This window comes from Burkholderia sp. BE12 (assembly GCF_002959955.1).
GTDB lineage: Bacteria > Pseudomonadota > Gammaproteobacteria > Burkholderiales > Burkholderiaceae > Burkholderia.
Map to the genome: position 1 here is coordinate 1 of NZ_PREY01000031.1, position 57,671 is coordinate 57,671.

A 57,671-nucleotide genomic window follows, 5' to 3' on the forward strand; every position below is an offset into this window, starting at 1 on the left:
AAAAGTCGCCCTCGTCGCGTGCATGCGCAAACTGCTCATCACGCTCAATGCCATCGCCCGCTCGGGCGAGCGGTGGCAGCCGGATTTCAAGGGCGCATGACATGGGCTGTCTCAAGATGGTTGCTGTGTCGGCCCGACTTAGCGCTTCAGCGCTTAGTCGGGCCCCATGCAAAGCAAATTGGTTCGAGTAATGGAACACATTTGAGCGCTTTCCCGACTATGCGGCAACGCGATTCAGGAGATATGTTGTATACGTTTTGGAGATACCGGCCCGCCGATGGATACGCTCGATCTGAACCTGATTCCCTACCTCGTCGCGCTCGACGACACGCGCAACGTGAGCCGCGCGGGCGACCTGCTCGGCGTGAGCCAGCCGCGCGTGAGCACGGCGCTCGGCCGGCTGCGCGAGTACTTCGGCGATCCGCTGTTCGTGCGCACGTCGCGCGGGATGGAGCCGACGCCGCGCGCGCTCGCGCTGCTGCCGGCCGCCCGCGACGCGCTCGCGCAGATCGAGCGCGGCCTCGTCGCGCCGCACGATTTCGACCCGGCCGCGAGCACGCATACGTTCTCGATCGCGCTGTCGGACGTCGGCGAGATCGTGTTCCTGCCGAAGCTGCTGCAGGCGTTCGCGACGCTGGCGCCGCACGCGAACCTGCGTTCGGTCTCGCTCGCGCACGACGAAGTCGGACGCGGCCTCGAAGCCGGGTCGATCGATCTCGCGGTCGGCTACTTCCCCGATCTCGACGGCAACAACTTCTTCCAGCAGCGGCTGTTCACGCACCGGTTCGTCTGCCTGATGCGGCGCGGCCATCCGTTCGAGCAGACGCCGCCGTTCACGGTCGAGCAGTTCCTCGCGTGCGGGCATGCGGTGGTGCGCGCCGAAGGGCGCAGCCAGGAAGTGCTCGAGAAATATCTGGCGAAGCAGCGCATGCAGCGCCGCGCGGTGCTCGAAACGCCGCACTTCATGAGCCTGCCGTTCATCCTGAGCCGCACCGACCTGATCGCGACGGTGCCGCATGCGATCGGCTATGCGTATGCGGCCGAGCACGCGTTCATCGTGCCCGTCGAGCCGCCGCTCGCGCTGCCGCGCTTCGACCTGAAGCAGCATTGGCATCGCAAGTACCACAACGACCCGCGCACCGCGTGGCTGCGCGGCGTCGTCGCGTCGCTGTTCAACGACGAGCAGGACGAATGGCCGAAGTGAAGCAGCGGGCGCGGCGGCCCGCACGCACGACCGGCGAAAGCATGAAACAATGGCCGGATATCGGCCGCCGCAGGCGGCCTTCGATGGAGCCACTACATGGGTAAGGGAAAGAAATCCGCGCAGCCCGAGGCGGTCGCCTCCCGGCCGAGCCGCGAAGAAGCGGAAGACGCCGTGCGCGTGCTGTTGCGCTGGGCCGGCGACGATCCCGCGCGCGAAGGCCTGCTCGACACGCCCGCGCGCGTCGTGCGCGCCTACGAACAGTTCTTCGCCGGCTATGCGCTGGAACCGCGCGACATCCTCGCGCGCACGTTCAGCGAAGTCGACGGCTACGACGAAATGATCGTACTGAAGGACATCCGCTTCGAGAGCTACTGCGAGCACCACATGGTGCCGATCATCGGCCGCGCGCACGTCGCGTATCTGCCGAACCATCGCGTCGTCGGCATCTCGAAGCTCGCGCGCCTCGTCGACGCATTCGCGAAGCGCCTGCAGATCCAGGAAAAGATGACCGTGCAGATCGCCGACACGCTGTTCGACGTGCTGCAGCCGAAGGGCGTCGGCGTGATCCTCGAAGCCGCGCACCAATGCATCTCGACGCGCGGCGTGCACAAGCCGGGCGTCGAGATGGTCACGTCGCGCATGCTCGGCACGTTCCGCACCGATCCGTCGACGCGTCGCGAATTCCTGTCGATCGTCGCGAATCCTTCCTCGGTCAACCTGACGAATACCTGATGGAGCAGACGAAGCAAACGGCGTACGCGCCCGTCGTGCTCGTGACCGGCGCCGCGCGCCGGGCCGGACGCGCGTTCGCCGAGTATTTCGCCGCGCACGGCTATCGCACGGCGGTGCACTACGACCGTTCGGCCGATGCCGCGCGGGCCGCCGCCCATGCGATGGCCGAACGCGGGCACGATTCGGCGGCGCTGCAGGCCGATCTGTCCGATGCCGCGCAGATCACCGCGCTGATCGATCAGGTCTATGCGCGCTTCGGGCGCCTCGACGTGCTGGTCAACAACGCGTCGGTGTTCTGGCAGGACCATTTCCCGAGCTTCGATCTCGCGGCGTTCGACCAGGCATGGGCCGTCAACTGCCGCGCGCCGATCCTGCTCACGCGTGCGTTCTACGAGCGGGCCCGCGCGGCCGGCACGCAGGGTGTCGTCGTGAATGTGGTCGATCAGAAGATCAAGGAAAACTTCCACCGCGACCATTTCAGCTACACGGTCGCGAAGGCCGCGCTCGGCAACTTGACGCAGATGCTCGCGCTATCGTCCGCGCCGGTGCTGCGCGTGAATGCGGTGTTCCCGGGGCTGATGCTGCCGAGCGACGACCAGACGCAGGCCGACTTCGAACACGCGAGCCGCGCGTCGACGCCGCTTGCGCGCATCGCGGGCCCCGACGACGTCGCAAGCGCGATCCTGCTGCTGACGGGCAATGCGTACAACGGCGTGGATTTCGTCGTCGATGCGGGCCAGAACCTGATCCGCGTGGATCAGGACGTGCTGTACAAGCACCGCTCGCCGGACGGCAAGCACTGACGCACGCGCGGCGCGCGCCCGTTCGGATCGAGCGCGCCGCCGCCCGCCGCGTTACGGCTTCTCGGCGCTGCCGCCTTCGCGGACCTTGCCCTGCGCGACGCTCGTGCCGGGCGGCACGCTGTGCGTGAGCCACACGTTGCCGCCGATCACCGAGCCGCGCCCGATCGTCACGCGGCCGAGAATCGTCGCGCCCGCATAGATCACCACGTCGTCCTCGACGACCGGGTGCCGTGCATTGCCCTTCACCAGCGCGCCTTCGCCATCGGCCGGGAAACTCTTCGCGCCGAGCGTGACGGCCTGGTACACGCGCACGCGCTCGCCGATGATCGCGGTTTCGCCGATCACGACACCCGTGCCATGGTCGATGAAGAAGCTCGGGCCGATCTGCGCGCCCGGGTGGATGTCGATGCCGGTCGCCGAGTGTGCGATTTCATTGATGAACCGCGCGAGCAGCGGCACGCCGAGCTGGTGCAGCGCATGCGCGAGCCGATGGTGCATCATCGCGAGCACGCCGGGGTAGCACAGCAGGATCTCGGTGATGTGCTGCGCGGCCGGATCGCCCGCATATGCGGCCTGGATGTCGCTGACGAGCAGCGCGCGGATCGCCGGCAATTGCCGGCCGAATTCGCGCGCGATCTCGAACGCGCGTTCGTCGAGCTCGGCGAACGGCGTATCGACATGCTCCGGCAGGAACGGCAACGCGCGGCGAATCTGCTCGGACAGGACGCGCAGCGTGCTTTCGAGCGTGTGGCCGACGTAGTAGTCGACGCTTTCGTCGGTCAGGTCGGGCGCGCCGTAGTGCGTCGGAAACATCGACGCGCGCAGGCCGGTCACAATCTTGCAGATTGCATCGCGCGACGGCAGTTCGCGGATGCCGCGCGGATGGCGCGTGCGATGGAGTTCCTCGCGCGACTCGCGCAAGCCGGAGACGATTTCTTCGAGGCCCCACTGACGGGCGGGTGATGTCGACATATGCCAATGCGGGCAGCCGCGCTCGGTTGCACGGCCGCTAATAAAGTGACGGGTTCCGCAAGATTACCGCGTTTTTTGTCCGGGAGCGGCCCCCGGGGATCGGCCGGACGGCCGACGCTGCATGAGCGCGATGGCGTCACATCGAGATGCTGCTCGCGTCGATCCAGCGTACGGCCCAGTCGCGCGCGTGCGCGATCGCGTCGCCTTCGTCGTTGAACTGGAGCTCGATCGGAAAAAACCGGTTCGCGACGAGCTCCCCGTCGCTCGATCGGGAGATCACGACGTAGGGCTTGAATGAACCGTCACTGGCGCGTGCGGGCGCGCAATTCAACAGATAACCGCGGTGCGTGAAGGCAGTAGTCGCTTGCATGAATCCGCCACCTCTAGTCCCTTGCTTTGTTGTTCGCTACCCGTCTTTAAGGGTGCTGCGGCGCCCCGGCGCGGGCAGAGGCGGCGAGACTCCATCCCCTGTCGCCGCTTCGCAGGAAAAGAATCATACTCTGTAGAAAACGTGTCTTCTAGCTGAAATAAATCATGACAAATCAGTGCGCGTCGAGCGACCGCGGCGATCGCCCCTGCGCATTTTCCCGTTGCGCCCGGAACGGGATTTGCTTCGATCCGGAGCGTGTCGCCGCCAGGAGAGCCGTGATGGAATCATCCGCTCAAACCGCGCGTGTGCGCGCGCGCAGCATCGAACTCGACAACGACGACACGCACGACAGCACGGTCGACACCGACGGCAAGAACCGCGAAGCGTCGCGCCTCGCCGGAGCCGGGCCGATCTCGCCCGACCAGGTCACGCGCAGCAACGCGTCGCTCGTCAACGCGATGCCGGAAGCCGGCGACGGTCTCGCCGGTTTCGACAGCCGCCCCGACGGCAATCACCCGGCGTTCGCCTTGCGCGCCGGCTACAGGGTGATCGAGAAAGGCTTCGACGCGCCGCCCGCGGGCGACACGCCGTTCGGTCCCGTTCACCGGATGCACGGCAGCGCGTACTGGCCCGGCCACGGCCGCCGGCCGGAGCGCGTCATCGAGTTGACCGTCGTGCCGGGATAGCCGGCGCGGCGTTTGAATCGATCGTTCGTTCAGGAACCGCCATCGATCGATGACGTGAATCGGCGCGCGCGATTCGGCCGCGCGCCTCGCTCGTACGGGGCCGGAGCGAACGATTCCGTACATGGGCATCGGCGTTCGACGTCATGCATGCCGCGCATCGCATCGACGCACATGCATTGACCGAGGTCATGGCGCCACGGCGCGATTGCGATTGAATGGCGATGCGTGCGGCGCATCCGCATGGTTGCCGTGACGGGTCGATGCGTGCGCATACGTTTTCGCCGCCGATGCGGCCGAACACGCGACACGCATCGCGCGGTGCAGCATGCGTCGCGCGCATGGCCGTGTGCGACGGCGACAGGCCCGCGCGGCCGCGCGGCACGGCGGGCATCTCGCTGCACGATCGTGCCCGTTGGTTTACTCTGCCTCGCAGCATTGCTGCATTGCCCAGCCCCATCGGCCATCCGGCCGACTTCGTTTCAACTCGCCACTCGGAGACACTATGTACAAGCGTATTCTGGTTGCCGTCGACGGCAGCGACACGTCCCGCCATGCGTTCGATGCCGCGCTGGCGCTCGCGAAAGCGCACGGCGCGCAGCTGCAGCCGTTCTACGTCGTCGAGAACGCCGCGATCTACTACAACGTGCCCGGCTACGATCCGTCCGTGCTGCGCGATCAGCTCGTCGCGCAGGGCAACGCGCTCGCGCAGGATTTCGCGAAGCTGATGCAGGCCGCCGGCGTGAAAGGCGAAACGCGGCTGAACGAAGCGACGTCGCTCAACGACGTATCGTCGCTGATCCTCGACGGCGCGAAAGCGTTCGGCGCCGATCTGCTGGTGCTCGGCACGCACGGCCGCCGCGGCTTCCGACGCCTCGTGCTCGGCAGCATCGCCGAACAATGCGCGCGCCACGCGACGCTGCCCGTGTTGCTGATTCCGGCGGCCGCCAACGCAGACGAGCCGGCCGCCTGAGCGGCGTTCGGCCGGCGTGGCCGGTCGCGACGTTTTGTCACCCGACAGCGGCAACTTGCGGTGGGACAATGATTTCGTCGATTCAACGCCGGAGTAAACGATCATGCTGACGCCCGTCGCCACCCGCCCCGCCGCCACGCCCCATGCCGGTAGCTGGGCTCCCCGCCAGGCACCGCACTGCTCGTCGTGCGCGATGCGGCACCTGTGCATGCCGCAGGGCCTGGCGCCCGAAGCGCTCAGTCGCCTCGAGTCGGTCATCTGCGCGGCACGCCCGGTCAAGCGCGGCGAAGCGCTGTTCCGCGAAGGCGACGCATTCGACAACCTGTACGCGGTGCGCTCGGGTTCGCTGAAAACCGTCGCGACGCGCCATGACGGCCGCGAACAAGTCACCGGCCTGCATCTCGCCGGCGAAGCGCTCGGCCTCGACGGCATCTGCGACGATACGCACCCGCGCACCGCGGTCGCGCTGGAAGACAGCTCCGTCTGCGTGATTCCGTACAGCGCGCTCAAGGCGCTGTGCTCGGAAGCCGGCTCGATGCAGTTGCGCATGCACAAGCTGATGAGCGAGCAGATCGTGCGCGAAACGTCGCAAACGATGCTGCTTGGTTCGCTGAACGCCGAAGAGCGCGTCGCCGCGTTCCTGCTCGACGTGTCGTCGCGCTACCTGAAGCGCGGCTACTCGCCGTCGGAATTCAACCTGCGGATGACGCGTGAAGACATCGGCAGCTATCTCGGCATGACGCTCGAAACGGTCAGCCGCACGCTGTCGAAATTCCAGAAGCGCGGCCTGATCGAAATGCAGGGGCGCCACGTGCAGATCGTCGACTTCGACGGCCTGCAGCACCTCTGACACCGCACGGCGCGCGTCTCGCGCGCGCCGCTTGCATCACGTCGCCGGTCAATCGAGAAACAGCGCGGCACGCGCCTTCAGCGCCGCGCTGAAATCGTCGAGCCAGCCGATCGACAGACGCCAGCTCTGCCAGTACAGATCGATGTCGATGGTTCGCCCGCGCGACATGTCGATCAATTCACCCGCCGCCAGTTGGCGATCGACCATCCGGTCCGGGCACATCCCCCATCCCAATCCCGTTTCGCATGCGCGCAAATAGCCCGCGACGTGCGGTATCCAGTGCTGCGGCGGATCGAGATCCGCGCGCGTCACGCGCCGGATGAAGCGCGCCTGCAACCCGTCCTTCGGATTGAACATTACGCACGGCGCGCAGCGCAGCGCATCGCGCGTGATCCCCGCGTCGAAATAACGGGCGTAAAACGCCGGCGAGCACACCGCGCGATAGCGGATCCGCCCGAGCCGCTCCGACCGGCATCCCTGGATCGGCTCGGCCTGCGCGGTCACGGCGCCCTGCACGCTGCCGTCGCGAATGCGTGAGGCCGTGTAATCCTGATCGTCGATCACGAGGTCGAGCAGCGTCTCGCGTTCCGTGCAGAACGGCCCGACCGCGTCGATGAACCACGTCGCGACGCTGTCGTCGTTGACGGCCACGCGCAACGTCGGCCACGCGCTCGCGATCTGGCCCGGTAGCGCCGGCATCCGGCCGCCCAGTTCGGCTTCCAGCAACTGCACGCGTTCGGTATGCCGGCACAGCAGCGCGCCCGAGGTGGTCGCGACACACGGCTGCCCGCGCTTGACGAGCACGCTACCGACCCGCTCCTCCAGCAGCTTCACGCGCTGCGACACCGCCGACGGCGTGACGTTCAGCTCCTTGGCCGCCCGTTCGAACGAACCGTGCCGGATCACGGCGGCGAGCGCATCGAGCAACGCGTAGTCGAGCATTAGATTTCCTTAATCCGCATTAGGTGATTTAGCTTCTCTTATTTTCGTGCCGATCGCAGACTAGCGCTACCCGATTCATTCGTCTACTGCTTCCACGGCTGTCCCTCATCATGAACTGGCTCGCTTTTTCCCACGGCGCCGCACTGTGCGCGTCGCTCATCGTCACCATCGGCGCGCAGAACGCGTTCGTGCTGCGCCAGGGCATCATGCGCTCGCACGTCGGCAAGATCGTGCTGCTGTGCGCGGTGTCCGACATGATCCTGATCGGCGCGGGCGTCGGCGGCGCATCGGTGCTCGTCGAACGCTATCCGACCTTCGTCCATGCGGTGCTGTACGTCGGCCTCGCGTATCTCGCGTGGTTCGGCATCAACGCGCTGCGCCGTGCGTTCAAGCCGGGCCACGACACGCTCGACGTGCGCGGCGACGCGGTCGCGCCGCCGCCGCAGAGCACGCTCGCGATCGTGCTGATGACGCTCGCGTTCACGTGGCTCAACCCGCACGTGTATCTCGACACGTTCCTGCTGATCGGCACGGCCGGCGCGCGCGAACCGGAAGGCGGCCGGCTCGCGTTCGCGATCGGCGCGATGACGGCCAGCGTCGTGTGGTTCCTCGGGCTCGGCTATGGCGCGCGATTGCTGGCGCCGTGGTTCCGCAAGGCGGTCGCGTGGCGCGTGCTGGATGGCGCGATCGGCAGCATGGTGCTGTTTCTCGCGGCCGTGCAGTTGCGGTAGGGAGGAGAGCGTCGCGGCCGATGCTGTCTGCCGCGACGTCAGGTCAACCGCTCGCGGTCGCGAGCGGTACCGCGTTCGACGTCAAGCCGTCGATGTGGCGTCGGGCAGCGTGCCGCCGATCGCCGCCGGCTGGTTGCTGGCCAGTTGGGGTTCGTTGGCGGCCATCGGGTCCTGCTGCTTCGCCGGATCGACCTTGGCGAGTTGCGTGGCGGCCTGCTCGGCCTTGTCGCCCTCGTAGCGCCAGTACAGGAACTTCTTGCCGCGCTTGCCCATGAAGTACTGGCGGTTGACCGACCAGCGGCTCGATTCGGCGAAGCCGACGTGACCGTCTTCCATCTGCTTTTTGAAGCCCGCGATCGAGTCGTGCACGTAGTGATCGAAGAACCGGTCGAACGTCGCGCGCGCCGCCGGATCGATGCCGCCCAGCCAGTTGCCGGTGACCCGGGTGGCCGCGTCGATCGCCTTGTACTGCTCCGAGATGGTCCGCGTCAGGACGCCCCCGTTGGCGCGACGGATGAGATCCGTATCTTCGTTCCATTCGCCGTCGGTAATGGCCATGTAGGGGTTCACGCCACCCGGCGGCTTCAGTCGGCCGTCGTGCAGGCGCCTGCTGCGGCTCGCGCGCCACTGGTAATAGCGGTTCATGTGCCAGATGACCTGCGACTCGAGCCTGTCGCTGTTCGACGCCACGCCCGCGCGACGCTCGTTGCCCTGCCCCATGTACACGTTCCATGCCGTCTCCAGCTCAGGGGAAATCGCGAACAGCCCGCCGGCCGTTTCCATGACCTCCTTCGGCTCGCGGAGCGGCACGCCGGCCTTCCACGCGTCGATATAGAGATTGTTCAGCGGGATGTTGGCCAGTTCGTTGGTTCGCCCTTCCTGGTAGTTGCGCTCGTAGCCGCCGCCCACGTCCGAGTGCATGCCGGGGTAATACACCTCGCGGCAGTTCGCGGGAAGCTTCTGGTCCTCGCGCACCGAATCGCCGGGGAATTTCTCCCGCACCTCATGCGACGCGACATAGTGAACGCATTGCCGGACGTAGTCCGGAATGCGGATGTCGTTCGCCCATTCCGCATGGCCGCCCTTGTCGATGCTGTGGAGCAGGCCGCCGTAGACCGGCCCGAGGATCCCGCCGACGATGTAGGGCGCCGCCTTCTCCAGGCGGCTGCCGCCGAAGCCCGTCGACGCCACCGTATCGAGGATGCCCATGAAGTACACGACCACTTCGGGACGCATCCCCTTCATGTTCTTCTTGTTCCACCAGAGCCGGCCGCCGATGTTCTCGGCCAGTTGCTCGGTCAGCATGCGGACGAACGCCCGCGCCTCCGTGGCGCCGCGCGAGAAGCCGAACGCGGCCACGTTGATCTGACTCACGGCCGGCATGTGGTTCGCCACGTGCTTTTCGAGTTCGCGGAGCATCCAGCGGATGCGCGCCTCGCCCTTGCTCGCGGCCGCCATGCCCAACGCGCCGTCGATACCCGCGCCCGAATCGCCGACCTTGCTGCACGGCGTGCCGACGCCCTCGACGTACCGGCCCATCGTGCGCGGATTGGCCTTGTTGAACGGGACATGGGCAAACATCGCGAGCTTGGCGATGTTGCTGTACTTGGTCTTCGCGACGTCCGTCGCGCCGTTGCCGTCCGCGCCGTAGTTGTTGCCCGTGCCGTCGAAGAAGGCCGTGAACCACACGGGCTTCGGACACTCCTTGCATTGCTCGACCCGCAGCGGATCGAGCGCCTCGCGGTACCCGTTGCGGATCGAATCCTCGACCGGCGTGATATCGGTGATGCGTCGAATGAGGGGGGGATTGCTCATGGCGGTTACGCTCCTGTTCCGGCTACGCGTCCAGCGTCAATTCCACTGGGCCGGCTTCTTGCGCCCGTAGAACGGATTGGGAATTTCCTTCAGGCACGCGCGGTCGGTCAGCTTGCGCTGCGCGTCGCGCTTCGAAAGGGCCACCTTCGGGTCCGGGCCGTCGACGCCGAAATCCATGTCGCCTTCCACGCGGCCGTCGGGGAAGAAATGCAGCACGATGCCGCCGCTCTTGTCCTTGACGGGCGGGCGCGTGACCGTGATCTCGCCTTCGCACCACGCCATCCCCGGCTGGGTTTCGCGGTGGGTGTACGGGTCGTAGTTCGGAGACGACGCTTCCATCGCGCGCTTGTCGACCACACGCTCCCACCACACCTTAAACGTCTTCGGGGTCTTCCAGCGGAAATCCCATGCGAGACTCGGGCGCGAACCGCCACCGCCGGACCAGTACTTCGCACTCCGTGGCGTGGCGCGCGCGCCGTCGGCGCTTGCCGCGTCGTCGAGGCTGTTCCTGTCCGGCGGCAGCAGATAGACGCCGTAGATGTCGTAATCCGTATAGTTGAAGGACCCGGCGGTGATGATGTCGTAGTTCGGGTCGTTCCATTTATTCACTTCGCCGGGCGCAAGGCTGTCCTTTTCGGCATCGTTCACGCTCTTGCTGCACGCAGCCGTGGAAAAAACCATCACGGACAGCAAGGTGATCCAGCAGCGGTTCATATTGAACTTCCTTCTCTTCCAGTCGATTTCATTCGAGTCGCATCGCGAAGGCGCCATCATCCGGCCACTTCCTGCATCCGCCGCCAATCCTCGGCCGGCACCAGCGCCAGCGCCTCCGGAAACGCCTGCCCCTGCGCCACCGCGTCGAACACGGCGGCCATCGCCGGATCCTCGTCGAAACGCGCGCCGTACCGCAATGCCAGTTCGCAATAGATCAGCAGCGACGCCGCGTTGTCGGCACCGTGCGCCCGGCAGCGTACCAGTTGATCGCGCACGAAGCCGTAATGCTGCGCGGCCGGCAACGACGCCAGCAGCGCGGGCTTTTCGGCACGCAGCCGCTCGAGCATCGTGTACGGATAGCAGGCGGCGAGCAGATCGTCCTCCTGCGCCTGGGTCAACTGCAGCGGAAACTCGGCGGCCTGCGTGACGTTGGCGGGCACGGCGATTTCCGCCGTCCGGATCTGCAGCGCGGTATCCAGGTGAATCCAGTGCCGCACGCCCTGCGCCAGATACGCGCGATGCGAGGCGGGCAGCATGTCGAGCCAGAACGGCAGCACGCGCGGATCGAAGAAGCGCATCAGCATCACGCTCTCCATCTGCTCGAGCTGGACATCCACCATCGGCGCAAGATGCGCGGCCAGTCGCTCGAGCGACAGCGGCGACACGAGCACGCTCGCCGCCGGCCACGGAATGCTGCGCGGCTCGATGGCGTCCGCCGCCTCGGCGCTGTCGGCGGCGGGTTGCCACTCGAACAGCAGCGGCCCGACCACTCTTGCATCGTCGTCGGCGTCGTCGAGCAGCGAGGCCGCGACGAACGCGGGCCACGACGCCTTTTCATCGTCCGGCAACGTATCCAGCAATGCACCGTCGATCAGGACGTAAGCGCGCAGCCCGTCCTGCGACGACAGCGCAGCCCGCAGCACGTCGGCCGCCTGCGCGGCGATCAGGTCATGCGTCATTCGATGCCTCGCCTCACGCCTTGGCCGCGAACGGCGACGCCATCGAGGCCGCGTTGACCATGCACGGCGCGCACGCCGTGCCCGGGAACGCCCGCGCGGGCACCGGCAGGCTGTCCGGCCCGATGAACGTATGCGACGCGGCGTGCGCGGTCCATTCGCCCTTGGTCCCGTGGACGATGCCGCTGCCGTTCCAGCGCGTATAGCTGGTCCCGCCGTTGATCAGGACTTCTTCCTTGGCGGTGATGGTGATGCGGTTCGCATCGACCTTCACGTCCAGCTTGGCCAGCACGTTGATGCTGTCCTTCAGCGCCTGGATGTCGATGTCGGCGGCGGCGGCCACGAGCCGAATGCCTTTCTCGAACGCGGCGACGCGCACCGCCTCCCGCGCGCTGACCAGCATGCTCTTGCCCGCGGCGATGCTCGTGTGGGCCCCGCTCGTCAACGCGACGTGCTGGTCGCTCGCGACATGGGTCGACCCCGTCGTCGTGGCCAGGATCCCCGCCGGGCTGGCGAGTGCGAGGAACGGCTGCGCGAATTCCGGAAACTCGCCCTGCTGCGGATTGCCGCCGCTGCCCCGCAGGCCGTCGTTCTGCGTTCTGAGCGCCTGATGGACGGCATCCTGGTCGCCGGACTCCTGCGCCTTCACGTCGTGCGCGGACCCCGACAACGCTTCGTGCAGGTCGTGCGCGTTGTCGAGGCGCGCGACGGTCTCGCCGATGTCGGTTGCGTGGGCGCGCGCGTCGTAGCGCGCCTCGCTGGTCACGAGCAGGCCCTTGGCCGCCCGCACCGCGCCATGCGCGTCGGTCCGCAACTCGAACCCGCGGGCGCGCTGATCGGTGCGCCCCTGTGTCGCATCGATGCGAACGTTATGCCCGAGCGTCAGTTCGCTGGCGTCGGTATCGCTGCGCAGCTTCAGCTGGAGCTGCTGCGGCGTATCGTCGAGCAGCACGTGATTCGAGCGCCCGCCCGCCGCGTTGCCGCTGTCGCCCGACAGCTCGCGACTGCGCAGGCCGGTCAGCACGTGCTGGTCGGGCAGCGCCCACGGCGGCATCCGTTCCGCGTTGTACGTGGTGCCCGACACGACGGGCCGGTCGGGATTGCCGTCGAGGCACATCACGAGCACCTCGCTGCCCACGCGCGGATGCGCGATCATGCCCTTCTCGCCGCCCGCCCAGCCGGCGGCCACGCGAATCCGCGCGCTGATCTGCGCCGCACGATCCCAGTGATACACGATGCAGACCCGGCCATATTCGTCGACGTCGACGCTGCCGGCCCCCTTCGCGCCGGCGACGGTCGCGGTTTGCGGCGCCAGCACGCGCACGGGTTCGCTGTTGAACCCGCGGCCCGGGCGCCAGGGCGTACGCCGATGGCCTGCGACGAAGCGGTTGCGATACTCGGGCTTGCCGTCGGCCTGCAGGTAGTTGTTCGCCGCTTCGTGACGGGCTTCGAGAATCAGGTATTCGTGATCCTGCGGGCTGCCCGACGCCACGCTGAAGTGATCGGACAGCTGGAACCAGCGCCCGGACAGGATGCCGTGATGGTTGCCGGCCGCATCGAAACGCGTCGCGGCCGCCTCGATCTCTTCCATCCGCACACGCGCGAGCGCGTCGCCGGCGCGCGTCTGTTTCGCGAAGCCGTAGTGCCCCACGTATTCGTGATGCTCGACCTGCGGCGCGACACCCGGCGGATGCAGCGTCGGAATCTGCGCATTGGCCGCACGCGGCGCCTTGAAGTCGAACGCCGTCGCGCTGTAACTGCCGGCGGACAACGACCGGACCGCGGACCATTGCGAAATGGCGTCGGCGGCCATCGGGCCGTCGTGCGTCTGGAAGCGGATCTCCGGTGAGCGGCCGTCGATGGGCGGGCACTGCACCGTGCTGTCGTCGCCGACGATCAGCTTCACGCCTTTCTCGTCGTGCTCCCACCAGTACAGGCATCCGACGGCTTCGAGATGGCGGACGATGTAGTTCCAGTCGCTTTCGCCGAGGCCGCCGCCCTGGACGTTCATCGTGCGCGCGGGATCGTCGCCGCGCACGCGCCACTCCCACGACGGCGCGAGCCCCTGGTAATCGGCGAGCAGCGTGCCGATCTGCTGCTGAAGCGATTGGCCGAGGAACAGGCGGTTGTTCACGCGGGTCCGCAGGAAATGGCTCCACGGGCGCAGCACCGCACGATATTCCGCGATCGAATCGTCGTTGCGGACCAGCGAAAACTCGGTGCAGTAACCGGTGAAATAACGCAGGCCGCCGTCGGGGCGCACCATCGACACCGCGAGCAGCTTGCCCAGCATGTCGGCCAGCGTGACGCCCGCCTCTCCGGACAACAGCGTCACCTCGAAGGTGAAATCGATCCCCAGCCCTTCGTGCGCGACGAGACGCTCGGCGACCAGCCGCGCCGGACGTTGCCGCCCGTACGAGTCGGTCACCGACGGCGCGTCGTCGTGAGGAAAGGACAGCGCGAGCAGGCGCTTGTCTTGCTGGAAAAACGGGGTTCGAATGAATGCCGCCAGGTCAGCCATGACCGCCTCAGAATGATTTTTCGTTCGTATGGCAGCGGCCCGCTGCCTCCCTTAATTTTGGGATGAAAGGATATCGTAGACAACGCAGCGCGACAACATTGACGCCATGCGTCATTTCCCTAACCCGTCACGGAAAATCGGTAATAAATACAGCGCCTTGCGCGTGCCGGACCGGCGCTCGAACGGAGCTTGCCGCCATGATGACGTCGCGTCGTCCGCCATGCCGGCACGCGAGCGCGAAACCCGCGGGTTGGTGCGCCGGCGACGGAACCTCGTCACGCGCTTCGCCGTCTCAACGCGACCGGCTTCATGTCACGCAGTCCCGTCCCGTCACCCGCAGATATCGGAGCAGAACATGGCACTTCGCACCCTCGGCACCTCCCGCATCCAGGTTTCGCCGCTCGCGTTCGGCGGCAACGTCTTCGGCTGGACCGTCGACGAAAACGCATCGTTCGCGTTGCTCGACGCGCTCGCCGACACCGGCATCAACTTCATCGACACGGCCGACGTCTATTCGGCCTGGGTTCCCGGCAACCACGGCGGCGAATCGGAAACGATCATCGGCAAGTGGCTGAAGCGCTCCGGCAAGCGCGAGCAGGTCGTGATCGCGACCAAGGTCGGCCTGCTCGACGCACGCGCGGGGCTGTCGAAAGACAACATCCTGAAGGCCGTCGACGATTCGCTGCGCCGGCTGCAGACCGACTACATCGACCTGTATTTCTCGCACCGCGATCTGGCCGACACGGCCCCGCTCGAAGAAACGCTCGGCGCCTATCAAACGCTGATCGACGCGGGCAAGGTACGCATCATCGGCGCGTCGAACTACAGCGGCGCACGCCTGCGCGAAGCGGCCGCCATCAGCGCGCGCGACGGGCTGCCCGCGTACCAGGTCATCCAGCCCGAATACAACCTGCTCGACCGCGCCGGCTACGAACGCGATCTCGAGCCTGTCGTGCGCGACCTGAAGCTCGGCGTCGTCAACTATTACGCGCTCGCGAGCGGGTTCCTGTCGGGCAAGTACCGCAGCGAGGCCGACCTGAAGAAGAGCGTGCGCGGCGATCGCGTCGCCGGCTATCTGAACGAGCGCGGCCTGCGCATCCTCGCGGCGCTCGACGCCGTGTCGGCGAAGCACGGCACGCAACCGGCCGCGATCGCGCTCGCGTGGCAGATCGCGCGGCCGACGATCACCGCGCCGATCGCGAGCGCGACGTCGCTCGCGCAGCTCGCCCTGCTCGGCGAAGCGATCCGCGTCACGCTCGATCAGGACGACATCCGCCAGATCGACGCCGCCAGCGCGCCCTGAAGTCCGTGGCGACGGCGGGCGGGCGGCCGTCGCCTTCGTCGAAGTAAACTGGCAGCACCTACCCCAAAGCCGCGCGGTCGTCTTGACTCGCACGGCCGCTTCCGTTGACCGGCAAGGACATCGACCGCGCGATCGCCCGCCGCGCCCCGCCGCAAGCGCGTCACGCGCCGGCCCCGGGTCTTTCACGGATTGACCGCGGCGTCCGGCGTGCCCGAGACTGCGCCGCTCGGGCCGTCATCGGGAGAACGTCATGCCGGACACCAGCACGGAGATCGCCACGATTTCGACGCGCGCCGTACGCGGCGCCGAGCGCGTCGACTTCTGGGTCGACCATGTCGCGCGCACGCTCGTGCGGATCGAATGCAGCGGAAAGTCGTCCGAAGGGATCGATGCGTCGCTGCGCAAACGCGATCTCGGGCTGTTCCGCGCGTGCGACATCGTCGCGAACCGGCACGCGGTCGTGCGCACGTCGCACAACATCCATGCGGACCAGCGCGACGCCGTCTTCATCTGCCTGATGCACGAAGGGCATGGCTATACGTTCCAGGACGTCGACTGCATGCAGCACGGGCCCGGCGACCTCGTGCTGTACGACACGTCGATGCCGTACGGTCACGGCTTTCCCGCCGACATGGCGATGACGGTGCTCGACGTGCCGCGCGACGTGTTCGAAGCGCGCGTCGGCCCGTGGCGCTACCGCAGCCTCGTCAAGATCGACCGCGGCGACGGCGTCGCGTCGTGGGCCGTGCGGCAGGTGTATGCGCTGCTCGCCGCGCCGCCGGAACCGACGCCCGACGCGCGCGAACGGCGCGCCGCCGCGATCCTCGATCTCGTGCAGTCGATGCTGCGGCTGCGCGACGGCGATGCATCGCCGACGAAGTCGACGGTCCACACGCTGTCGCGCGCGAAGACGTTCATCGAAAGCCATCTCGCCGACGACGATCTCGACAACCAGTCGGTCAGCCGCGCGATCAACCTGTCGCCGCGCCAGCTCGCACGCGTGTTCGAGATCGAGGGGATGCCGCTCACGCGCTACATCCTCGCGCGGCGGCTCGAACGCTGTCGCGCCGACCTGCGCGACCGGTCGCTGAAGCACCTGACGGTCAGCGAGATCGCGTTCCGCTGGGGCTTCAACAACAGCGCGCACTTCAGCCGCAGCTATCGCGCGCGGTTCGGCGAGACGCCGAGCGACACGCGCGCGCCGGCCGACGCGTGCTAGCGCCCGTTCCCGCTCCCGGCCGCTCACACCGCCACTCGCGTCATGTCCCGGCGAGGCAAGCACGGCGTCCGCCCCGGTCAAATGGGGCTGCAACCCGCTCGCTAAGCTGACCTCCTGCGCGGCGGCATGTGTTCCGCCGCCCGACAGCAAGGAGAAGAAGCGGGATGGAGACGTACGACCACATCGTCGTCGGCGGCGGCTCGGCCGGCTGCACGGTTGCGCACCGGCTCGTGAAGGCCGGCCGGCGCGTGTTGCTGCTGGAGGACGGCCCGAAGGACGACAGCCTGTTCATCCGGATTCCGGCGACGTTCATCCGCGTGCTCGGCACGCAGCGCACGGTGACGTTCGAAAGCGAGCCGCAGCCCGGCGCGGCGGGACGCAAGACCTACGTGCCGCAGGGCCGCACGCTCGGCGGCGGCAGCTCGGTCAACGCGATGCTGTACGTGCGCGGCACGCGCGAGGACTACGACGACTGGGCCGCGCTCGGCTGCACCGGCTGGGGCTGGGACGACGTGCTGCCCGCGTTCAAGCGCGCCGAATCGCATCTGCGGCTGTCCGAGCCGTATCACGGCACCGACGGGCCGTTGAAGGTCGGCGACACGCGCTTCCGGCATCCGCTGAGCCTCGCGTTCGTGAAGGCCGCGCAGGAAGCCGGCATCGCGTACAACGACGACTTCAACGGCGCCGCGCAGCATGGCGTCGGCTTCTATCACACGACGATCTTCGATGGGCAGCGCGGCAGCACCGCGGCCACCTATCTGGCCGACGCGATCGCCGATCCGAACCTGCGCGTGCTGACCGGCTGCCGCGTGACGCGCATCCGGTTCGACGGCCGCCGGGCGAGCGGCGTCGAATGGCGCACCGCGAGCGGCGCATCAGGTTCGGCCGCCGCGCGCGCCGACGTCGTGCTCGCGGCCGGCGCGTTGAGCACGCCCAAGCTGCTGATGCTGTCGGGCATTGGCCCCGGCGCACACCTGCACGCGCACGGCATCGACGTGCTGCACGACAACCGCGACGTCGGCGCGCACTACCAGGATCATCTCGAGGTATCGATCTACGGCCGCAGCGACGCGCCGATCAGCCTGCTCGGCGAGGATCGCGGGTGGAAGGCGTTGCGGCACGGGCTGCAATGGATGCTGTGCCGCTCGGGCCTGCTGACGTCGAACGTCGTCGAATCGGGCGCGTTCGTCGATACGACCGGCAGCGGCCGCCCGGACATCCAGTTCCACGTGCTGCCGACACTCGTCGGCGACGTCGATCGCGAACCGCTGCCCGGCCACGGCCTGTCGATCAACCCGTGCCTGCTCCGGCCGCGCTCGCGCGGCTCCGTGCAACTGCGCGGCAACGATCCGGCCGCGCCGATCCGGTTCGACAGCGGCGCGCTGTCCGATCCGGCCGACGTCGAGGGCCTCGTGCGGGGCGTCGCGCTCGCGCGGCGGATTCTGCGTGCGCCGTCGCTCGCGCGCATCGTTCGCGAAGCCGAGACGCTGACCGATGCCGCGCTCGCCGACTACGTGCGGCGTCGCGCGAAAACCGTCTATCACCCGGCCGGCACGTGCCGCATGGGCAACGACGCGCACGCGGTCGTCTCGCCGCGTCTCGCGGTGCAGGGCGTCGACGGATTGCGGATCTGCGATGCATCGGTGATGCCGCGCATCGTGTCCGGCAACACGAATGCGCCGACGATCATGATCGCGGAACGCTGTGCGGAATTCATACTGGCGGAATGACGCGATGCGCATGCACCGCGGCGCGCCGCGCTGCGCCGAAACCGAAAGCGGCGCGTGATGCATGCGCCGCCGCCAAACCATCGGAAAACCGGCATCACCCCCCGGCCGCACGCACCGCATCGCGCAGCGCCATCGGCGACGCGCCGTAGCGCTCGCGAATCGCGCGGCTGAAGTGCGCCTGACTCGAAAACCCCCAGCGAAATGCGATCTCGCCGATGCTCGTCCTGCGCAGCCGCGCATCCGTCAGCTCGCGATGCGCGTGCGACAGCCGTTCCGACCAGATGTGCTGCGTGATCGACTCGCCTTCGGCCGCGAACAGACGGCCCAGATGCCGCAGCGACAGCCCGACCGCCTCGGCGACGGCCTGCGGCCCGAGTTCCGGCTCGCCGAGATGCGTCGCGATGTACTGCTTCGCGGTCAGCAGATACGACAGCGACGCGCGCGACGCGCCCGCGCCGTTCACTTCGGCGTCGATGAGCTCCGCGATCAGCGTGCGCGTGTGCTCGGCGAACCGCGTGGCGTCGCGCTCGACCGGCGTCTTCATGAATCGCTCGACGCTCGCGCGCAACGTCGCGCCGAGCATCGCGCCCGCGCCCGGCTTCGGCGCGATCCGCAGCGGCAGCGCGGCGAGTGCCGCATCGAGCCGGTCGTCGAACGCCGTGATCGGGATATCGATCAGCAGTTGCCGCATCGGCGTCAGGAATCCGAACAGATACGGCACGCGCGTGTCGTAGACGACGACATCGCCGGCTTGCGCGAGCAGGCACCGGTCGCGCTGAATGAAATACGCGCGCCCGCTCACGATCTGGCACGCGAACAGCGACTCCTTCGGCAACTGGCGCACCAGTGCGGGGCTGCGTTCGATCACGTGATCCTGCCCGCTGATGTCGGCGATGCCGAGGCCCGGCAGCGCGATGTCGGTCTTCTCGACTTCGAGCCCGGCCGGCGACAGCGACGAGCAGCGCAGGCCGACCAGCGTCGCCGCATTGAACGCATCCCAGTACGCCATCCGGTCGCGCGCCGGCACGTCGGCCGTCGAGCCTCGCGTGCGTGAAAAAACGGTCGAATTCGTCACGTCGCCTCCTGCTGGCGCCTGTCGTGCGGAGCGGCACGGATTGGGGGATGGTCCGTCTGGATTTGGTGCGATGCAATGTCCGGCGCGGTCAAGCAATTCGTCCAGCCCAGTCAAGAGCGGCGCGCACCGGCTGGCTAAAGTCGAGCCCACGACACCCATAAACAAGGAGACGCACCGTGGTCGACCAAGCCGTATCCGAATTCTGGCAAAACATCCCGGCGATTGCCAATCCGTTCAAGCCCGATGCGCTGCCCGAAGCCTACATCCCGAACGCGGCCACCGACGACGAACGCTATTACGTTCCGTTCACCGAAACGGTTTCGTCACGGCCGCTGTGGATCTCGCCGTCGCAGAACAAATGGTGCGACATCCTGATGGCCAAGGAAGCCGGGCTCGTGAACCGGCACTATTACCCGCACGAGGTGTTCGCGTATACGCTTTCGGGGAAATGGGGCTACCTGGAACATGAATGGACCGCGACCCGCGGCGATTTCGTGTACGAGACGCCGGGCGAAGGCCACACGCTCGTCGCGTTCGATCATCCCGAGCCGATGCGCGCGTTCTTCATCGTCAAGGGTCCGCTGATCTGGCTCGACGACGCGGGCAATCCCGACAGCTACTTCGACGTGCATTCGTACATCGCGATGTGCAAGGCGCATTACGAGAAGGTCGGCCTCGGCGCGCAAGCGATCGAGAAGCTGTTCCGCTGACGCACGGCGAGGCTCGCGATGACTTCCCCTTCCTCCTCCCGACCCGCATGGACGTACGAGAACAGGCTGCTGCTGATCCTGTTCATGACGTTCGGCTTCGTGTTCTTCGACCGCCTCGCGCTGTCGTTCCTGTTTCCGTTCATGTCGGCCGAGCTGCACCTGACGAACACGCAGCTCGGCATGGTGTCGTCCGCGCTGGCGCTCACGTGGGCACTGTCGGGCGCCGCCACCGGCGCATGGTCCGACGCGCGCGGCACGCGCAAGCCGCTGCTGATCGCAGCCGTGCTCGGTTTTTCCGTGTGCTCGGCGCTGTCGGGCCTCGTCGGCGGCTTCGCGAGCCTGATCGCGTTTCGCGCGCTGATGGGCATCGCCGAAGGCCCCGTGCTGCCGTTGTCGCAATCGCTGATGGTCGAGAGTTCGACGCCGAGCCGCCGCGGGCTGAACATGGGCCTGCTGCAAGGCTCGGCCGCCGGCCTGCTCGGCGCGATGATCGGCCCGCCGGTCGTGATCGGCATCGCCACCGCATACGGCTGGCGCGAAGCGTTCTACGTGTCGTGCATTCCGGGCTTCCTGATCGCGTTCTGCATCTGGCGCTGGGTGCGCGAAGTGCCGCCCGGCGGCGTGCGCCACGCGCAGGCCGATACCGCCGCGGTACCGGCCGCCGGCGGCGCGGCGGTCGGCCGCTGGGCGCTGCTGAAGGAACGCAACATCCTGCTGTGCGTGCTGATCAGTTGTTTCTTCCTCACGTGGTTCGTCGTGATCATCTCGTTCGCGCCGGTGTTCCTCGTGGAAAGCCGCCACCTGTCGCCGTCCGACATGGGCGTCGTGATGACCTGCCTCGGCGCCGCGTGGGTGTTCTGGGGCTTCGCGGTGCCGGCGATCTCCGACCGGATCGGCCGCAAGCCGACGATGATCGTGTTCGCGCTGATCGCGGCCGTGTGCCCGGTCGTGCTGATCCACGTCGGCTCGGTCTGGGCGCTCGGCGCGCTCGTCTTCGTCACGTACACGGGCCTCGGCTGCTTCACGCTGTTCATGGCGACGATCCCGGCCGAAACGGTGCCGCCGCGCGCGATCGCGAGCGCGCTCGGGCTGATCATGGGCGCCGGCGAGCTGATTGGCGGCTTCGTCGCACCGACCGTCGCCGGCTTCGCGGCGGACAGGTACGGCCTGCAGTTCGCGATGTGGACGTCGACCGCGGGCGCGATCCTCGCGTGCGTGCTGTCGTTCGGCCTCGTCGAAACCGCGCCGGCCGTGCTGCGCAAGCGCGCGCTCGCGGGCGCCGCGGCCGGCCGCCTCGATCCGCAGAACCTCGGAGGACGCTGACATGCGCGCACTTCAATGGCATGGCCCGCGCGACGTCCGTCTCGTGGAAATCGACACGCCGCGCGTCGGCCCCGGCGACGTGCGCATCGCGGTCGCCTATTGCGGCATCTGCGGCAGCGACCTGCACGAATACGCGGACGGCCCGCACGCGATCCCCGTCGACGTGCCGCATCCGCTGTCGCGCCGCACCGCGCCGCTGACGCTCGGCCACGAGTTCTGCGGAACCATCGTCGAAGTCGGCGAGGACGTGACGGCACTGCGCACGGGCGACCGCGTCGCGGTCGAGCCCGAGTATCGCTGCAGCCAGTGCGCGTACTGCCGCTCGGGGTCGTACAACCTGTGCGTGTCGATGGGCTTCGCCGGGCTGATGGGCGACGGCGGGATGGCCGACTTCGCGGTCGTGCCGGCCTACATGCTGCATCGCCTGCCCGACGGCGTGAGCCTCGAACAGGCCGCGGTGATGGAGCCGGCCGCCGTGGCACTGCACGCGCTGCGGCGCGGCGAACTGCGGCTCGGCGAGACCTGCGCGGTGTTCGGGCTCGGGCCGATCGGCCTGCTGCTGATCATGCTCGCGAAGCTGCAGGGCGCGACGACGATCGTCGCCGTCGACGTGTCGCCCGAACGGCTCGCGGCCGCCACGCGCTTCGGTGCGACACATGCGTTCGATGCGCGCGGGCTCGATGCGTCGGCGTTGCAGGACGCGATTCGCGCCGCCACGGACGGGCTCGGCGTCGAGACGAGTTTCGAAGCGGCCGGATTGCAGGCCACGTTCGAATCGGCGATGCGGGCGCTGCGCAAGGGCGGCCGCGTCGTGATGGTCGGCCTGATGCCGCACGCGGGTTTCGACGCGTTTCGCGCGGTCAACGACGAGCTGACCTTCACCGCGAGCGTCGGCTATCGGCATGCGTACGAGGACCTGCTGCGCATCGTCGCGTCGGGCGCGCTCGATCTCACGTCGATCGTCACCCGCACCGTGTCGCTCGAAGACGCCGTGGCCGACGGCTTCGATGCGCTGCTCGCCGATCGCACGCAGATCAAGATCCTCGTTTCACCCGCGCAGCGGCCGGCCTGCCGCACGCACATCATCGGGAGCGTCGAACATGAGTCGTCAGTGGGCGTTTGAAGGCAAGACCGTCGTCGTGACGGGCGGCACGTCGGGCATCGGTGCGAGCACCGCCTGGCGCTTCGCGGAAGCGGGCGCGTCGGTCGTCGCGCTCGGGCTCGACGTCGCCGGCCCACATGCGCCCGTGCATCCGCGCGTCCGGTGCATGGAGCTGGACGTGACCGACAGCGACGCGCTGACGTACACGATCGCCGCGTTGCCGCGGCTCGACGTGCTCGTCAACGGCGTCGGCATCAGCCGGCACGCGGACGAATACCGGATGGATCAGTTCGAGCTCGTGCTGAACGTGAACCTGACGTCGGTGATGCGCGCTTCCGACGCCGCGTTGCCGGCACTGTCCGCGCACGGCGGCAGTATCGTCAACGTCGCATCGATGTATACGTACTTCGGCAGCAAGGACCGGCCCGCGTACAGCGCGAGCAAGGGTGGCATCGCGCAACTCACGCGCTCGCTCGCACAGGCGTGGGCCGATCGCGGCATTCGCGTGAACGCGGTCGCGCCCGGCTGGATCGACACGCCGCTCAGCAGCGGCCTGATGGCCGATAGGCAGGCATCGCGGCAGATCCTCGATCGCACGCCGCTCGGGCGCTGGGGCACGGCCGACGAAGTCGCGGAAGTGATCCTGTTCCTGTGCTCTCCCGGCGCATCGTTCGTCACCGGCGCGATCGTACCGGTGGACGGCGGGTATTCGACGGTCTAGCAACCGGCGCGTCGCGGCAGCGGCGAAAGGCTTACGCCGACGCCGCGACGCGCCATTCGATTCCGCTTCATCAGGACCATGCCGAGACCCATCCGCTTCGGCACTCATCATAACAATCAGTAGTCCCATTAAAAATATCCGACCCGATCGGAAACATGTGAGGAGCACATTGGAGATGACGAAAAAGACCCTTCTGGCACTCGCGGCCTGCACGATCCCGGCTGCGTCGTTCGCGCAAAGCAGCGTGACGATGTTCGGGCTGATGGACGCCGGCATCAGCTACGTCAGCAATCAAGGCGGCCACGGCAGCGCGAAATTCGACGACAACATCTTCTTTCCGAACCTGCTCGGCTTCGAAGGCAAGGAAGATCTCGGCGCGGGCACGCGCGCGATCTTCCGGCTCGTCAATCAGTATTCGCTCGGCAACGGTTCGATCATCGGCGGCGGGTTGTTCGCGCGCACAGCCTACGTCGGGTTGCAGAACGACCGGTACGGCACGCTGACGCTCGGCAACCAGTACGAATTCATGGTCGACTCGCTGGCCGCCAGCGGCAACGAGATCGCGCAGGATCTCGTCGGCCTGTACGGTTTTCGTAACGGGCCGTTCGACAAGCTCGCGTTGCCGAACAATCCGACCGGCGCGTTCGACTGGGATCGTGTCGCCGGCAGCAATCGCGTCGCGAATTCGGTCAAGGTCACGAGCCCGTCGCTGGCGGGCCTGACCGTCGGCGCGCTGTACGGTTTCGGCAACGTCGCGGGGTCGGTGGGCGCGAACAACACGGTCAGCGTTGGCGCGAGCTACGACAACGGCCCGTTCGGCGCGGGCGTGGCCTATACGAACCAGAAATACGGCGCGGCCGACGGACTGCCGCCCACCAGCGTGCGCAACTGGGGCGCGGGCATGCACTACACGGTCGGCACGGTCACGGGGAAGGCGCTCTTCACGACCGTGCGCAATGCGCAGAACGGCGCGGGCGCGTGGTCGGCGGAAGCCGGCGCCGCATGGCATCCGTCACCTGCCTGGGTGGTCGGCGCGAGCTACACGTACATGAAGGGCAACGACACGCTCGACAACGCGCATGCGCACCAGTTCCTGGCGGCCATCCAGTACTGGCTGTCGAAGCGCACGATGGTGTATGTCGCAGGCGTGCATCAGCGCGCAAGCCACGGCTCCAACGCGCAGATCAACGGCGTGATGGATGCGAACGGCGCATCCAGCGGCGCACTGCAGTCGATCGCACGGATCGGGTTCAGCACGCGGTTCTGACCACTGGCGGCCCCTATCGCCGATCCCGTGGCCGGGTCGGCTGACGCCGGTGCTTGAGGGTTATTCGGCTGTCATGTCGCGTTCTCCGGGATGACGGTCGAGATTCCCGGAAAAACTGGCCGCTCACGAAGCGGCTCATCGCTTCCCTTTCGGTTCAATGGCCCGTATCGGCGGCACAGCGCGCGACGTGCCCGCCGGCGTAATCGAGTGTAATTGATTCGACCACATCCCCCATCTAGCCTTGGATTCGAACGGGGACTGCCCGATCAAACGATGACGGCGCCGCGCAGCCCGGCAGGCGGCGGCCCGCTTTCGGCGCAACTCGTGCGTCATGAACCGGAACGCCCGGACGCGGCGGCATGCGCGATCCGGAACGACACGTCGTCGCTCTATTTCCAGTACCGATGAAGCGATCCGATCGCTTCGCATTGCGACGCCCGCGGCAAGGCAAGCGCAATGCGTCGAACCGTATCCGGTGTCTTGCCCCACTGACCATTGAACGAGCGGAGAAAAGCATGAAAAGCCTTGGCACTTGCGTGGCGATCGCCTTGATGAGCTGCTGCGCCGGTTTCAGTCAAACCGCGGCGGCACAAACGTGCACGGCATTCGACACGTGGTTTACGTCCGCCGGCATCACCGAGCCGGATTACAGCAATCCCAATTTCGCCGATCCGCAAGATCTCAAGAACGAAAACTGCAACTTCCACCGATTCTCCTGGCATGCGTTCCTGTGGCTCACCGACAAGCTGAATGGCGCGCCCCGCTTCACCAGCCTGTATTCCGACGCGGCAATCGACCCGAACGCGGCGGCGCCCACCGAGCACGTACTCGACGGCGTGCAACAGGCGGATTCGCTCGGCATCGTAGTCGACCAGAACGGCCGCGCGGTCTACACGAACATGTACATCAATTCCATTTATCGCGATTTCGCGATCGCGAATCGGTTGTACACGCGTGCGGGCATGAAGAACGCATCACCCAAGCTGGAATTCACGACCGGTGCGCTGTCGCTCAAGGCAGCGTGGAAAATCGTCGGTGCGAACGAAGACACGAGCCGCTTCTATACGACCACCGCGAAGATCCAGCTGCTCTCGAAGGTGGGCAATTCCGTCGGCATCCCCCCGCAACCCAGGACCGCCACCGTGAAGGTCGCGCTGGTCGGATTCCATATCGCGTGGGTCGTTCAGGGGCATCCGGAAGCAATCTGGTCGACGTTCGAGCACGTCGACAATGCGCCCGACTTCAAATCCGACCAGCAGCCGTCGCAGCCGGTCTCCGACAAGTCATTCACCTTCTACAAGGCAGGCACCAAGGCCTCGGATTGCAACGTCAACAATGCGTCGCGGGTGACGATCGACGAGAAGACCCAGATACTGAGCCCGATCACGCAGGTGTGCCGGCAATACCAGTACGGCGGGGCAGATATCAAGACAAACCAGCCCAACATCGAGCAACTCAACAGCGACATCCTGGCCCGTCTGGTGAAGCGCAATTCCATCTGGCAGTACTACAGGGAAGTGGGGGCGGTCTGGATCAAGGATCCCGACGAGCCGTTCCGCCCCGACTGGAGTCCCAACGTCGACCCCGCGCCCATCCGCGGCACACCGAAACTGTCGAACTCGGTCATCGAGACCTTCACGCAGAACCAGGTTTCGAAGCATCAATGCTTCAGCTGTCACAACTCGATGGCCGTCACCGACACCAACGACCTGACACTGATGCTGCCGGGCAAGGAAATCAGCACCAGCCACATCCTGCTGCGCAAGTACATGAACAACCCGCAGATCCAGCGATAGCGCCGGCACGGTTCCACTTCAGTCCACCCGTGCAGGACGGCGACATCCTGCGCGACCGCCATCGAGCTTCCAGAGGCCCGCCATGTCAAACACGAAGTTACGTATCCATCCCGCTATCGGATTCGCGCGTGTCGGTAGCAGCCAGGAGTACTACATTGCGCCGGAGACCTCGGCCGGGCTGCCGATCGCCGGGCAAGCCCTCACGGGAGGGCTGCCGATCAAGCCGGGCACGGAAAATACGCCGATCACCAGCAGCGATCTGCGCGACGCCCAGGGGCGCCTCAAGCGGCAAGCAGCACGCTTCAGGATCTATCAGTACGACGACGCGACGTTGACCCGCTATCCGTCCGGGTCGGGCACTGAAGTCGTGATCGGCTCGTCGGTCGACGGCAAGGTCGTGAAGGACATCGTGTGGACCGTGCACCTCGCCAACAAGAAGGCCAACTGCTGGGTGCTGGAGTCGACGCCCGCGGGACTGCCCGCCTACGAGAACGACAAGCATCCGCCGATCCGCAACGCGGGTTTCGCGTCGACGTCCGATCCCTCGAACCCGACGCGGCTGCAAAAGCTCGTCATCGATGCGGGGCCGCGCGCGATCAAGGCATCCGCAGGCGGAACGGTCGCGTTCGACAAGAACACGAGGGCGAGCTACGGCTCATCCTCCGGCGACGTGGTCGACGTGCCGCGTTATCCGATCTCGTTCCCCGCGTCGAACGTGGCGAGCTTGCCGCCCGCATCGGGATGCACGCCGATCACCACGCTCGGCGCGATGACCACGGAGCCGAACGGGCGCCTGCTCGTGCTGGGCGCATTCGGCCTTGCGTGCGGGTTCGACGCCAACGGCCGCGCGACCGCCGACGCCGCGCTGGGGCAGGATGTCGACAACGACAACTGGCTCGACGATACCGGCGACGGCCCGGTGACCGCGTGGATCGTTTTCAGCGACGGCTCCGTGCGCGCCGCCGACAGCAGCGCGTGGGTGGTCTCGACCGATCCGGCATACGCGCCCCAGACGAGAAACGTCGTGACGCTGTGGGACGAAATCCTGACCACCTGGATCGAGACATTCATGCTGCGGCCCGACATCCACAACGGCCTCGTTTACCGGGACGACTTCCGGCCGTCCTTCGACGAGCACGTTTTCCCGATCCTGCGTGCGGCGTCCTTGCAGATGTGGAATACCAATTTGCCGGCCAAGGCCATGAAGAGCCACGAGAATATCGACCAGCTGACGGCCGCCAAACCGCCCTTCAACATCATGTCGTTCATTCGGAGTCCGCATCCGAATTCGCCGTCGTCGACGGTCGGCTCGCCGCTGATGCCGCTCGCGCTGGGCGACAACCAGAGCAGCTTCCTGACCCTGACCGACGCGCAGTATTTTTTCGTTCAACAATGGGCGAACGGCATGTCCGAGCATGCCACGCCGGCGTCGTACGGCCCCGGCGAAGCGCTCGACAGGATCGTGCTCTCGAACTGCCTCGGCGGGCGTCTCAGCCCCGGCATCGACCTCACGTTCATCGTCCGCGATCCCAACCTGTACAACCCGAGCTGGTCGGCCGATCACGCGGTCGGGCCGGTGGTCGGCCCGTTCCGCATCAACATGCGCAAGCTCGACTACACGACCGCCAGCGCAAACCAGCCGTTCCTCGGTGTCGGTTATTTTCCGCGGCGCGACGCCAAGGTCGAGCCGGGCGACCTGTGCAAGTTCATGTCGATTCCATGGCACACCGACTACAACTCCTGTTCGACGCACCTGCCCTCGCCCAATCCGGGCGGCGAGATCAATCCCGACGGCAGCAACGTCTACAGCGGCGTGAACACGACCTTGTACTGGTCCTGGCCCGCGCAACGGCCGGTGGCCGTCTACACCTACGACGACCTGGTCGCGAACCACGGCGAGCTGCCCGCGCAGCGTTACTCGTTACGCGGGGAAGGCACGGCCGCCATTCAGCAGGATTCGACCAGGGAATTCAACGCGCCGCCCATGAATGTCGGGCGCTATCAGCATCGCCCCGACTTCCTGCTCAACTGGGACAAGATCGGCTTCGTCATCCAGGGCGTGGCGATCGACCGATACGACAGCAGTTATCCGCCGAACTACTACCTCGAAGTGCAAAGCCTCTTCAAGCGGGACTACAGCAACCTCGTTCAACCGTGGCCCAACACCGTGACCGACCCGCTCTTGCCGCCCGATAACGGCTGAGGTCGCGAGATGCACGCCGAACGGGCCACGCAGATGCCGACCATCGAACGACCGGATACGCCGTCGCCCGGCCAGGCCCGCTACCGGGTCGCGGTGATCGGCGGCGGGCCGGCGGGCAGCAGTTGCGCGCTGGCGTTGGCAAGGGCCGGCATCACCGACGTCCTGGTCGTCGAAGCCGGTTCCTATGCCGACGCACGGATCGGCGAGAGCATTCCGCCGGAGAGCCGGATCCTGTTCCGGCGCCTCGGCATCGACGAAGCCTTCGTCGCGCAGGCGCACGAGCCCTGCTACGGCAGTTGCTCGTACTGGGGCAGCGACAAGCGCGGCTATAACGATTCGGTGCTGAGCCCGCACGGGCATGGCTGGCATCTCGACCGGCGCAGGTTCGACGCTTTCCTCGCGTCGCAAGCGCGCGCCGCGGGCGTGGAATTGCTGACCGGGCATGCGCTTGTGGCTTCCGGGCCGGGCGACCCGTCCGGGTACATGTTGAGCCTGGGACGAGCGGCACATGTCGCGTCGCGGGTCCAGGCGGATTTCGTCGTGGACGCCAGCGGCGCACGTTCGGTATTTGCCCGGCAGCGCGGCGCGACACGACTCGATTCGAATCCGCTGATCTGCATTGCGGCTAGGCTCGCGCGGCCGGACGCCGGCGCGCCTGCTTCGATGCTGACTCACCTAGAGGCGGTCGAGCATGGCTGGTGGTATCTCGCGTCCGTCCCCGGCAATACGGTCGTCGTCATGTTCGCCACGCATGCGCAGGCAGTCCGGACGATGCGGCTGCATCAGCCGGAACCCTGGCATCGCATGCTGCGTGCCGCGCGGCGCACCTGGCAGCTCGTATGCGACCTTGGCCTGGATCTGCTGGATCTGCGCCTGAAATCGCATCCCGCGCCGTCCCAGCATCTCGACCGGCTGTACGGCGATCACTGGCTGGCAATCGGCGATGCGGCGTCGGCCTATGATCCCATCACCGCTCAGGGCATCATCAAGTCGCTATCGCATGGCGTCGCGGCGGCGGAAGCGATCCAGAAACGGATGGACGGCGATCCTGATGCACTGGACGCGTTCTCGCGGATGGTGCAGGCGCAATACCGGCACTACCTGCAGATGCGGCATCACTTCTACAGCCTCGAACGGCGTTGGCCGGAAGCGGATTTCTGGCGGCAGTGCACCGAGTCGTCGAACCTCGGATGACCTGCGGCCGCGACACGGTCGTCCTGTATCGGCACCGTCACGCACCGAGCGCCGAGTCACACGTGCACTGTAACCACGTGTAATCGATTCGCAGACCAAATCTTCGTACGCTGTCGATACTCTCCCGCGCGCCCGATTGCTCCGCAGGCGTCGCTTGGCAAGACGGGAGAGATGCGGCGCCACGGGCGTCGTCACTCAGCAGCGTGTTTCGCCAACGACAAAGCGTGAAAGGAACTGCCATGTCTCAGATCTTGAGTACCTACAACATCGTCGACGTCCTGACCGCGTTCGACGTGGAAAGAATCCTGGGCTATCAAAAGCCGCACAACCCACTCAGCAAGGATCCGACCAACCCGACCCTGTTGCCGTCCGGCGGCTACGACGAGGTCTACATGATCACCACGGACCGGAATGTCATTTCCGGCCAGGCCGGCAGCAACTTGAGCATGCGCGCCGAGGTCAACGACGTCATCCGGTGGCGCACGATTTCGCTGACCGACGTGGCGGACTACAAGTGCTTCATTCACACGTTCAAGTTCTTGTACGTCTCGACCCCGAACGACCCGCCGCTGTCCACCCCGAAGTTCGAGCATACCCACCCGAGCGAACCCGATCCCGCGCCGGGCTGGCCGAACAACGGCGTGAAGGAACGACCGGGCTCGGACTTCTACTGGCACGCCACCGCGCAAAACGCAGGCACGGCGACCTACACGTTCGTCGTCGCCGTGTACCAGCACCGCGGCGAGCTGGTGGGCTACTTCCAGTGGGACCCGTCCATCACGATCCGCTACTGAGCGCGAAAGCGCGCCTTCAATGCCGCGAAGGCCGGAGCCGGACCAGGGCGTCCGGCAGCTTTCGGCGAGCAGGCTCAACCGGCCCGCCATTCGTGCCCGGTAATTTCCGAACGTCAGCTTTCCGAACGTTCAACCATGCAGCAACCAGGCGGCTCGAAAGCGGGAAGGGCCGCTACGCGACACACCGTTTTTCAACGCTCACGCTCGAAAGGAACTGTCATGCCTGAAATTCTGAGTACCTACTCCATCATCGATGTCCTGACCGCGTTCGATGTCGAGGAAATCCTGAGAAAGAACAACAACTCGCTCGGTTCGACCCCGGGTACGGCGACGTCCCTCGGGAACAATCCCGATACCGTCTACATGATTACCACGCTGGCGAATGCGGCGTATGGCTACGGCCAGGGTCCGAAGCCGGGAACGAACCAGGGCGAGGCCGGCAGCAATTTGCGGATCAAGGCCAACGTCAACGACGTGATTCGCTGGCGCACCGTGTCGCTGACCGACACGGCGGACTACAAGTGCTTCCTGTACAGCTTCAAGGCGATCGGCACCAATCGGCTGGGCGAGGTCTCGTACATCACCGCCAACATCGTCGAGCCTTACCCCGCACAGGGCTGGCCCGAAAACAACCAGGTGAGGGAAGAGCCGCGCGCGGACTACTACGCGCAAGCCACCGTGCGCAGTCCCGGCGACGAAACCTATACGTTCGTCGTCGCCATTTACGACCGGCACGCGCAGCTGAAGGGCTACGTCACGTGGGATCCGTACATCACCATCAGCAACGCGTGATCTCCAACCGGCGCCTCCGACACGACCGACGTTGCGCTCGGAACCAGGCGCCGGGCGGCTCCCGGCGGGCGGAATCTGCCCGTCCGCCGGGAGCCGCCGCAGGCGGACAACCGATCAAGTCACAGAAACAGCAGTGCCGGATTCAACTCCGTTTCGCCGCACGGCTGCGCGCGCCAACCCAGCTCCACCGGAACCGAATAAAGCCGTCGCGCGCCAAAACGCGGCCAGAAATGGCACAGCCCCGGCGCGATGACCTGCACCACGGACAAGTCGATGTCGGGCCGCGTCTTGTCGACGACGAGCACGTCCATGCCGGCCTCCGCGATGCGTCCGACGCAATGCGCGAGCGCCGCCGACAACGACGTAGCGTCGAGCGGCTGCCACGTCGAGCGCGTCGTGCCGCGCACGTCTGTCTCCGGATACAGAAATCCGGTTGCCGAAAGTTTGTCGCGATCCCACGGGTGCGGCGCATCCGCCGCGACATCGAGCAACTGGTTGACTTCGGTCAGTGCCCGCTGCACCGCGATTCGGCCGTCCGGATGACAGCCGAAGCCGATCGAGAAGCGTCCGTCCTGCGGATTTTCCGCCAGCGCGGCCACGGTCGGCACACCGAGATCAGTGGTGATGTCCAGCGCCCACAAACGCCACCCGAGCGTCGCGTATTCACGCACGAGCGCATCGAAATACGGATCGTCGAAACTCGCGAGATCGATGCCGGGGCGCGGGATCCGGTTGTACCACCAGATCGCGACCGCATCGCGCTCGATCAACTCGAGCATGCCTTGCAAAATCGCCTCGTCGACGCTCGATCCCGCCGCGCAGCCGTTGGGATTGTGTACGCATGCGGCCGGTGCCCGCGCGCTGTCGGGCGTTTCCGCATAGCAGTAGCTCAGCGGTACGAGCCGACGCCTTCCGCTCACGAGCGACCAGGCAGGCGTCCAGTCGATCACGTCACGGGTCGTGAAGCGCGGCGGCACCTGCTTTCGCACATCGCGGGTCGACGCGTTGATCGCATCGCGCGCGTCGAATTGCCGTTCGCTGAACTGCTGAAGATCGTTCACATGAATGGGTGCAGCGTCACAAGCCGGATCGGCGAGCAGGCTTTCCATGCTTCCGGTCAACGTCGCCTCGTCGCCTTGATACACGCTGCTGAATCGTTCGAGCGCTTCGCACAGCGCGCTCACGCGGGCCTGATCGTCGGTACGGCCCTTGCCGGAGCAGATCCGGTCGAACCGGTTGCTGTCCGGCACGGCGGCCGGGCACACGAGAAAACCCGACGCGTAGACCTTGCGCAGGCCCGCGTGTCGCTTCGGCATCGGATGCAGATACGCGATCGCGCCGCTCACCGGCGAGATCAGGTGTGCATGTCGCTCGAACACCTGTTGCGGATCGTCGGTCCGGTAGCCGCCGTCGGTGCGCGCCAATGGCGCATGATCGGCGAGCCGCGGCGCATGCGCTGCCTGCTCGCGCATCCACGCGGGATTGCCGCAGCGCGGGCATTGCGGACGCCTGAGCACGCGGTGTCGCTCGGCGGTCAACATATCGATGCGATGCGCCACGATATGCGTTTGTGAACGTTCCGACGCCGCGCCGTTGACCGCGATCTGCTCGACCGTCGCCGCCACGAGCGCCGCTGCGGCTGCGGCCCCGGCACGCGAGGCGGCCGGCGGCACATGCGTCGCGTCGCTGCCGTGATGGCGCGCGAGCAGCGCTTCGACAGGCCGATTGATGCGAATCCAGTAACGCACGCATTCGATGCACGGCGCGTCCGCAAGCGTGCCGCCGCCCGCCAGCAACGGCCCGATCAGCGTCTGCACGCCGCTGGCCGCCACGACGAGCAATGCGCCGCCGCGCGACGCCACGCGGGCAGCGCACGCGGCGAGATCGTCGCGGTCGTGTGTATCGGTAATCGCGACGGTCAGTTCGGCGTCCGGCACGACGTCGATACCGGCCATGTCGAACGCACGCCTGAGCGCCACATCGTCGACGCCGAACGTCTCGACCGCGACGCGCAGATGCGCGATGCGCGCACAGGCCGCGTCGCCGTCGAGTCCGGCGCGCTCGAAGAAGCCGCGCGCCGCATCGTCGTCGTGCGGCACGTCGGCGCGCACGTACCCGCGACGCACGAGGTGGTCGAGCCGCGCGAGCACGTCCCATTCGCCGAACGTGCCGGAGAGCGATGCCACGGTCTCGGCGATCGCCATCCGCGCCCGCAAGCAGGCGGCGATCCGCACGAAGATCGCGCCGGACAGCATCGCGCGTTTGAATTCGTCGACGACGAACAGGGTCTCGGGCCCCGCATCGAGCACGAGCAAATGCGGTTTGAAGCGCAACACGCGCGAAAGGTCATCGAGCATCGTCAGGTTCCGTGCGGCGGGTCAACAAACATCGCGCGGCCCGGGCAGCCGGCCCGGGCCGCGCGACGGTGCGCGGTTCGGCCGCGCGGGGTCAGCAGCAGGTGAACAGGTAACTCGGCCCGGCGTCGCAGTAGGCCGCGAGTGCAACGGCCTCTTCGTCCACGCTCGTGGGTTTCTCCGGTATGCCGACCGTCATCACGTTGCGCGGCAGGCTCCAGCTCCCGTGGCCGTTACCGTGGCTCGTCCAGCCATGATCGCCGGCAGTCTTGACGACCTCGATGTCGATGATCCACGGACACTGGTAACCGAAGTATTTCGCGAGTGTCTCCAGCGGCTTCTCCAGCAGTTCACCCTTGAACTCCGGGTTTCGCCATGAAAGCGCGATCGCACGCAGATAGACCTTCTGAAACTCCAGCATCGATTCGAGCGTCGGATTAGCGTTGTCCTTTGCCATGTCGGTTTTCCTGAGGTCATTCCATGATGGTGATGTGATTCGCGTTGTAGGCGGCCAGCGCCTGCGCGAATTGCGCCTCGTCCGCCGGCGCGGGCGGCAGAAACAGCGTGAGCTTGTTTTTCCGGCCGCCCGTCCAGTCGCCGTTGACGCTCGGCGTCCAGGCCGACGATTTGACCTGTACCTTCAAGTCGAGCTTGAAGGGGAAGTGATAGTCGAAATGCGCGCGCAATGCCTCGGCCGGATCGGCCTCGAGTTCGTCGAGAAACGCCGGGGAATGCCACGCGAGGGCGATTGCCCGAATGACGGTTGCCCGGTATTCGAGAAACTGTTCGTACGTCGGTAATCGAAGATCCTTGCTCATCGGTATGCTCTCCTGAATGACGAATGGAACCACTTACGGCAACGACTGCAACATCGCTCCGGCGAGCCTGGCGATGCGGCCCATGCCCGCCGTTGTTGCAATTTCGACTGCGTGCCGGCACGCATCCAGCGCGGCCACGCCGCCGCAGCGTGGATCGGCCCGGCGCAAGTATTCGCACTTCTTCAGCCACAGCTGCGCTTCGTAATACCGCTCTCCGGTCGACTCGCACCATGCGAGGCATTGCTCGATCTGCGCGAGCGCGGCGTCGTAGTCGCCGTGTCCGGCATCCAGCTCGGCAAGCAGCGACGCGTAGTAGGTCATCCCGAGCAGGCCGCCCGACTGCCGCTGCGCATCGAGATGCGCGACGACCCCCGCGCGATCCCCTTGCGTCCATGCATGAATGATCGCGGCGTAATGCCCGACGGCGCGCAGCCGATGCACATCCGCCAGGCGGAGAATCGCTTCCGACAGGGTGCGGGCCGCGTCGCGATCGCCCGCCAGCTGGTGCATGCGCGCGAGGTACATCATCGTGACGCCGAGCGTCGGCAAATGGTCGAGGCAGGTCGCGCAATACACCGCGTCGCGCGCCATCGCGAGCGATGCATGCGGATCGTCGTCCATGCACCAGCGCACGCTCGCGAGCGACGCCATCGTCCACGCGCGCGTATCGAGCCCCAGGATGCGCCGATGGTCCGCGTCGCGCCGCACGTCGTAGCCGGCCAGCACCGCGTCGAACGCGGCGCGGGCGCGCGCATAGTGACCGTCGACCCACAGGCTCATGCCGCGCATCGTGTCCGCCGCGACCTGAACGCCGGCATCGCCGCGCTCGGTCGCGAGCGCGTCGAGCCGCATGCCGATCCCGCGCACGGTGGGACGATCGCCGGCGACGTGGTAGTAGGTGGACAGCGTCCAGAGCGCGCTGATCTCGAGTTCCTGGTCGTCGACCGTCTGCATTTGCCGCAACAGCTGCTCGGCATGCTCGCGCACCTGCGGATCCGCCCAGCCGAACCGTGCCATCGTCGCGTGCGTCAACGTGGCGCGGATGCGCGCGCTGTCGTGCTCGCGCTGTGCGTAGTCGGCGTCGACGAGCCAGTCGAACACCGACTGCCCATAGCGGATCGCGTCGTCGTACCGGGAACGTTCGAGTGCGCGACGCGCCGCGTCGATGCCGTGGGCGATCGCGTCGGCGAAGGCGCCCGAGCGCGCGAAGTGCCCGGCGATGCCGAACGCGTGCGCTCCGGCTTCGCGATCGGCTTGCGCGGCCAGCGCATGGCCGACGCGCGCATGGTTGCCGCGCCGCACGGCGGGCGGCATCGATTCATACGCCGCATCGCGAATCAACGCGTGGCGGAACGAATAGAACACGCGATCGCGCCGATGTTGCGCGTACACGATCCGCTCTTCGAGCAGCAACCGCAGATGCGCGTCGAGCGTGGCCCGATCATGCGGCGATGCGGCGGCGAGCAGTTGCGCATCCACCTCGAGCCCGATGGTCGCGGCGAGCTGTGCGGTGTCGCGCGCGTCGTCGATCCGGTCGAACGCGAGACCGAGCATGCCGCCGAGGCTGAGCGGAAGCGGATAAGGGTCCGTTGCCCGCAGCCCCGCGAGCGAGCCGTCCGCGCCGCTCATCACCAGCTCGCGCGCGACGGCCTCGATAAACAGCGGGATGCCCGCCGTACGATGGGCGAGCTGGTCTAGCCAGGCCGGATCGAGTGCACCGTGGCCCAGACACGCCGAAATCAGGCGCTGCGCGTCGTCGCGCGGCAGTCGGCGCAGCACCAGACGTTCGGTCGTGCCGCGCCAGCGCCCGAGCTTGTCGGGGCGCGACGTGAACACGATGCCGGGGGCCGCGGCGCGCGGCGAGCGCTGCAGGTATGCGAGAAAATCCTCGGTCGAGCGGTCGATCCACTGGACGTCCTCGACGACGAGCAACACCGGAGCACCGTTGCCGAGCGATATGATCAATTGCTCGAGCACGTCGAACAGCGCGTGCTGTTCGCGCGCGCTCGACCACAGGAGCCCCTTCGCCTCGCAGGGCAGCCCCAGCCAGGTTGCGAGCGCGACGCGGGCCGCCGCATGATCGCAATCGAGCGGCGCGATCATGGTGTCGATCGCCGCGAGCGCGAAACCGGCCGGGCAATCGGCGTCGATATGCCAATGCGCGCCGATGAACCGCAGGATCGGAAACAGCGCGTGATTCTCCCGCTCGGGCAGGCACCCGCAATGCGCAAAGGCGTGGTCCTGGGTCCGGACGGCCTCGCACAGCTCGTGCACGAGGCGCGACTTGCCGATTCCCGCGTCCCCGACGACGAGCCGCGGCACACTGCGCGGCGCCGGCTCGCCGCGCATCACGCGACGATGCCGTGCGAGCGTCTCCTGCCACGCACGCAGCAGCGCGTCGAGTTCGCGCGCGCGGCCGACCATCGGCGCCCGCATGCCGGCGTCGAGCGAATCGAACGGCGTATCGGCACGACGCTCGCCGAGCAGTTCATGAACCGGCTGCGGCACGAGGCCCGCCCGCGCCAGCCGCAACGCGCTCGGCCGAGAGTCGGCATGCCGTTCGAGCGCGAGCCGCGCATCGTCGCTGATCAGAATCTGCCCGGGCCCGGCAAGCCGCAGCAGCCGCGACGCCACGGCGGACGTCGAACCGCCCGACATGTGCGACGCATGCGCGAGAATCTGCCCGACGTGAATCGCGGCGGCCAATTCGACGCGCCAGCTTGCGCCACCGGCGCGGCCGCCGGCAGCCGCCGACACCGGCAGCCGTGCGCGATCGGCCACCCGCACCATGTCGAGCGCCGCGCGCGCCGCACGGCGCGCGGGCCGGTCGATATCGCCTTGCAGGCCGAAATGGAACAGCAGCGTGTCGCCGAGGCGTCCGCCTGCGTGCGCGCCATAACCGACGGCGATGTCCGCACACTTCGTCAGCCATTGCTCCTCGTAGCCGTCGAGCAAGTCGCCGTGATCGGCTCCGGCGTGGCGCTGCCGGCCTTCTCCGGTAATCGTCACACAACAGCACAGCGTGGTGATCTGCCGGTACTCGCCAGCCGTTGCGATCGTCTCGTTGCGCGGCGCGAACGGGCGCAGGCGCGTCTGCCGGCTTGCGCGGCTGGCATCGAACTGGCCGACGAGCGCGGCGAAGTTGAGCGCGCGGAACTGCTCCGCGAGTTCATCCGCCGACGCGGCACGCTGCGCCGGATTCTTGCTCAGCGCGCGCCGCAGTACCGAGCCGAGCGGATGCGACGCGATCGACGCAGGGAGCGCGACATCCACCGGGCTGAGCTGCTGATAGAGAATGTCGGCCACGCTTGCGCCGTGCATGACGACATCGCCCGTCAGGCATTCGATCACGACCAGGCCCCACGCATACAGATCGCTTCTGGGCGTCGGCGGCTCGTTGCGCAATTGCTCCGGCGCGCAATAGGGCGGCGAGCCGAGCACCTCGGTCGCCAGCGTCGCGGTCTGGCGCGCGATGTCTTCCATGCCGGGCAGCAACGCACCGATGCCGAAATCGAGGAGCTTCGCGTGCGGTCCGTCGTCGGCCATCGCGATCACGATGTTCTGCGGCTTCAGATCCCGATGCACGATGCCCCGCCGGTGCGCGGCCGCGAGCGCGTCGAGCACCTCCGTCATCAGCCGGCCCGTGTCGACGGCCGACAGCGGCCCCTCCGCCGCGAGCCGCTCGCGCACGGTCCGGCCCTGCACCAGCTCGAATACGGCGAACAGCCGCCCGTCGGGCGCTTCCCCCTTGTCCAGCAGCGCCACGATGTTCGGGTGCCGCAGCGCCTCGCACAGGCTCGTCTCGCGCCGAAAGCGCGCCCGCTGGCGCGCACGCTCCGCGGCGCCCCGCGCGACATCGTCCCGCATCAGCTTGATCGCGACGTCCTGCCCCGTCTCGCCGCAGGTCGCGCGAAACACCACGCCGTTGCCGCCTTCGCCCAGCAACGCGCCGAGCCGGTAATGCCGCTTGCCGGCAAGCTCCGCGAAAGGCGCGGCAGGCTGCCGCCGTTCACGTGCTTCCGGCACGACGGGCGCGCGAGGCGCGGTCGGTTCTCGCGCGTTCACGAGTAATGGACGACCGGGTCCGGCGCCGGACGATGCGCGCCGATACGCGGCTCGACGCCCGGCACCGACTGGCATTCGAGGTGCTCGCCGCGCATGATGCGGAACGGAAAATCGCCGAAGCGCACGCTGCCGCGCCGGCGCTCGACGAGCTGGCTCGCGTCCAGCCCCGGGAGGGCCGCGAACTGGCTCCGTGCACGATGAATCTGCACGTTGACATGGGACGTATCGATGCCGAGCATGCGCGCCAGCCGGTCGAGTTCGATCCAGCCTTGCGTGGCGGCGTCGTAGCCGGCCTGCATGTCGGCCGAGCGTGCCCGGGCGAGCGTGACGAGGCCGTAGTGATGGACGCGCTCGCCGAGGTCGACCACCCCGCCGCGGACATGCAGCAGCATGCGCACGTGCTCTTCGTTCCGGCTGACGAAGAATTCGAGCAACTTCGCCGGCGCGGCCGGATCGGCGGGCGCGGCGAGCATCATCGTCGAGCCGCTGCGCACGAGCGCCAGGCGCCACGTGAAGCCGCCGGTCGACACTTCATCGCCGTCATGGAGCGCGCGCGGCGGCAACGTGTCGTCACACAGCCATTCGCCGGCCGGCGACCGGACGATCGTGACCGGCTGCGCGGCGCGGGCACGCAGGATCTGGCTCGGCGCGAGCACGATCGGATGCGTGGCGCCTCGTATCGGCCACAGCGTATCGGCCGGATCGTCGAGCGCATCGACGCGCCAGGGTGCGATACCGGCCCTGCCGAACCGGATCACGTCGCCTCGTTGCAGCACCGCGTGCTCGCCGTCGCGCAGCGGCACGCCCGATACCGACGTGCCGTTGCTGCTGTGATCGTGGAGCTCCCACAGCCCGCCGATCCAGCGGATATGGGCATGGACCCGGGACACCGATGCATCCCGGATGACCGTGTCGCAGCGCGCGGCATCACGGCCGAACACGTGATACGCGCGGAGCAGGCACGTTTCTCCGGAAGCATCGTTCTTGAGTATCGCCATTGCTGCCCCGTATCGGATTCGCCCGGATCGCTCGAATGACGCATCGACGCTGCCGGGCAAGCGATTGATTCACTGATGGCGAACAATGTCGACCGTTCGCCGCCTCGTTACTCGTTTTTTCGTCAGCCTGCTTTCGAATCGTTGCTTATTCGGCACGCGTTATTTCAGTAAATTGAATGGTCGACCGTTTTGTTGTTTTAAAAACCAGGCAACTTGATGAAAATCCTGCCAAATAAATTCGCACACCGCAACCGTAATACCCATTCCCGAGTTTTATATTGCAATGCTTTACATTTTCGAGGAATTTCCCGGTCGCAAATAAAGGGTCGAAAATCTTAATCGACGCCCCAGCCTCGACGGGACATGCGCCGGTTGAATATCTTCACATTGGATGACGGGGTGGGTTCAATCGCCTTTGCCGCCGCGGAAATTTTGTTTTCCGAACCGGAAATAAATTAAATCATTTCTTTAATTTAAATAATGGTCGTCGACGTTTTTATAATCTTCATTACTTAACTTGTTGATAAATACCGGTATGCCACACCGGATATCTCGCGACGTCGTCGTCAAACCAATGCGTATCGGCTCGGTTGAGGCACACTGACCAACGCGCAAGCCACGACAGCAACGCGCAGATCACCGGCGTGATGGATGCGAACGGCGTGTCGAGCGGCGCGTTGCAGTCGATCGCGCGGATCGGGTTCAGCACGCGGTTCTGATCCGGGGCGGGCTGTCGGCGTTCCGGCATCCGGCGCGGCCGACGATGAAGGCGCGACGCCGGTTCGGCCCTTGCCGTCGTCCTCGTTCACGTTTCACTCCGCGATCGAAGATAGTGGGGGCGGACGCCGATGTCCTAACGGCCGCCGTTCCCGAACTAATCGCCCGCACGATCCGCCGCACCGCCCCCCTTGGCGAAGGCGAGCAGCAGTTCGCCGAGCCGACCCGGTTGCTCCTGCTGGATCCAGTGACCGGCGCCGTCGATCAACTCGATGCGACTCATTCTCGTCGTCGCCTTCGTCCTCATCAGATCGAGCGCGCCCGGCGCCGAATAGGTACCCCAATCGCTCTTTCCGCCAATGAAGAGCGATGGGACATCGATCGTCTTGCCCGAGAACAGGCGCAACTCGGCGTTCAGATCAGGATCGGAAAAGACGCGATAAGCCTGCAGGGCGCCCTGAAATCCCGTGCGGCCATACTCCGCCGTGTACACCCCGAGTTCCGGCTCGGTGAGCCATTTGCAGGCCCTGACTTCGGCGGCGGATGGCTGGAATGGAGCGACGGTCTCGGGCATCGTCTTGCCGAGATCCATCACGTAATAGGTGGGCATCCGTGCGAGCTCCGTGGCCGTCCGCGCCTTCAACGGATACGGCTTGTTTCCCGGCCAGTCCGCGCTCTTGACATGGAAAAATGCACGAAGAAAGGCGTGCAAGCCTTGAGGCGGGTGCCACATGTCATCGTTCGCCTCCCGCGTGCTCAAGTATTGCTGGTAATACACCCTCGGCGGGTCGAGCGATGCCAGCGCGGCCGCCAACTTCTGATTCTCGGTGTTCGGACGAGCCGACGATGCGTCGCCTTGCGCGGTGTTGAACGGCAGGGCCGGCGGACCGGGGAACGGTGCGCTCATCAGTACCACCGACGGAAAGACGTCAGGCCGCGCCAGCGCGCAATAAGCCGCCACCGGCGAGCCGAGGTCGTGCCCGACGAGCATCGTCGTCCGCCGATATCCCAACGCCGAAACCAACCCGAGGGCGTCGCGCGTCATATTCAGGAAACCGAATGGCTCCAGAGGGGCGTCATAGCCGTTCATCCAGCCCGTGGTGCGCCCGAAACCCCGCTGGTCGGGCGCAACGGCATGGTATCCGGCGTCAGCCAGGATCGGGAGCAGGTGTCGCCAACCGTAAGCCAGATCCGGAAAACCGTGCAGAAGCAACGCGAGCGGCCGGCCGGGACTTTCGTAACCGGCCTCGAGAACATGGACATCGAGGCCGTTGACCCCATGGATCATGCGTGAGCGGACCCCGGTGGGAAGCGTTCCTTCGCCATAGGTCGACGTGGCCAAATCAATTCCTCCCGTAGGGTTTGCGCGGGCCGGTCGAAGGAACGCCGCAACCAGGCCGGCCGCGCCCATCGCCAGGACCGTTCGTCGGGATGCCGATGGCTTGATCGAGTAACAGGACATCGCACATCTCCGATATATGGTGATCACCATACTATGGCGGTCACCATAGCCACGTCAAGCGGAACGTGATAGGTTCTCGGCATGACACGCAAGACTGACGCGCGCGCTCGCGCAATTGCCACGGCCGAGCGACTATTCCGCATCCAGGGCTACACGGCGACCGGGTTGACCCAGATACTCGAGGAAAGCGGCGCGCCCAAAGGATCGTTCTACTTTCATTTCCCACGGGGCAAGGCGCAACTCGCGGAAGAAGCCATCGATAACTATGTTGCGAATCGAATGGCCGTGTTGCGGGATATCTCGGCGAGTACGGCGGGCGATGCGCTGGATTTCGTTCATCGAATTTTCAGCACGTTCGCGGCCGAAATGGTCGCCTCCGATTTCCAGTATGGATGTCTGATGCAGAATCTGGCGAACGAGCTACCCGCGCTCGACGCCGAGCTGACCCAACGCGTGGCGCGTGGATTTGCCGAATCGACCGCGATTATCGCGGAGCATTTCAGGGGGTGCGGTTTCGCTGCCGCGCGCGCGTCCTCCTCCGCGGCCGCATTGGTAGCCGCCCTCGAAGGCGCACGAACGATCGCCCGCCTGGAACGCACGCCGGCCGTATTCGAAGCGCTGGCAGAGGTGAGTGTCCAAAGGTGGGCTGCCTCGGAGGGGTGATCTGGTCCGATGTTGATTGCCTGACCACCACGATCAATTTGCCTCGGCTCGAGCAGGAATAGGTCACGCCAATTCGCTCGACTGCGTTTATTTGGGCCACGCCGAGGCAGCCGGACAACTTGAACGCATGGAGAATGGGCATGCAGAAGCGACCGAAAAAGGCCACGCAGGTCGGTCCGCCAGCGACGTCGAGACTGAGCCGGTCGTACGGCAACGCCGATTTCGTCGACGCATTTTCGGTGGACTTGCCGGCGACTGCCTGCAACGACGCAGAGTCTCTCGCTCGATACGTCTTTGCAGGACAACCGCAGTGGATCGCCATGCTGCAGGAAATTCGCGACATTGCCGTCCGGCCGTTCGGCCTCAAAAGAACGATCGACCTGAAAGCCGCGAAAGACGACCGGCTCAGTATTTTCCGCGTGTTCGAACGGCATGAAGACGAGATCATTCTGGGCGAGGACGACGCGCATCTCGATTTCCGCGTGTCGATTCTCGTGCAGCCTGCCTCCGGGGACCGGCCCCGGCAACTGATACTCACTACGCTCGTCTTCTACAATCGTCTACTGGGCCGCGCCTATCTTGGCGTTATCGCGCCGTTCCATCGCCTCGTCGTGCGAGCGTCGCTCGACCGGGCACAAACGCTCGGATGGCCCCGCCGGTAGCGGCGAGAATCCGGCATGGCGATCCGTTTCCATCGGATCATGGAAGACGTACGGCTGAAGCGCATCGCGGGGCAACGTGGCGCGCGTGGCTGCTGGTGCTGTCGATCGGCGCCGGTTTCACCCCAGTCAGCAAGGAGTGCGAACTTGCAAACGTGCTCCGTGACGCGTGAATCGAGGCAAACAGTCCGAGCGATGTCTCGCCGCATCAAAGATTTCTGCTCCGAAGCCAGACGCGGACCGCTTCGATGTGCTGTGCCTTGCATTCCAGCGGCAACCAGTGTCCGGCCGCCATCGTCGTCACGGTGAGGTCTGCGCACGCCGCACGCATGGGGTCGCCCTGGCGATTTCCGGTGATGCTGCAAATCTGATCGAATTCGCCGTTGACGAACAGCACCGGCTGCGAGAGACGGCCGCCATCCGGCGCGTTGCGCGCGTATGCGATGTTGGCCTCATCGTTCAGATACCACGCGCAGGCGGGACGGAAGCCATGAGTATTGAACGACTCTACCAGCGCTTCGAAGTCCGCCGGCGGCCACAGAGCCGGATCAGGGCGAGTCGGCGGCGCACGATGCGCGGCACCGAAACGCCCTCCATTGCGCGTGACGACCGCATTCGGCGACACCTTGCCGATCCCATCCGGGTCGCCCCGTCGAAAAATCGACGCCAGCGATGCCGTCCGGTCCGCATCCAGGTCTGCCACCGCCGCTTCGAAATGCGTCATGTAGTAGCGGTAGTAATCCCACTGGCCATCGGGATATTCGTCGGCAGGATAAATCGCCCGGTCGATCAGCGGAACGACCGTGCTCAGGGCGTGCCCATCGGGTTGATAGGCCAGCGAGGTCAGCACGACACCACGGCTGCGCTCGCGCGCGTGCGCGGACAACTCGGCGGCCACGACGCTGCCCCAGTCGTGTCCCACCCAGATCGCAGGCTCGCCGCCGAGGTGATCGTGGAGTTCGGTCATGTCCGCCACGACTGCCTCGATGGTGTAGGCGTCGTTCGCTTCTGGCGCAAAAGAGCCGCCGTAGCCGCGCAGGTCCGGCGCGACGCAGTGCCAGCCGTCGGCGGCAAAGGCGTCCATCTGGGCGCGCCACATCAAACTCGAGCTCGGCCAGCCGTGCAGAAAAAATATCAGCGGCCCCTCGGCCGGCCCGCTCTCGAGATAGTGCGTCGACTGACGCGTCATGTTGAGCGTGCGCGATACCAGCGGATGTCGAGATGTCTCCGTCATGATCCAGGGCTCCGGTTGATTTCAGCGGTTTGCTGAAGGTGAAAGGGCTGCCGTTCGCGGGGCTACTTGCGATCGATCATCAGCGCCACACCCACCAACGCGACGCCGCCAGCAATCAGCTTCACGAGCGTCAACGGCTCGTGGAGCAAGAGCGCCGAGAGACACAGCGCGATCACTGGCGCCGCATAGTTGAAGGTGTTGGCAAGCGTCGTCGACACCTGAGCGTTGAGCGTCAGGAACACGGCGTAGCCGATCAGCGTGCTCGCCACGACGAGAAACGCGAGCGCAGCCCATGCCGCCGGCGGCACGCGCGCAAGGTGCGTCGTGGCAGCGATCCCCGATACGGCGACGATCACGCCGAGCACTACTCCGGCCGATATCAGCTGTATCGCCAGGCTGATGACGGGATCGCGAGGCAACGCCAGTCGCGGCGCAAGCAACGATCCTGCTGCCCAGGCCGCCGTCCCGGTAAGCGCAAGCACCGCGCCCATCGGCCGGAAATCGCCCCCGGTAGCAGACGTCCAGCCCATCAGCGCGAGACCGGCAAAGCCAATGCCGACCCCGGCGACCTGACGGCCTCTCAGCGGCCGATGAAACACCGCCCATGCAAACAACGCCAGAAAGAGCGGCGAACACGAGCCGAATACCGCGGCCACCCCTGCCGGCAGAAAATGCGTTCCCCAGATCGTCAGTGCCTGACTGGCTACCAGCATGGTGATGCCGATCAACACCGCCCCACCCGACTCACGGACCGACGCAGGCGAACGGCGCCAGCGAAGCAGCGCGAAAGGCAGAACGACCAGCGCCGCAAGCGAGAAGCGCAACGTCGCCACCATCAGCGGATGCAATGCGTTCCCGGCAACCTTGAAAGCCAGGAAATTGGCTCCGTTATAGAACCATTGATAGCCGACGGCGAGCGCGATCCAGCCGCGACGTGCGCTCCACCCGGCAGGGGTCGTGGTCGTCGCCGTCACTTGCTGCCCTCCCGCGTGCCGAATGCGGCGATCGCGGCCTCCTCGCTGCGCAGGCACGGACTCAGGAAATGCTCGATATAAGGGGCTGCCATGGGACTGTTTTGGTCGACGACCTCGTATGCAATTACTTCAATGCTAACGAGCGGTGCGTTATCCCGATAATGCGGACGTTCTATGGTGGTTATCCATATATTGAATAACGGCGTTATGCTTGCTCTGCTTTTGCAATCGCCCTAACCGGAACGCACGGAGGCGCCGTGGACTCCCGCCTTATCGAGTACTTCCTGCGCGTGGCCGAACTCGGCAGCATCAACAAGGCCGCCGCCGACTTGCGGCTCTCGCAGCCGGCGCTGTCGCGCCACATCGCGCTGCTCGAGCATCAACTTCGCGCGAAGCTTTTTACGCGAACGCGCGGGGGCGTTCAGCTGACCGAAGCCGGCACGCTGCTGGTGGAGCGAGCAAGACCCATTCTTCGTCAGTTGACATCGTTGGTCGAGCAGGTGGGCGACCGCGCCGCGGGCCAGTTGGCGATAGGCATTGCGCCGTCCTGGCGCAATCTCTTCACATCGAACTTCGTGGCGCGGTTGGTCGCCGACTATCCAGGCGTGAGGCTTCGTGTTCACGAGGGCGTGAGCCACGAGCTGCGTGACGTCATGCATTCCGGAATGCTGGACCTCGCTATCGTCCCGTTCGAAGCGTCGCCGCCGCAGGGCTATGCCCATACACCGCTCGTTCGGGAGCCGCTCATTCTCGTGAGCGCCAGGGATGCCGGCTTGAGGCCCGACAAGGCGGTGCCGCTGTCGCGTCTCGGCGATCGCAAACTCGCGCTGGCGGGAAAACAGAATGTCATCCGCTCGACCATCGAACACGCGATGGTCCGTCGCAATGTCGAACTCGACATCCTGTTCGAACTCGATGCGATGCATCTCTCGATGGAACTCGCCCGGCGAGGAATCGCGGACACCGTGACGCCATGTTGCGCGGTCAGCGGCAATGCGTTCTGGGAAGATTCGATTTCGTGGAGTCCGATCCGGGGCGCCTACATCACCTGGGCGCTCTGTGAAAATACGGCGCGCTCGCATTCGCAAGCGGTGCTCGAAGGGAAACGGATGATCCTCGGGATGGTCGACGAAATCATCGACAGCCAAACCTGGCGCGGTGCCGAGCGGCTGAATGCGAATGTCGACCCGTTGTTTGGGGAAATAGGCAATTGAGTCCGAAAGCACGCTGCCGGGGCGGATGAGCAGCATCCCGTAGGAAGCCGCGGATCGCTCGGTGCGACACACACGGCAATCGCATCGAACCCATGTCGCGCGTTTGCAAGTGTTCGGGGTCTGCGTCGGCGCTACCGCTACGTTGCCAAGCTCGGCGCATTGGTCGGATCGCCTGTTCCTTCTTTAACCGTGAGCTTGCGTCGCGGTATCGGAACGACGACGACTCAGGCAACGTGGACTAGCTACATATCTTCTATAGCGATACCCGACGTACCTTGCTTGACCAAGGCTTCTGCCAACAGCCTTCTTAGTCGATCATTCTCGGCCTCCAGGTCCTTCAACCTTTGCGATTCGACGCAGTCCTTGGCACCGAATTTCGCCCGCCAGGAGTAGAAGGAGGTATCGCTGAAACCGTACGTCCTGCACAGATACTGGACCGCCTCGCCAGCCTCGGCCTCTCTCAAGAAGCCGATGATTTGTTCGTCCGTAAAACGCTTCCTCATCCTCACATCTTCCTCGATAGTGACCTTCGCTAGTGTCGATTTGCGTGGCGCTCCAGAGAATAGGTCGGTTTGTCACGTGCCCCGCTAACTGGAGGCAGCACGTGACGACATTCCCCTTCGTCGATTGGCGTACGATTCGATACCAAAAAAGAGGATCGCCTGGACAAGTACTGACACTGGTGTCGCCCACTGGTACAACGACGGGAAGAGCGACGCGTTACCGATGCATACTCCACAGAGGGTTGCGATCAGGCATGAGCTCAATCCCGTCCATCGCCAGTTTTCGATCGCTTGGGGTGTGGCCGCGGCCCCATCCCGGGAGCGCTTGACCCAGAACTGATCGACGAGCAGCAACGTGACGAAGCAAGCCATGGACATGCCGATATAGTTCAGGGCACTCGCGAGCAAATGCGTGCCATCCGAAATCAGGACAGTGGCTGCAACCGCGCAGAATACAACGATGACGACTCTTCTACTGACCGCGACGCCCAATAGATGCTCGACTGCGTTGACGAAGGCAACGGTGCCTGAGTAGATGTTTCCGAGATTGATTCTGAGTTGAGTCGTACAGGCGAAAATGATTCCCCCCGCACCCAGCAACGAAACAAAATAGACGCCGGGATTGCTTTCCCGCATCTGGACGGCAAACCAGATCCCCAGGATCCCGGTAATGCCGTAGCAGAACGCTGGAAACATGGCGCCAACAAACAAGGTCCCTGCCCGGAGTTCTCGCCTGCGTACGAATCTTGCGTAGTCGGCGGTCACGAGACCGATGATGAAGGCAAGGCCATTAACGATGCCCAACACTTCAAGCAAACTTTTGTACGGGTCCGCCGCAAGCTGAATCTCCGGAAGAGGGACTCGCGCAGTTGGAGCACCAAGCGCATTTCTTATTGCCCACACGACGAACACAACAAACAGCACAAGGCTTATCGTCTGGAATCTTGCAAGGACTTTCATGCCCGACCACACGAGCGGCAACATGACGAAGACCAGGCAGACGTAGATCAGCGCATGAGGAATCTCGGCAAAGAGAGCCTGCAGCGACGCTCCCATGATGCTGGCTTCCGCAACAAAGTAAGTGAGGCAGGCCACGCCATAAGCCAGGCTGAACAATCCCGCCCCACGATACCCGAGCACGGTTCTGGCCCAGATATTGATGCCAAATCCTGTCTCGATGGATCGACGAACAAGCAGCATACCGACGAATGTTGAAACGCAGTATCCGTAAGCCAGTCCGATCAGCGCTGCTACTACGCCAAATCTCACGGTAATGATCGACGCGATTTGAGCAAAGAAAAGCGCGGTCGCGATACCCAACGTAGCGAAGAATATGCTCTTCCAACTGGTTCTTGCATCGTCAGGAACCGGACTGGAGGCGTAATCCTCATCGGAGTGAGTGGATGCCGGCATACAGAAATCCCAATACGCTCGTGTAAGGAAAAGGAGCAATGCCGCGCCGCGGACCTCACGAGGAATCGCCCTCGTATCGGTCCGCGGCGCCTCATGTAGATCGCTTCAGAACTTGTGCCGCAGGCCGACGGCTACAACTTCTTGCGTGCTTTTGCCCGCCGCAATCCCGTACGAACCGATGGAAGCCTCGGCGGCACCTTGCCCGTTCTGCCCGCTCGCATGCTGATACCCCGCGAGCGCATAGACGTCGGTGCGCTTGCTCAAGCTGTAGTCCGTGCCGATATTCACCTGGTGGTACTTGGCAGACGAATCCCCTAGCGCGCGCGTGTAGTTATAGCCAGCGATCAGCAGAAGCGCAGGCGACACCTGATACTGCGCGAAGATCGAACCGTTGTGATACTTCTCCGAGCCGGCGAACGTCGATGCGGAGTCCGCCGAATACTGAGCGTAACCGTACGCCGCCCCGACCGTGACGGGGCCTGCAACGTAGTTGGCGCCGATCCGCGCGATATTGATCGAACGAGCCGAGGCATACGCAGCATTCACCGGCGAATTGAACAGCGAGTCGGACGACGAGGTACCGCGATTGCTCAGCGCTGCGTTGCCGTTGTCGATATGAAGAATGCCGCCGCCGACGCTGAACGACGTGCTTTGATAGCCGACAGCCGCACTCCACGTCTGCCCCGACCCCGTCGATCCCGCGACACCGCCGAGCGCATACATCACCTCGGTCGAAACGCCGCCCCACGTCGGACTCACCCATTTCACCGCGTTGTTGAACCGAGCACTCGAGTCGTAGTTGTCGACGTCCCCCGGCGTCGCGAACCAGCCGCTGTACACGTCCGCCGTCAGCTGCTGCTCGAGATCGGTCAGCGGATCGTACTGGCGACCGAGCGTCAGGGTGCCGTACGGGCTCGAGATACCGACGAACGCTTGCCGGCTGAACAGTCGGCCCGGCGTCGCGAGTGCACCGTTCGTGCCGTCAAAGCCGCTCTCCACCGTAAAGATGGCCGAAAGCCCGCCACCCAAATCCTCCGTCCCCTTCAACCCCCATAAGGAAGCCGAGAGATTGCTGGGCAGCATCCTCACTTGCGAGTTCTGTCCGCCGCTGTTGTGAACGTAGCCGACACCAGTGTCGACGATCCCGTACAGCGTCACCGAACTTTGAGCCTTGGCTTGCGAAAACGCCACAACACTCAGTGCGGCCACTGCGATGACTTTCCTTTTCATATGTCTCCCCCAAACCCTGTTATACGCGTTCAACTAGGAATACTTATTAAATTTAAAAACCCGATACCGAACGGCGCTTCCTGATAGCGACCTGCCGCCCGATGCCGACCATGGCATCGGAAAGTTCAGGCGTCGAATTCGATCGAACGGGGCCTGCACGCCGCGTCGGTACATCGGCGCTCAGCCCTCGATCGAATCGGTTGATTTTTCGTCAACCGGTACTAGCCGAAGAAATTCTCGAGCTCTTTTGCAAGCGCCTCGGGCGCCTCTTCCGGGATGTAGTGTCCGGACGCCACCATCGTCCCGCGTACGTCCGCGGCAACCTGCTGCAGCTGCGGGACCAGGTCGGGCATCGATCCCTGATCGGCGCGGACTGCAAGAACGGGCATCTTGAGCTTGCCCTTCGCGCTCAATTCGCGATTCTGCTCGGCAGACACCGAGATGGCACGGTAGTAGGCGAGACCGCCTTTCAGCCCGTTCGTCAGAAAGACGCGATGGTATTCCTCGAAGTCCGCTTGGGAAAATACCTGCGGATTTGCCGCCTTCCGTTGCAAATACCACTCGAGGTAGATGTGCTCGCGTCCGGCAAGAAGCGCTTCCGGAAGGTCCGGGATGTTGTGGAATGCGACATGCCACGTCCGCCACGCAACGTCGGAAGCCCACGGCAGCGTATCCGGAAGACTGATGCCCGGAATACCCGTGTCGAGGATCGCGAGGCCGGTGACCTTGTCGCCATTCATCGCCGCATAGGGATAACCGACCCATCCACCGATGTCGTGCACGACCAGTGCGTGTCGATCGACACCAAGTTTCTCGACGAGGCCACGAAGGAGCTTGGCAGCCTTGACCGTGTCGAGCGTACCCGCGGGGCGATCCGAGTCACCTTGCCCCGGAAGATCCGGAGCAATGACACGGTACCGATGTCCGAGCAAAGGCAAAACCTTGCGCCACGCATACCAGCTTTGAGGGAAACCGCAAATCAGAACCAGCACGTCGCCGTCCGGCTTGCCACCACTCACATAATGCATCCGCACGCCATCGACCGTTTGAAAGCCGCGCTCGAAGCCTTCAATGCCGGTTTCCGGCCATTCACGATTCGAAAACATTCACAAGCTCCTATTGTTCCACCGACATGTGCAGGCGCCGACGCGGGCGCCTGCGCTGCGCACGCGTGTAGCCAAACGCCCGCTCAGAAGGGATCCCGTGCAGCGGCAAGCCAGCCACCGTCCATCACGTACTCGCTGCCGTGCACGAAGTCGGCATCGTCGCCACCCAGATACGCGGCGAGCTTGGCAATTTCTTCCGGCTGACACCACCGGCGCGCCGGGAATTTCTGAAGCGCGGCTTCCATATCGGGCGAATTCGCCGTCGTGTGTTCCGACATCGCCAACGGAGTCGCGGTCGCGCCGGGGCAAATCGTATTGACGCGAATGCCGCGCGCGCCGTATTCGAAGGTGAGTTGTCGAGTCAGACCAATCACGCCATGCTTGGATGCCGTGTAGGCAGTCCCGCCGCCCGCAGCGCTGAAGCCCGAGGTGGACGATGTGTTCACGATCGCCCCTTTGCCTTGCTTCAGCATCTGCGGAATGACCGCTCGGGCCATCAGGAACGGCCCCGTGAGGTTAACGGCGATGACGCGGTCCCACTCTTCGACGCTCACCTCGTGAGCCGTCGCGTGTCCATCCAGAATGCCGGCGTTGTTGCACAGAAGATCGATGTGCCCCCAGCGCTCGATCACCGCATTGACAGCGGTCTCGACGCTACGCGGATCGCTGACGTCTACTTGATGGGCGTACGCCATCGACGGATTCGCCAACGCTTCAACGGTGGCAACGGCGCCCTTGAGATTGATATCGAGTGCGGCTACGTTCGCCCCTCTCGAAACGAACTCGCGAACCATTGCCCGCCCCATGCCAGAGCCGGCACCGGTTACGATCACCACGCGCCCTGAATAATCATTCACTGAAACGTCTCCTTCACTTCGCTTTGACCAGCACGTGCGCTGCTCCCTGAGCCGGCGAATCGTGCGCTTTTCGTTTCCAGGATTCGTGTCTTTGCATCGTCTTGCGCCAATTAGACGAGGTCCAATTGTGTTTCTCGATGCATGCAGATCACGAATTTCTATCAACTCGGCAAGTATCCGTCACACACCGGAATTTAATTCGTAATGCGAATTGATACCCGAACGTCGCTCAGGCCGTGTGCAACGCGCCCCGTCTTCAACGTTGAATATCCTGGTCGATGAAGTGAGCGGTCAGTCCACGCAACAGGCAAGGTCCGATGCGAGCGTTCCGACCGTCTGGATGATGTCCGCCGGCCTTGAAACCATTGTATGTATGGCCAAGACGCCGTTCGTCCATCCAAAGGATGAGAAAAATTTCGATTGATGCGGCCGGTGGCGACGATGAACGCACCGCCCCGGTGCGCTCAGGCTACTTCGTTGTCGAAGTGCCCAGGTCGGCGGAGAACGCCGCAAGCTGGGTTCGGCTCTCGATTCCCAGCTTGCCCAGGATTCGAATGACATGCGACTTGACGGTGGCAAGCTCGATGCCCAGCGTTTCCGCGATGTCCTTGTTCGAAAGGCCGGCGGTCATGAGGGACGCAACGACGAGTTCACGCTCCGTCAGGAAATACTCGTTTCGCAGCACGTGGTCGGCCTGGACCTTCTTGACGGATGCGAGCATCGAGAAGCTGTGCTGCATGTAGTCGTACATCTGTCCGAAGGGTTCCGGGGTCGAGAACGGGCTGTCGCCCTGCTTCTTGATGACGGAAAGACATGCCAATGGTGTGTCCCCCGCCCAGAACAGGAACCCGACTTCATCCGCGAGACCGTACTTTCTCTGATAATCCGACCAGCTGGAGTGCTGGTCGTCGCGCTTTGCCCCTTTGAGGGTCACGACGGTCGCACGCTGTTTGATCAGACGATAGACGTTCAACGGATCGGCGGAGGCGAATACCGTGTAATAGTCCTTGATGGTCTCTTCAGGCCATCCCATCTGGGTGTGCGGCAATAGCTGGTCGTGCGAATCGAGCCATGTAAACACGGCTGCCGAACAATTGAGCATCGACCGTGCGAAGTTAACGGTCTGAAGGGCGAACTCCTGGGATTCCCTGAATTTGCTGACTTCGACTAACATCGCCAATTCTCTTTGCCGGAAGGGACGAGCGCGCACGCCAATCGTGCGAACTCAGCGGCCTGACGAGCACCTCAGCACCAAATCGAGGGCCGAAAGAGCGTGAAGCATGAAATGCACACCAGACTAACATCTGATACTTAATTTGACAGGCTACCGCAACACACCGCCCGTTCATACTAGGGAAGTCATATACAGGCCGGCGACCATATCCTTGAAGCCAACAGAACACGCCACTGCCGCACGACCGCAAGCGGGATGACCGTCATGCAGGCCGAATCAGGGTTGCCGGCTTTCCGCTGCAGTATGCGGCGCACACGTCCCTCGCCGCGTCGGCCGCCGCGATAGCGGCCGGTGACGCATTGATCGACATGCACAGCGACACGTCGATCGACGGCGGCTGCGGCTCCAGTGCAAGCTCGGCGAGGCGTCCGCTCTCCAGTTCGTCGCGCACGAAAAGATGCGGGACTGCGCCGACACCGTACCCATCACGCACCAATTGCACGATCGCGGCGACGGAGGAAGCACAGGTTATGCGTATCGCATCGTCCGGGATGCCCGCCCGACTCGCGAGTGTTCGGACGATGCGTTCGACCGCAAGATGCGACGTCGTGCCTCTTCCGAACGTCAGTACCGGCCGCTCCAGGGCGAGGCGAATCGGGTCCACGTCCGGGCCGGAAAGCAGTTCCCGGCTGACAATCCATCGGACCGGATAGCTTGCAATCCGGCTCGACGTGATCTTGTCGCTATCGACGATCTCTGCGCACACGGCCATGTCGAGTTCGCCGTGCAGGATTTTCTTGTTCAACGCCGGACTCGAATCGACGGTCAGCTCGACCACCAGGCCCGGTAGACGCTCCCTCAACCGCGTCACGAACATGGAGAGCCAGCTATGAACGATCGTGTCGACGACACCGAAACGTATGGGCCCGCGCAACGCGAGTTCGAGGCCGGCCGCCTGCTTGAGCGCACGGGTCGCGTCCACCACGTTCCTCGCCGGCGCCAGCAAGCTCTGCCCCGATAGGGTGAGACGAAAATCCGCCGCCGTTCGATCGACGAGCTCGGTCCTCAATTCGTCCTCGAGCGCCTTGATGCGTGTCGATATCGTCGCAGGCGAAGTATGAAGAAGACGCGCCGTAGCCCGGAAGCTGCCTTGTTGCGCGAGCGTCACGAACGTCTCCAGAAAGCGCGTATTCATTGCCCTACCCTGAAGGAAGCCGGTATCCGTTCCGACACCCGGCATGGAACACTTCCCGTTGCATGACTGCCTGCTCGCGTCGGCACGGCGGCGACAGCGCAACTGCGTTGAGCACGCAGACGCTCGTCACGGCCTATCAGGAAAATATTGACGGTCGTGAGCGGAATTTCTCGTTGGCGCAAGATCATTTCCGATCCTATTATTCATTCGCATTCCTGCTTTTATGGCGCAGAACGCGGAAACCACTCGGGCAACCGTGAATCTCGAAACAACGGATCTATCTGGACCCTCTCTCCATGACGTCACGGAAAGTTCTCGGCACCGCCCTCCACAACGCCGGCACGGCAACCCGGGGGAGCCATCGAATGGCCCCTGCCACCGACCCGCGAAATACCTCCCCGTACACGGCCCTTCTGCGTGAACCCATGTCTTCCATCGCGGCGAATGTTCCCGATCGACCCGATCTCCGGTCGATATCGATCCTCGGGTACAACTGAATCGCGCGCCACGCGTCGCGATCCGCGGCAGAAATACGAGGCTCGTCGAGCGAGCCTCGGGCAGCGCATCCCGCGGGTTCTCATGACATGATGTCTACAGCAGCAGGCGCTTTTCCGTTCTCGGCACGGCGCGCACATCGTCCAGCGTCAGGTTCCGACGGCTGAAAGGCGTCGGTTCGATGGGTACCACCGTTCCCGTGCGCGCGGACGCCTCAATCGCCAACAAGGTCTTCAGATCGGCCAGGCCCTCCTCGACGCTCGCCGCAGGTTTGCTGCCTCTTTGTATGCATTCGGAGAATCGCTGGATCATTCCGCCGAAGTGGTCGCAGTGCCGGAAATGAATCGTCTCCGAAGCGTCCTTCGCGTTCAGTACCATCCGCGTCGGCGTCTCGAACCTGAAACCGGGCTCCATGGTCAAGTCCCCTTCGGTTCCCAGCACCCTGTACATATCGATCGACGCCGTACCAAAACTGCAATAGAACTGTGCGAGTCGATCGCGGGGGAAGCGCAAGGTAACCGCAATGGCGTCGTCGATATCCGAGAAGCGGGGATCTCCGGACCGGCGTGTCGTGATCGCCGCCGCATCGACGGGTTCGTCGGAAAAGACATGCCGTGCCGCGTTGACGCAGTAAATCCCGATGTCTTGAAGCGGGCCACTCCAGTTCTGGCTGTCCAGCCGATGATTACCCGTCGCGGACTGAAACCCGAACACCCCGCTGAAGTACCTAGGATCGCCGATGCGGCCTTCCCGGATCGCTTCGAGTGCCGCGATCGTCCCGGCCTCGTGATGCAAGCGGTAACAGGTGCTCAACAACACGCCGGCCTCGGTAGCGGCCACAATCATCGCCTCGGCATCTGCGACGCTGGTCGCCATCGGCTTCTCGACCAACACATGCTTGCCCGCCCGCGCAGCGCGAATCGCGTAGTCGGCGTGAAGAGGGTTCGGCACGGCGATATAGACGGCATCGACGACATCGCTGTTCAGCAGCCGCTCGTAGTCGTCGTACCCGACGATCGTGTCGATACCGTGGAATCGCGCGAGCTTGCGCGCCCCGTCGGGATTTCCGGAGACCAACGCACCGATCGTCGAATTTCCCGTCTGCGCAACGGCCGGCATGAACGCCTCTTGCGATATCCATCCCGCGCCTACAACAGCGTATCTGATCATGTTATTCCCTATGCGTGGCTCAGAAGCCGTAGAAGACCGGCACGACGCTCCGCTCGCGCACCGACCGGCGCGCCGCATCCAGCACGACGGCGGCGTCATGGGCGGCGTCGAGCGTCGACAACTGCGTCGTGCTTTCGCGACGCATTCGTTCACGAAAAGGCTTTCGACCTGAAGAAAACCGTCCCAGCAAGTTGCGTCGTCCGGAACGAAAGTCCCGCATCGCCGAACTTCGTCATCCCACGGGATCACGCCGCTTCCGTCGGTGCCGATGAGCTTGAAATAGACGGACCAGGGATCGCGACTGCGATCGTCGACTGACAAACTTCCCCATGGATTCGCAATAACTTCCATAGCCGTGCATCGACACGGCTATGTGTACATCGCCGGCCGATAGCGCTCGGCCGCGAACGTCACTGACGTCCCACAGTCCATCGCCGCGACGATCTGCTCCGCGACGGACGTCGTGACATAGCCGTCCCACGCATTGGCGCCGCCGCTGGCGGTACCGGTGCCGATCGATCGGACCCACGCGTTGAGTTGCTTCACATAGGCCGGCCGGAACCGGTCGATCCAGTTGCCCGCATAGGCCGTCATGCCGTAGCCGCCGGCGTTCCTGCCGACGCATCCCGGCGGAGCGGTCTCGATCGTTCCGGCTCGCCCGACAACCTGCACGTGCACGTGATAGCCATACCGACAATTCATGAATACCTCCGACGACACGATCACGTCGCCGGCCATTTCCATCACGACGACCAGCGGATCACCGTTTCCAGCGCTGTAGACGCGCGCGGCAACAGGCTCGGAATCGAGCAGCCAGCGGCTTGCATCGATTTCGTGAACGAATGCATTGGTGATCGACATCGGCCCGTTGAACCAGTCCGGCGCGACGGGATTGCGGTGGACGTTGTGCACGACAACCGGTGCACCGATCTCGCCGTCGACGATCGCGCGCTTCATCTCGAGGTACGGCTGATCGAATCGACGCATGTAACCAACCTGGACCAGCCTGCGACCCTTCGCGATTTCCGCGTCGACGACCTTGAGCGCCTCGGCTGCCGTATCGGCCAGCGGCTTCTCGCACAGGACCGGCTTGTCGGCCTCGATGCACTGCAGTACGAGGTCGCCGTGCAACGGGTCCGGCGCCGCAACGAGCACCGCGTCAACATGTTCGGAACGAATCAGCGCTCGCGGGTCCGTATAGACTCGCGCGCCGCAGGCCTCGGTGCGCGCACGCTCTTCGTCCGCATCGCAGACTGCGACCAGCTCCGCGCCCGACGTCTCTTCGCGCAAGATGCGCGCGTGCTCCGAGCCCATTACGCCGACACCGATCACCCCAATTGCCAGGGACATCTCCTGCCTCCGATCCATTGACGCGCCATCGTTCGAATGCGGTCGACCCGATGGCCGCATCCGGCTCCATCGCATCGCGCCGCCCGCACGGTGATGCTTCGCCGTGGGTAGCAGATGAGGACGCGCCCGTCGGATCGGTTGCCGACGAGCCGCCCGACAGATTTGCCGCTCACCGAGGAAGCTCACCGTCTCCGCGCGACTTCACGCGGCAGCCGTGTTATCCGCGAGTGGGCTGCTGGATGTGTTCCCACACACCGCTTTTGCCCGACACGAGGATCGCGTCTGCGATGCGCTCGATCTGGACGCCGTCCTCGAAGTTCGGTGCGGCAGGCTGATTCCCGGCGATTGCCTGCAGGAAGTTGTACCACTCGATCGATTTGATATCGATGTAGCCCTGGCCCATCCCGGCAACGGGCCACAGCTTGTCGCCGAACGGTTGATGCGGGCCCGAGTAGATCGTGCGGAAGCCGAACGTGTCCGACGGATCGTCGGCGAATGCCACGCGCAATTCGTTGAGCCGCTGAT

At 65.1% G+C, this 57,671-nt stretch carries 49 protein-coding genes and 3 pseudogenes (1 of these 52 running past the window's edge); 25 read left to right on the forward strand and 27 right to left on the reverse strand.

Going from position 1 to position 57,671, the window contains the following annotated elements:
• The 4 genes and pseudogenes from C4B30_RS36330 to C4B30_RS27645 form a co-directional block, all read left to right on the forward strand.
• A pseudogene (locus C4B30_RS36330) lies at positions 1 to 100 on the forward strand (IS110 family transposase); the annotation flags it as partial.
• A 177-nt stretch (positions 101 to 277) separates the two neighbouring features.
• Entirely contained in the window at positions 278 to 1,204 is a 927-nt protein-coding gene (locus tag C4B30_RS27635; protein ID WP_105133178.1) for a LysR family transcriptional regulator, read from the forward strand.
• A 96-nt stretch (positions 1,205 to 1,300) separates the two neighbouring features.
• Positions 1,301 to 1,936 (forward strand): GTP cyclohydrolase I FolE, encoded by a 636-nt coding sequence (gene folE / locus C4B30_RS27640; RefSeq protein WP_059645050.1) that lies wholly within the window; start codon positions 1,301 to 1,303, stop codon positions 1,934 to 1,936.
• Positions 1,936 to 2,739: an SDR family oxidoreductase gene (locus C4B30_RS27645; protein WP_105133179.1), complete on the forward strand. Its 804-nt coding sequence runs from the start codon at positions 1,936 to 1,938 to the stop codon at positions 2,737 to 2,739. The genes folE and C4B30_RS27645 overlap by 1 nt, the downstream gene beginning before the upstream one ends.
• Before the next feature lie 51 nt (positions 2,740 to 2,790).
• On the opposite strand, the gene epsC is transcribed toward C4B30_RS27645, so the two are convergent.
• Both epsC and C4B30_RS27655 read right to left on the reverse strand, forming a co-directional pair.
• Positions 2,791 to 3,711: a serine O-acetyltransferase EpsC gene (epsC, locus tag C4B30_RS27650; RefSeq protein ID WP_089500900.1), complete on the reverse strand. Its 921-nt coding sequence runs from the start codon at positions 3,709 to 3,711 to the stop codon at positions 2,791 to 2,793.
• Positions 3,712 to 3,847: 136 nt separating this feature from the next.
• Positions 3,848 to 4,081, reverse strand: coding sequence for a hypothetical protein (locus tag C4B30_RS27655; RefSeq protein WP_006480138.1), 234 nt, complete (start codon positions 4,079 to 4,081; stop codon positions 3,848 to 3,850).
• A 278-nt stretch (positions 4,082 to 4,359) separates the two neighbouring features.
• Between C4B30_RS27655 and C4B30_RS27660 the strand changes: the two genes are divergently transcribed.
• The 3 genes from C4B30_RS27660 to fnr all read left to right on the forward strand — a co-directional run bounded on the left by C4B30_RS27660 (position 4,360) and on the right by fnr (position 6,587).
• A complete protein-coding gene (locus C4B30_RS27660; protein ID WP_105133180.1) occupies positions 4,360 to 4,767 on the forward strand; it encodes a DUF3005 domain-containing protein in 408 nt (135 codons plus the stop codon).
• Positions 4,768 to 5,269: 502 nt separating this feature from the next.
• Positions 5,270 to 5,737 carry a universal stress protein gene (locus C4B30_RS27675; RefSeq protein ID WP_105133181.1) on the forward strand — a complete coding sequence of 156 codons (468 nt, stop codon included), beginning with the start codon at positions 5,270 to 5,272 and terminating at the stop codon, positions 5,735 to 5,737.
• A 103-nt stretch (positions 5,738 to 5,840) separates the two neighbouring features.
• Positions 5,841 to 6,587, forward strand: a complete 747-nt coding sequence (gene fnr, locus C4B30_RS27680; RefSeq protein WP_027809557.1) for a fumarate/nitrate reduction transcriptional regulator Fnr — start codon at positions 5,841 to 5,843, stop codon at positions 6,585 to 6,587.
• Positions 6,588 to 6,635: 48 nt separating this feature from the next.
• On the opposite strand, the gene C4B30_RS27685 is transcribed toward fnr, so the two are convergent.
• Complete coding sequence (locus tag C4B30_RS27685) at positions 6,636 to 7,529, reverse strand: LysR family transcriptional regulator ArgP (protein ID WP_105133182.1); 894 nt, start codon at positions 7,527 to 7,529, stop codon at positions 6,636 to 6,638.
• Positions 7,530 to 7,639: 110 nt separating this feature from the next.
• Between C4B30_RS27685 and C4B30_RS27690 the strand changes: the two genes are divergently transcribed.
• Positions 7,640 to 8,260 carry a LysE/ArgO family amino acid transporter gene (locus tag C4B30_RS27690; protein WP_105133183.1) on the forward strand — a complete coding sequence of 207 codons (621 nt, stop codon included), beginning with the start codon at positions 7,640 to 7,642 and terminating at the stop codon, positions 8,258 to 8,260.
• A gap of 81 nt (positions 8,261 to 8,341) precedes the next feature.
• Here the strand turns inward: C4B30_RS27690 and C4B30_RS27695 are convergent, their stop codons facing one another.
• Genes C4B30_RS27695 through C4B30_RS27710 form a run of 4 tightly spaced genes read right to left on the reverse strand, consistent with a single transcriptional unit; the run spans position 8,342 to position 14,266 of the window.
• Positions 8,342 to 10,075 carry a T6SS phospholipase effector Tle1-like catalytic domain-containing protein gene (locus C4B30_RS27695; RefSeq protein WP_105133184.1) on the reverse strand — a complete coding sequence of 578 codons (1,734 nt, stop codon included), beginning with the start codon at positions 10,073 to 10,075 and terminating at the stop codon, positions 8,342 to 8,344.
• 36 nt (positions 10,076 to 10,111) lie between these two features.
• Entirely contained in the window at positions 10,112 to 10,789 is a 678-nt protein-coding gene (locus C4B30_RS27700) for a DUF3304 domain-containing protein (RefSeq protein WP_105133185.1), read from the reverse strand.
• Positions 10,790 to 10,845: 56 nt separating this feature from the next.
• Positions 10,846 to 11,748, reverse strand: a complete 903-nt coding sequence (locus tag C4B30_RS27705; RefSeq protein ID WP_105133186.1) for a DUF4123 domain-containing protein — start codon at positions 11,746 to 11,748, stop codon at positions 10,846 to 10,848.
• 13 nt (positions 11,749 to 11,761) lie between these two features.
• A complete protein-coding gene (locus C4B30_RS27710; RefSeq protein ID WP_105133187.1) occupies positions 11,762 to 14,266 on the reverse strand; it encodes a type VI secretion system Vgr family protein in 2,505 nt (834 codons plus the stop codon).
• A 355-nt stretch (positions 14,267 to 14,621) separates the two neighbouring features.
• Here C4B30_RS27710 and C4B30_RS27715 point away from each other — a divergent pair, with 355 nt between their 5' ends.
• The 3 genes from C4B30_RS27715 to C4B30_RS27725 all read left to right on the forward strand — a co-directional run bounded on the left by C4B30_RS27715 (position 14,622) and on the right by C4B30_RS27725 (position 18,518).
• Positions 14,622 to 15,569, forward strand: coding sequence for an aldo/keto reductase (locus tag C4B30_RS27715; protein WP_105133188.1), 948 nt, complete (start codon positions 14,622 to 14,624; stop codon positions 15,567 to 15,569).
• Between the two features lie 250 nt (positions 15,570 to 15,819).
• On the forward strand, positions 15,820 to 16,788 hold the full coding sequence (locus tag C4B30_RS27720) for a helix-turn-helix domain-containing protein (protein WP_105133189.1): 969 nt from the start codon (positions 15,820 to 15,822) through the stop codon (positions 16,786 to 16,788).
• 164 nt (positions 16,789 to 16,952) lie between these two features.
• Entirely contained in the window at positions 16,953 to 18,518 is a 1,566-nt protein-coding gene (locus tag C4B30_RS27725) for a GMC family oxidoreductase (RefSeq protein ID WP_105133190.1), read from the forward strand.
• Between the two features lie 94 nt (positions 18,519 to 18,612).
• Here the strand turns inward: C4B30_RS27725 and C4B30_RS27730 are convergent, their stop codons facing one another.
• Complete coding sequence (locus tag C4B30_RS27730; RefSeq protein ID WP_105133191.1) at positions 18,613 to 19,593, reverse strand: helix-turn-helix domain-containing protein; 981 nt, start codon at positions 19,591 to 19,593, stop codon at positions 18,613 to 18,615.
• A gap of 176 nt (positions 19,594 to 19,769) precedes the next feature.
• Here C4B30_RS27730 and C4B30_RS27735 point away from each other — a divergent pair, with 176 nt between their 5' ends.
• From C4B30_RS27735 to C4B30_RS27780, 10 genes are all read left to right on the forward strand, one after another.
• A complete protein-coding gene (locus tag C4B30_RS27735) occupies positions 19,770 to 20,303 on the forward strand; it encodes a 2,4'-dihydroxyacetophenone dioxygenase family protein (RefSeq protein WP_105133192.1) in 534 nt (177 codons plus the stop codon).
• Between the two features lie 18 nt (positions 20,304 to 20,321).
• Positions 20,322 to 21,626, forward strand: coding sequence for an MFS transporter (locus tag C4B30_RS27740; RefSeq protein ID WP_105133193.1), 1,305 nt, complete (start codon positions 20,322 to 20,324; stop codon positions 21,624 to 21,626).
• A 1-nt stretch (position 21,627) separates the two neighbouring features.
• Positions 21,628 to 22,749 (forward strand): 2,3-butanediol dehydrogenase, encoded by a 1,122-nt coding sequence (locus C4B30_RS27745; protein WP_105133194.1) that lies wholly within the window; start codon positions 21,628 to 21,630, stop codon positions 22,747 to 22,749.
• A complete protein-coding gene (locus tag C4B30_RS27750) occupies positions 22,727 to 23,449 on the forward strand; it encodes an SDR family NAD(P)-dependent oxidoreductase (RefSeq protein WP_105133195.1) in 723 nt (240 codons plus the stop codon). The genes C4B30_RS27745 and C4B30_RS27750 overlap by 23 nt, the downstream gene beginning before the upstream one ends.
• Before the next feature lie 175 nt (positions 23,450 to 23,624).
• Complete coding sequence (locus C4B30_RS27755) at positions 23,625 to 24,716, forward strand: porin (protein ID WP_105133196.1); 1,092 nt, start codon at positions 23,625 to 23,627, stop codon at positions 24,714 to 24,716.
• Between the two features lie 515 nt (positions 24,717 to 25,231).
• Positions 25,232 to 26,512 carry a hypothetical protein gene (locus C4B30_RS27760; protein ID WP_158683534.1) on the forward strand — a complete coding sequence of 427 codons (1,281 nt, stop codon included), beginning with the start codon at positions 25,232 to 25,234 and terminating at the stop codon, positions 26,510 to 26,512.
• Positions 26,513 to 26,594: 82 nt separating this feature from the next.
• Positions 26,595 to 28,715, forward strand: coding sequence for a LodA/GoxA family CTQ-dependent oxidase (locus C4B30_RS27765; RefSeq protein ID WP_105133198.1), 2,121 nt, complete (start codon positions 26,595 to 26,597; stop codon positions 28,713 to 28,715).
• A gap of 33 nt (positions 28,716 to 28,748) precedes the next feature.
• Positions 28,749 to 29,909 carry an NAD(P)/FAD-dependent oxidoreductase gene (locus tag C4B30_RS27770; RefSeq protein WP_158683536.1) on the forward strand — a complete coding sequence of 387 codons (1,161 nt, stop codon included), beginning with the start codon at positions 28,749 to 28,751 and terminating at the stop codon, positions 29,907 to 29,909.
• A gap of 239 nt (positions 29,910 to 30,148) precedes the next feature.
• Positions 30,149 to 30,703 carry an AidA/PixA family protein gene (locus C4B30_RS27775; RefSeq protein WP_105133200.1) on the forward strand — a complete coding sequence of 185 codons (555 nt, stop codon included), beginning with the start codon at positions 30,149 to 30,151 and terminating at the stop codon, positions 30,701 to 30,703.
• A gap of 219 nt (positions 30,704 to 30,922) precedes the next feature.
• Positions 30,923 to 31,495: an AidA/PixA family protein gene (locus C4B30_RS27780; protein ID WP_105133201.1), complete on the forward strand. Its 573-nt coding sequence runs from the start codon at positions 30,923 to 30,925 to the stop codon at positions 31,493 to 31,495.
• Between the two features lie 119 nt (positions 31,496 to 31,614).
• On the opposite strand, the gene C4B30_RS27785 is transcribed toward C4B30_RS27780, so the two are convergent.
• The 5 genes from C4B30_RS27785 to C4B30_RS27805 all read right to left on the reverse strand — a co-directional run bounded on the left by C4B30_RS27785 (position 31,615) and on the right by C4B30_RS27805 (position 39,730).
• Positions 31,615 to 33,852, reverse strand: a complete 2,238-nt coding sequence (locus C4B30_RS27785; RefSeq protein WP_105133202.1) for a TOMM precursor leader peptide-binding protein — start codon at positions 33,850 to 33,852, stop codon at positions 31,615 to 31,617.
• A 91-nt stretch (positions 33,853 to 33,943) separates the two neighbouring features.
• The gene (locus tag C4B30_RS27790) at positions 33,944 to 34,306 is read right to left on the reverse strand and encodes a BMA_0021/BMA_0022 family TOMM bacteriocin (protein ID WP_105133203.1); all 363 of its coding nucleotides are present in this window, start codon (positions 34,304 to 34,306) and stop codon (positions 33,944 to 33,946) included.
• A 16-nt stretch (positions 34,307 to 34,322) separates the two neighbouring features.
• The gene (locus tag C4B30_RS27795; RefSeq protein ID WP_105133204.1) at positions 34,323 to 34,667 is read right to left on the reverse strand and encodes a BMA_0021/BMA_0022 family TOMM bacteriocin; all 345 of its coding nucleotides are present in this window, start codon (positions 34,665 to 34,667) and stop codon (positions 34,323 to 34,325) included.
• A gap of 33 nt (positions 34,668 to 34,700) precedes the next feature.
• Complete coding sequence (locus C4B30_RS27800) at positions 34,701 to 38,732, reverse strand: TOMM system kinase/cyclase fusion protein (protein WP_105133205.1); 4,032 nt, start codon at positions 38,730 to 38,732, stop codon at positions 34,701 to 34,703.
• The gene (locus C4B30_RS27805; RefSeq protein WP_105133206.1) at positions 38,729 to 39,730 is read right to left on the reverse strand and encodes an FHA domain-containing protein; all 1,002 of its coding nucleotides are present in this window, start codon (positions 39,728 to 39,730) and stop codon (positions 38,729 to 38,731) included. Before C4B30_RS27805 ends, C4B30_RS27800 begins: the two co-directional genes overlap by 4 nt.
• 605 nt (positions 39,731 to 40,335) lie before the next feature.
• Between C4B30_RS27805 and C4B30_RS35940 the strand changes: the two are divergent.
• Positions 40,336 to 40,449: pseudogene (locus tag C4B30_RS35940) on the forward strand (porin); the annotation flags it as partial.
• 155 nt (positions 40,450 to 40,604) lie between these two features.
• Here C4B30_RS35940 and C4B30_RS27815 read toward each other — a convergent pair.
• The gene (locus C4B30_RS27815; protein WP_105133207.1) at positions 40,605 to 41,735 is read right to left on the reverse strand and encodes an alpha/beta fold hydrolase; all 1,131 of its coding nucleotides are present in this window, start codon (positions 41,733 to 41,735) and stop codon (positions 40,605 to 40,607) included.
• A 255-nt stretch (positions 41,736 to 41,990) separates the two neighbouring features.
• On the opposite strand from C4B30_RS27815, the gene C4B30_RS27820 reads away from it, so the two are divergent.
• Positions 41,991 to 42,572, forward strand: a complete 582-nt coding sequence (locus C4B30_RS27820; protein WP_105133208.1) for a TetR/AcrR family transcriptional regulator — start codon at positions 41,991 to 41,993, stop codon at positions 42,570 to 42,572.
• Between the two features lie 140 nt (positions 42,573 to 42,712).
• Entirely contained in the window at positions 42,713 to 43,234 is a 522-nt protein-coding gene (locus C4B30_RS27825; protein WP_105133247.1) for a DUF2867 domain-containing protein, read from the forward strand.
• Positions 43,235 to 43,439: 205 nt separating this feature from the next.
• Here C4B30_RS27825 and C4B30_RS27830 read toward each other — a convergent pair whose 3' ends face one another.
• Positions 43,440 to 44,465, reverse strand: coding sequence for an alpha/beta hydrolase (locus tag C4B30_RS27830; RefSeq protein ID WP_105133209.1), 1,026 nt, complete (start codon positions 44,463 to 44,465; stop codon positions 43,440 to 43,442).
• Between the two features lie 62 nt (positions 44,466 to 44,527).
• The gene (locus tag C4B30_RS27835; protein WP_158683538.1) at positions 44,528 to 45,439 is read right to left on the reverse strand and encodes a DMT family transporter; all 912 of its coding nucleotides are present in this window, start codon (positions 45,437 to 45,439) and stop codon (positions 44,528 to 44,530) included.
• Between the two features lie 257 nt (positions 45,440 to 45,696).
• Here C4B30_RS27835 and C4B30_RS27840 point away from each other — a divergent pair, with 257 nt between their 5' ends.
• Entirely contained in the window at positions 45,697 to 46,653 is a 957-nt protein-coding gene (locus C4B30_RS27840; protein ID WP_105133211.1) for a LysR family transcriptional regulator, read from the forward strand.
• A 281-nt stretch (positions 46,654 to 46,934) separates the two neighbouring features.
• On the opposite strand, the pseudogene C4B30_RS27845 reads toward C4B30_RS27840, so the two are convergent.
• The 11 genes and pseudogenes from C4B30_RS27845 to C4B30_RS27890 form a co-directional block, all read right to left on the reverse strand.
• Positions 46,935 to 47,156, reverse strand: a pseudogene (locus tag C4B30_RS27845) (transposase); the annotation flags it as partial.
• A gap of 84 nt (positions 47,157 to 47,240) precedes the next feature.
• On the reverse strand, positions 47,241 to 48,569 hold the full coding sequence (locus C4B30_RS27850) for a purine-cytosine permease family protein (protein ID WP_158683540.1): 1,329 nt from the start codon (positions 48,567 to 48,569) through the stop codon (positions 47,241 to 47,243).
• 105 nt (positions 48,570 to 48,674) lie between these two features.
• A complete protein-coding gene (locus C4B30_RS27855; RefSeq protein WP_105133214.1) occupies positions 48,675 to 49,799 on the reverse strand; it encodes a porin in 1,125 nt (374 codons plus the stop codon).
• Positions 49,800 to 50,020: 221 nt separating this feature from the next.
• Positions 50,021 to 50,905, reverse strand: a complete 885-nt coding sequence (locus C4B30_RS27860; RefSeq protein WP_105133215.1) for an alpha/beta fold hydrolase — start codon at positions 50,903 to 50,905, stop codon at positions 50,021 to 50,023.
• A gap of 83 nt (positions 50,906 to 50,988) precedes the next feature.
• The gene (locus C4B30_RS27865; RefSeq protein WP_105133216.1) at positions 50,989 to 51,762 is read right to left on the reverse strand and encodes an SDR family NAD(P)-dependent oxidoreductase; all 774 of its coding nucleotides are present in this window, start codon (positions 51,760 to 51,762) and stop codon (positions 50,989 to 50,991) included.
• A gap of 469 nt (positions 51,763 to 52,231) precedes the next feature.
• A complete protein-coding gene (locus C4B30_RS27870; RefSeq protein WP_105133217.1) occupies positions 52,232 to 52,936 on the reverse strand; it encodes a response regulator transcription factor in 705 nt (234 codons plus the stop codon).
• Positions 52,937 to 53,198: 262 nt separating this feature from the next.
• Positions 53,199 to 54,131, reverse strand: a complete 933-nt coding sequence (locus C4B30_RS27875; RefSeq protein WP_105133218.1) for a LysR family transcriptional regulator — start codon at positions 54,129 to 54,131, stop codon at positions 53,199 to 53,201.
• Between the two features lie 591 nt (positions 54,132 to 54,722).
• Positions 54,723 to 55,796, reverse strand: a complete 1,074-nt coding sequence (locus tag C4B30_RS27880; RefSeq protein ID WP_105133219.1) for a Gfo/Idh/MocA family protein — start codon at positions 55,794 to 55,796, stop codon at positions 54,723 to 54,725.
• Between the two features lie 19 nt (positions 55,797 to 55,815).
• Entirely contained in the window at positions 55,816 to 55,941 is a 126-nt protein-coding gene (locus tag C4B30_RS36125; RefSeq protein ID WP_267896653.1) for a hypothetical protein, read from the reverse strand.
• 224 nt (positions 55,942 to 56,165) lie between these two features.
• A complete protein-coding gene (locus tag C4B30_RS27885) occupies positions 56,166 to 57,332 on the reverse strand; it encodes a Gfo/Idh/MocA family protein (protein ID WP_199779091.1) in 1,167 nt (388 codons plus the stop codon).
• A 31-nt stretch (positions 57,333 to 57,363) separates the two neighbouring features.
• A protein-coding gene (locus C4B30_RS27890; RefSeq protein WP_105133221.1) for a Gfo/Idh/MocA family protein crosses the window boundary here: on the reverse strand, positions 57,364 to 57,671 show its final stretch. 859 nt of this gene lie beyond the right edge of the window; 308 of the gene's 1,167 nt are visible here — the last part of the coding sequence; the start codon falls outside the window, past its right edge — the gene reads right to left on this strand; the stop codon is at positions 57,364 to 57,366.

Excerpts from the sequence above, each read along its gene's own strand:
- C4B30_RS27635 (WP_105133178.1), top strand. The coding sequence starts at position 278 with ATGGATACGCTCGATCTGAACCTGATTCCCTACCTCGTCGCGCTCGAC.
- folE (WP_059645050.1), top strand. The coding sequence starts at position 1,301 with ATGGGTAAGGGAAAGAAATCCGCGCAGCCCGAGGCGGTCGCCTCCCGG.
- C4B30_RS27645 (WP_105133179.1), top strand. The coding sequence starts at position 1,936 with ATGGAGCAGACGAAGCAAACGGCGTACGCGCCCGTCGTGCTCGTGACC.
- epsC (WP_089500900.1), bottom strand. The coding sequence starts at position 3,711 with ATGTCGACATCACCCGCCCGTCAGTGGGGCCTCGAAGAAATCGTCTCC.
- C4B30_RS27655 (WP_006480138.1), bottom strand. The coding sequence starts at position 4,081 with ATGCAAGCGACTACTGCCTTCACGCACCGCGGTTATCTGTTGAATTGC.
- C4B30_RS27660 (WP_105133180.1), top strand. The coding sequence starts at position 4,360 with ATGGAATCATCCGCTCAAACCGCGCGTGTGCGCGCGCGCAGCATCGAA.
- C4B30_RS27675 (WP_105133181.1), top strand. The coding sequence starts at position 5,270 with ATGTACAAGCGTATTCTGGTTGCCGTCGACGGCAGCGACACGTCCCGC.
- fnr (WP_027809557.1), top strand. The coding sequence starts at position 5,841 with ATGCTGACGCCCGTCGCCACCCGCCCCGCCGCCACGCCCCATGCCGGT.
- C4B30_RS27685 (WP_105133182.1), bottom strand. The coding sequence starts at position 7,529 with ATGCTCGACTACGCGTTGCTCGATGCGCTCGCCGCCGTGATCCGGCAC.
- C4B30_RS27690 (WP_105133183.1), top strand. The coding sequence starts at position 7,640 with ATGAACTGGCTCGCTTTTTCCCACGGCGCCGCACTGTGCGCGTCGCTC.
- C4B30_RS27695 (WP_105133184.1), bottom strand. The coding sequence starts at position 10,075 with ATGAGCAATCCCCCCCTCATTCGACGCATCACCGATATCACGCCGGTC.
- C4B30_RS27700 (WP_105133185.1), bottom strand. The coding sequence starts at position 10,789 with ATGAACCGCTGCTGGATCACCTTGCTGTCCGTGATGGTTTTTTCCACG.
- C4B30_RS27705 (WP_105133186.1), bottom strand. The coding sequence starts at position 11,748 with ATGACGCATGACCTGATCGCCGCGCAGGCGGCCGACGTGCTGCGGGCT.
- C4B30_RS27710 (WP_105133187.1), bottom strand. The coding sequence starts at position 14,266 with ATGGCTGACCTGGCGGCATTCATTCGAACCCCGTTTTTCCAGCAAGAC.
- C4B30_RS27715 (WP_105133188.1), top strand. The coding sequence starts at position 14,622 with ATGGCACTTCGCACCCTCGGCACCTCCCGCATCCAGGTTTCGCCGCTC.
- C4B30_RS27720 (WP_105133189.1), top strand. The coding sequence starts at position 15,820 with ATGCCGGACACCAGCACGGAGATCGCCACGATTTCGACGCGCGCCGTA.
- C4B30_RS27725 (WP_105133190.1), top strand. The coding sequence starts at position 16,953 with ATGGAGACGTACGACCACATCGTCGTCGGCGGCGGCTCGGCCGGCTGC.
- C4B30_RS27740 (WP_105133193.1), top strand. The coding sequence starts at position 20,322 with ATGACTTCCCCTTCCTCCTCCCGACCCGCATGGACGTACGAGAACAGG.
- C4B30_RS27745 (WP_105133194.1), top strand. The coding sequence starts at position 21,628 with ATGCGCGCACTTCAATGGCATGGCCCGCGCGACGTCCGTCTCGTGGAA.
- C4B30_RS27750 (WP_105133195.1), top strand. The coding sequence starts at position 22,727 with ATGAGTCGTCAGTGGGCGTTTGAAGGCAAGACCGTCGTCGTGACGGGC.
- C4B30_RS27755 (WP_105133196.1), top strand. The coding sequence starts at position 23,625 with ATGACGAAAAAGACCCTTCTGGCACTCGCGGCCTGCACGATCCCGGCT.
- C4B30_RS27760 (WP_158683534.1), top strand. The coding sequence starts at position 25,232 with ATGAAAAGCCTTGGCACTTGCGTGGCGATCGCCTTGATGAGCTGCTGC.
- C4B30_RS27765 (WP_105133198.1), top strand. The coding sequence starts at position 26,595 with ATGTCAAACACGAAGTTACGTATCCATCCCGCTATCGGATTCGCGCGT.
- C4B30_RS27770 (WP_158683536.1), top strand. The coding sequence starts at position 28,749 with ATGCCGACCATCGAACGACCGGATACGCCGTCGCCCGGCCAGGCCCGC.
- C4B30_RS27775 (WP_105133200.1), top strand. The coding sequence starts at position 30,149 with ATGTCTCAGATCTTGAGTACCTACAACATCGTCGACGTCCTGACCGCG.
- C4B30_RS27780 (WP_105133201.1), top strand. The coding sequence starts at position 30,923 with ATGCCTGAAATTCTGAGTACCTACTCCATCATCGATGTCCTGACCGCG.
- C4B30_RS27785 (WP_105133202.1), bottom strand. The coding sequence starts at position 33,852 with ATGCTCGATGACCTTTCGCGCGTGTTGCGCTTCAAACCGCATTTGCTC.
- C4B30_RS27790 (WP_105133203.1), bottom strand. The coding sequence starts at position 34,306 with ATGGCAAAGGACAACGCTAATCCGACGCTCGAATCGATGCTGGAGTTT.
- C4B30_RS27795 (WP_105133204.1), bottom strand. The coding sequence starts at position 34,667 with ATGAGCAAGGATCTTCGATTACCGACGTACGAACAGTTTCTCGAATAC.
- C4B30_RS27805 (WP_105133206.1), bottom strand. The coding sequence starts at position 39,730 with ATGGCGATACTCAAGAACGATGCTTCCGGAGAAACGTGCCTGCTCCGC.
- C4B30_RS27815 (WP_105133207.1), bottom strand. The coding sequence starts at position 41,735 with ATGATCCATGGGGTCAACGGCCTCGATGTCCATGTTCTCGAGGCCGGT.
- C4B30_RS27820 (WP_105133208.1), top strand. The coding sequence starts at position 41,991 with ATGACACGCAAGACTGACGCGCGCGCTCGCGCAATTGCCACGGCCGAG.
- C4B30_RS27825 (WP_105133247.1), top strand. The coding sequence starts at position 42,713 with ATGCAGAAGCGACCGAAAAAGGCCACGCAGGTCGGTCCGCCAGCGACG.
- C4B30_RS27830 (WP_105133209.1), bottom strand. The coding sequence starts at position 44,465 with ATGACGGAGACATCTCGACATCCGCTGGTATCGCGCACGCTCAACATG.
- C4B30_RS27850 (WP_158683540.1), bottom strand. The coding sequence starts at position 48,569 with ATGCCGGCATCCACTCACTCCGATGAGGATTACGCCTCCAGTCCGGTT.
- C4B30_RS27855 (WP_105133214.1), bottom strand. The coding sequence starts at position 49,799 with ATGAAAAGGAAAGTCATCGCAGTGGCCGCACTGAGTGTTGTGGCGTTT.
- C4B30_RS27860 (WP_105133215.1), bottom strand. The coding sequence starts at position 50,905 with ATGTTTTCGAATCGTGAATGGCCGGAAACCGGCATTGAAGGCTTCGAG.
- C4B30_RS27870 (WP_105133217.1), bottom strand. The coding sequence starts at position 52,936 with ATGTTAGTCGAAGTCAGCAAATTCAGGGAATCCCAGGAGTTCGCCCTT.
- C4B30_RS27875 (WP_105133218.1), bottom strand. The coding sequence starts at position 54,131 with ATGAATACGCGCTTTCTGGAGACGTTCGTGACGCTCGCGCAACAAGGC.
- C4B30_RS27880 (WP_105133219.1), bottom strand. The coding sequence starts at position 55,796 with ATGATCAGATACGCTGTTGTAGGCGCGGGATGGATATCGCAAGAGGCG.
- C4B30_RS36125 (WP_267896653.1), bottom strand. The coding sequence starts at position 55,941 with ATGCGTCGCGAAAGCACGACGCAGTTGTCGACGCTCGACGCCGCCCAT.